This is a genomic window from Streptosporangium sp. NPDC048047 (genome assembly GCF_040653115.1).
In the GTDB taxonomy this organism is placed as follows: Bacteria; Actinomycetota; Actinomycetes; order Streptosporangiales; family Streptosporangiaceae; genus Streptosporangium.
Genome location: NZ_JBEZNH010000016.1, coordinates 58694 through 116079, shown reverse-complemented (window position 1 = coordinate 116079; position 57386 = coordinate 58694). Strand labels below are relative to the sequence as shown.

Annotated in this window: 50 protein-coding genes, 1 tRNA gene and 1 pseudogene (2 of these 52 running past the window's edge); 35 read left to right on the top strand and 17 right to left on the bottom strand. The window is 73.5% G+C overall.

Annotation, left to right across the window (positions count from 1 at the left end):
• Window positions 1-62 carry the beginning of a DUF6461 domain-containing protein gene (locus AB0D67_RS16855; RefSeq protein ID WP_362935537.1) on the bottom strand. Its footprint begins 499 nt before the window's first position, so the window shows 62 of its 561 coding nt (coding positions 1-62); it begins with the start codon at window positions 60-62; its stop codon lies off the left edge, out of view.
• Window positions 63-265: 203 nt separating this feature from the next.
• On the opposite strand from AB0D67_RS16855, the gene AB0D67_RS16850 reads away from it, so the two are divergent.
• Window positions 266-340: transfer RNA gene (locus AB0D67_RS16850), tRNA-Ser, on the top strand.
• 56 nt (window positions 341-396) lie between these two features.
• Here AB0D67_RS16850 and AB0D67_RS16845 read toward each other — a convergent pair.
• The 3 genes from AB0D67_RS16845 to AB0D67_RS16835 all read right to left on the bottom strand — a co-directional run bounded on the left by AB0D67_RS16845 (window position 397) and on the right by AB0D67_RS16835 (window position 2973).
• Window positions 397-537 carry a hypothetical protein gene (locus AB0D67_RS16845; protein ID WP_362935534.1) on the bottom strand — a complete coding sequence of 47 codons (141 nt, stop codon included), beginning with the start codon at window positions 535-537 and terminating at the stop codon, window positions 397-399.
• A 50-nt stretch (window positions 538-587) separates the two neighbouring features.
• Complete coding sequence (locus AB0D67_RS16840; protein WP_362935531.1) at window positions 588-1829, bottom strand: cellulose binding domain-containing protein; 1242 nt, start codon at window positions 1827-1829, stop codon at window positions 588-590.
• 508 nt (window positions 1830-2337) lie between these two features.
• Window positions 2338-2973 (bottom strand): TetR family transcriptional regulator, encoded by a 636-nt coding sequence (locus AB0D67_RS16835; RefSeq protein WP_362935528.1) that lies wholly within the window; start codon window positions 2971-2973, stop codon window positions 2338-2340.
• Window positions 2974-3036: 63 nt separating this feature from the next.
• On the opposite strand from AB0D67_RS16835, the gene AB0D67_RS16830 reads away from it, so the two are divergent.
• The 15 genes from AB0D67_RS16830 (at window position 3037) to AB0D67_RS16760 (ending at window position 24124) form a co-directional block, all read left to right on the top strand.
• Entirely contained in the window at window positions 3037-3972 is a 936-nt protein-coding gene (locus AB0D67_RS16830; protein ID WP_362935525.1) for an NAD(P)H-binding protein, read from the top strand.
• Window positions 3973-4082: 110 nt separating this feature from the next.
• Complete coding sequence (locus tag AB0D67_RS16825; protein WP_362935522.1) at window positions 4083-4262, top strand: hypothetical protein; 180 nt, start codon at window positions 4083-4085, stop codon at window positions 4260-4262.
• A gap of 336 nt (window positions 4263-4598) precedes the next feature.
• Window positions 4599-6320 carry a tetratricopeptide repeat protein gene (locus AB0D67_RS16820; RefSeq protein ID WP_362935519.1) on the top strand — a complete coding sequence of 574 codons (1722 nt, stop codon included), beginning with the start codon at window positions 4599-4601 and terminating at the stop codon, window positions 6318-6320.
• 205 nt (window positions 6321-6525) lie between these two features.
• Window positions 6526-7119 (top strand): hypothetical protein, encoded by a 594-nt coding sequence (locus tag AB0D67_RS16815; protein WP_362935516.1) that lies wholly within the window; start codon window positions 6526-6528, stop codon window positions 7117-7119.
• Window positions 7120-7203: 84 nt separating this feature from the next.
• On the top strand, window positions 7204-8874 hold the full coding sequence (locus AB0D67_RS16810) for a DUF885 domain-containing protein (RefSeq protein WP_362935513.1): 1671 nt from the start codon (window positions 7204-7206) through the stop codon (window positions 8872-8874).
• A gap of 430 nt (window positions 8875-9304) precedes the next feature.
• Entirely contained in the window at window positions 9305-10816 is a 1512-nt protein-coding gene (locus AB0D67_RS16805) for an FAD-binding oxidoreductase (protein ID WP_362935510.1), read from the top strand.
• Window positions 10813-11124 (top strand): phosphopantetheine-binding protein, encoded by a 312-nt coding sequence (locus AB0D67_RS16800; protein ID WP_362935507.1) that lies wholly within the window; start codon window positions 10813-10815, stop codon window positions 11122-11124. Before AB0D67_RS16805 ends, AB0D67_RS16800 begins: the two co-directional genes overlap by 4 nt.
• A gap of 6 nt (window positions 11125-11130) precedes the next feature.
• Window positions 11131-15021, top strand: a complete 3891-nt coding sequence (locus tag AB0D67_RS16795; RefSeq protein ID WP_362935504.1) for an amino acid adenylation domain-containing protein — start codon at window positions 11131-11133, stop codon at window positions 15019-15021.
• Window positions 15011-15199, top strand: a complete 189-nt coding sequence (locus tag AB0D67_RS16790; protein ID WP_362935501.1) for an MbtH family protein — start codon at window positions 15011-15013, stop codon at window positions 15197-15199. Before AB0D67_RS16795 ends, AB0D67_RS16790 begins: the two co-directional genes overlap by 11 nt.
• Window positions 15196-16713: an amino acid adenylation domain-containing protein gene (locus AB0D67_RS16785; protein WP_362935498.1), complete on the top strand. Its 1518-nt coding sequence runs from the start codon at window positions 15196-15198 to the stop codon at window positions 16711-16713. Before AB0D67_RS16790 ends, AB0D67_RS16785 begins: the two co-directional genes overlap by 4 nt.
• Window positions 16703-17983, top strand: coding sequence for an ATP-grasp domain-containing protein (locus tag AB0D67_RS16780; protein WP_362935495.1), 1281 nt, complete (start codon window positions 16703-16705; stop codon window positions 17981-17983). Before AB0D67_RS16785 ends, AB0D67_RS16780 begins: the two co-directional genes overlap by 11 nt.
• On the top strand, window positions 17980-19233 hold the full coding sequence (locus AB0D67_RS16775) for an MFS transporter (RefSeq protein WP_362935492.1): 1254 nt from the start codon (window positions 17980-17982) through the stop codon (window positions 19231-19233). The genes AB0D67_RS16780 and AB0D67_RS16775 overlap by 4 nt, the downstream gene beginning before the upstream one ends.
• Window positions 19234-19483: 250 nt before the next feature.
• The gene (locus AB0D67_RS16770) at window positions 19484-20056 is read left to right on the top strand and encodes an RNA polymerase sigma factor (RefSeq protein ID WP_362935489.1); all 573 of its coding nucleotides are present in this window, start codon (window positions 19484-19486) and stop codon (window positions 20054-20056) included.
• The gene (locus AB0D67_RS16765) at window positions 20049-20948 is read left to right on the top strand and encodes a CU044_5270 family protein (protein ID WP_362935486.1); all 900 of its coding nucleotides are present in this window, start codon (window positions 20049-20051) and stop codon (window positions 20946-20948) included. The genes AB0D67_RS16770 and AB0D67_RS16765 overlap by 8 nt, the downstream gene beginning before the upstream one ends.
• Window positions 20945-24124 carry a S8 family serine peptidase gene (locus tag AB0D67_RS16760; protein WP_362935483.1) on the top strand — a complete coding sequence of 1060 codons (3180 nt, stop codon included), beginning with the start codon at window positions 20945-20947 and terminating at the stop codon, window positions 24122-24124. Before AB0D67_RS16765 ends, AB0D67_RS16760 begins: the two co-directional genes overlap by 4 nt.
• A 91-nt stretch (window positions 24125-24215) precedes the next feature.
• Here AB0D67_RS16760 and larE read toward each other — a convergent pair whose 3' ends face one another.
• Genes larE through AB0D67_RS16745 form a run of 3 tightly spaced genes read right to left on the bottom strand, consistent with a single transcriptional unit; the run spans window position 24216 to window position 27145 of the window.
• Window positions 24216-25130 carry an ATP-dependent sacrificial sulfur transferase LarE gene (larE, locus tag AB0D67_RS16755; protein ID WP_362935480.1) on the bottom strand — a complete coding sequence of 305 codons (915 nt, stop codon included), beginning with the start codon at window positions 25128-25130 and terminating at the stop codon, window positions 24216-24218.
• On the bottom strand, window positions 25123-25851 hold the full coding sequence (locus AB0D67_RS16750) for a FadR/GntR family transcriptional regulator (protein ID WP_362935477.1): 729 nt from the start codon (window positions 25849-25851) through the stop codon (window positions 25123-25125). Before AB0D67_RS16750 ends, larE begins: the two co-directional genes overlap by 8 nt.
• A 4-nt stretch (window positions 25852-25855) precedes the next feature.
• The gene (locus AB0D67_RS16745; protein WP_362935474.1) at window positions 25856-27145 is read right to left on the bottom strand and encodes an L-fuconate dehydratase; all 1290 of its coding nucleotides are present in this window, start codon (window positions 27143-27145) and stop codon (window positions 25856-25858) included.
• A gap of 165 nt (window positions 27146-27310) precedes the next feature.
• Here AB0D67_RS16745 and AB0D67_RS16740 point away from each other — a divergent pair, with 165 nt between their 5' ends.
• The 7 genes from AB0D67_RS16740 to AB0D67_RS16710 all read left to right on the top strand — a co-directional run bounded on the left by AB0D67_RS16740 (window position 27311) and on the right by AB0D67_RS16710 (window position 34247).
• Window positions 27311-28159 (top strand): fumarylacetoacetate hydrolase family protein, encoded by an 849-nt coding sequence (locus AB0D67_RS16740; RefSeq protein ID WP_362935471.1) that lies wholly within the window; start codon window positions 27311-27313, stop codon window positions 28157-28159.
• Window positions 28160-28273: 114 nt separating this feature from the next.
• Entirely contained in the window at window positions 28274-29014 is a 741-nt protein-coding gene (locus AB0D67_RS16735) for an SDR family oxidoreductase (RefSeq protein WP_362935468.1), read from the top strand.
• Window positions 29011-30054 carry an aldo/keto reductase gene (locus AB0D67_RS16730; protein ID WP_362935465.1) on the top strand — a complete coding sequence of 348 codons (1044 nt, stop codon included), beginning with the start codon at window positions 29011-29013 and terminating at the stop codon, window positions 30052-30054. Before AB0D67_RS16735 ends, AB0D67_RS16730 begins: the two co-directional genes overlap by 4 nt.
• Window positions 30044-31300, top strand: coding sequence for a nickel-dependent lactate racemase (larA, locus tag AB0D67_RS16725; protein WP_362935462.1), 1257 nt, complete (start codon window positions 30044-30046; stop codon window positions 31298-31300). Before AB0D67_RS16730 ends, larA begins: the two co-directional genes overlap by 11 nt.
• 37 nt (window positions 31301-31337) lie before the next feature.
• The gene (gene larB / locus AB0D67_RS16720) at window positions 31338-32075 is read left to right on the top strand and encodes a nickel pincer cofactor biosynthesis protein LarB (RefSeq protein WP_362935459.1); all 738 of its coding nucleotides are present in this window, start codon (window positions 31338-31340) and stop codon (window positions 32073-32075) included.
• Window positions 32076-32133: 58 nt separating this feature from the next.
• The gene (larC, locus tag AB0D67_RS16715) at window positions 32134-33402 is read left to right on the top strand and encodes a nickel pincer cofactor biosynthesis protein LarC (RefSeq protein WP_362935456.1); all 1269 of its coding nucleotides are present in this window, start codon (window positions 32134-32136) and stop codon (window positions 33400-33402) included.
• Complete coding sequence (locus AB0D67_RS16710) at window positions 33399-34247, top strand: amidohydrolase family protein (protein ID WP_362935453.1); 849 nt, start codon at window positions 33399-33401, stop codon at window positions 34245-34247. The genes larC and AB0D67_RS16710 overlap by 4 nt, the downstream gene beginning before the upstream one ends.
• Window positions 34248-34390: 143 nt before the next feature.
• On the opposite strand, the gene AB0D67_RS16705 is transcribed toward AB0D67_RS16710, so the two are convergent.
• Together AB0D67_RS16705 and AB0D67_RS16700 are read right to left on the bottom strand one after the other, a co-directional pair.
• Complete coding sequence (locus AB0D67_RS16705; protein WP_362935450.1) at window positions 34391-34543, bottom strand: hypothetical protein; 153 nt, start codon at window positions 34541-34543, stop codon at window positions 34391-34393.
• Between the two features lie 233 nt (window positions 34544-34776).
• Window positions 34777-35565: an alpha/beta hydrolase gene (locus AB0D67_RS16700; protein ID WP_362935447.1), complete on the bottom strand. Its 789-nt coding sequence runs from the start codon at window positions 35563-35565 to the stop codon at window positions 34777-34779.
• 250 nt (window positions 35566-35815) lie between these two features.
• Between AB0D67_RS16700 and AB0D67_RS16695 the strand changes: the two genes are divergently transcribed.
• Window positions 35816-36181 (top strand): MmcQ/YjbR family DNA-binding protein, encoded by a 366-nt coding sequence (locus AB0D67_RS16695; protein WP_362935443.1) that lies wholly within the window; start codon window positions 35816-35818, stop codon window positions 36179-36181.
• 8 nt (window positions 36182-36189) lie between these two features.
• Here the strand turns inward: AB0D67_RS16695 and AB0D67_RS16690 are convergent, their stop codons facing one another.
• Window positions 36190-37080, bottom strand: coding sequence for a LysR family transcriptional regulator (locus AB0D67_RS16690; protein ID WP_362935440.1), 891 nt, complete (start codon window positions 37078-37080; stop codon window positions 36190-36192).
• A gap of 96 nt (window positions 37081-37176) precedes the next feature.
• Here AB0D67_RS16690 and AB0D67_RS16685 point away from each other — a divergent pair, with 96 nt between their 5' ends.
• Together AB0D67_RS16685 and AB0D67_RS16680 are read left to right on the top strand one after the other, a co-directional pair.
• A complete protein-coding gene (locus tag AB0D67_RS16685; protein ID WP_362935437.1) occupies window positions 37177-38268 on the top strand; it encodes a DMT family transporter in 1092 nt (363 codons plus the stop codon).
• A pseudogene (locus tag AB0D67_RS16680) lies at window positions 38265-38804 on the top strand (MFS transporter); the annotation flags it as partial. The gene AB0D67_RS16685 and the pseudogene AB0D67_RS16680, both read left to right, overlap by 4 nt.
• A 93-nt stretch (window positions 38805-38897) precedes the next feature.
• Here the strand turns inward: AB0D67_RS16680 and AB0D67_RS16675 are convergent.
• Window positions 38898-39635 (bottom strand): Clp protease N-terminal domain-containing protein, encoded by a 738-nt coding sequence (locus tag AB0D67_RS16675; protein WP_362935434.1) that lies wholly within the window; start codon window positions 39633-39635, stop codon window positions 38898-38900.
• A gap of 112 nt (window positions 39636-39747) precedes the next feature.
• Here AB0D67_RS16675 and AB0D67_RS16670 point away from each other — a divergent pair, with 112 nt between their 5' ends.
• Window positions 39748-40776, top strand: a complete 1029-nt coding sequence (locus AB0D67_RS16670; protein ID WP_362935431.1) for an RNA polymerase subunit sigma-70 — start codon at window positions 39748-39750, stop codon at window positions 40774-40776.
• Between the two features lie 191 nt (window positions 40777-40967).
• On the top strand, window positions 40968-42068 hold the full coding sequence (locus AB0D67_RS16665) for a serine hydrolase domain-containing protein (RefSeq protein WP_362935428.1): 1101 nt from the start codon (window positions 40968-40970) through the stop codon (window positions 42066-42068).
• Window positions 42069-42178: 110 nt separating this feature from the next.
• On the opposite strand, the gene AB0D67_RS16660 is transcribed toward AB0D67_RS16665, so the two are convergent.
• Both AB0D67_RS16660 and AB0D67_RS16655 read right to left on the bottom strand, forming a co-directional pair.
• Window positions 42179-42661, bottom strand: coding sequence for an SAM-dependent methyltransferase (locus AB0D67_RS16660; protein ID WP_362935425.1), 483 nt, complete (start codon window positions 42659-42661; stop codon window positions 42179-42181).
• Between the two features lie 127 nt (window positions 42662-42788).
• Window positions 42789-43703 carry a hypothetical protein gene (locus tag AB0D67_RS16655; protein ID WP_362935422.1) on the bottom strand — a complete coding sequence of 305 codons (915 nt, stop codon included), beginning with the start codon at window positions 43701-43703 and terminating at the stop codon, window positions 42789-42791.
• Window positions 43704-44071: 368 nt separating this feature from the next.
• Here AB0D67_RS16655 and recQ point away from each other — a divergent pair, with 368 nt between their 5' ends.
• Window positions 44072-46066, top strand: a complete 1995-nt coding sequence (recQ, locus tag AB0D67_RS16650; protein WP_362935419.1) for a DNA helicase RecQ — start codon at window positions 44072-44074, stop codon at window positions 46064-46066.
• Between the two features lie 64 nt (window positions 46067-46130).
• Here recQ and AB0D67_RS16645 read toward each other — a convergent pair whose 3' ends face one another.
• Window positions 46131-47204 carry an alpha/beta hydrolase gene (locus AB0D67_RS16645; RefSeq protein ID WP_362935416.1) on the bottom strand — a complete coding sequence of 358 codons (1074 nt, stop codon included), beginning with the start codon at window positions 47202-47204 and terminating at the stop codon, window positions 46131-46133.
• A gap of 101 nt (window positions 47205-47305) precedes the next feature.
• Window positions 47306-48436 carry a hypothetical protein gene (locus tag AB0D67_RS16640; RefSeq protein ID WP_362935413.1) on the bottom strand — a complete coding sequence of 377 codons (1131 nt, stop codon included), beginning with the start codon at window positions 48434-48436 and terminating at the stop codon, window positions 47306-47308.
• A 104-nt stretch (window positions 48437-48540) separates the two neighbouring features.
• Between AB0D67_RS16640 and AB0D67_RS16635 the strand changes: the two genes are divergently transcribed.
• From AB0D67_RS16635 to AB0D67_RS16620, 4 genes are all read left to right on the top strand, one after another.
• Complete coding sequence (locus tag AB0D67_RS16635) at window positions 48541-49011, top strand: (2Fe-2S)-binding protein (protein ID WP_362935411.1); 471 nt, start codon at window positions 48541-48543, stop codon at window positions 49009-49011.
• Window positions 49011-51095 (top strand): molybdopterin cofactor-binding domain-containing protein, encoded by a 2085-nt coding sequence (locus AB0D67_RS16630; RefSeq protein WP_362935408.1) that lies wholly within the window; start codon window positions 49011-49013, stop codon window positions 51093-51095. Before AB0D67_RS16635 ends, AB0D67_RS16630 begins: the two co-directional genes overlap by 1 nt.
• Window positions 51096-51128: 33 nt before the next feature.
• On the top strand, window positions 51129-51662 hold the full coding sequence (locus AB0D67_RS16625; RefSeq protein ID WP_362935405.1) for a MarR family transcriptional regulator: 534 nt from the start codon (window positions 51129-51131) through the stop codon (window positions 51660-51662).
• 140 nt (window positions 51663-51802) lie between these two features.
• The gene (locus AB0D67_RS16620) at window positions 51803-53095 is read left to right on the top strand and encodes a hypothetical protein (protein WP_362935402.1); all 1293 of its coding nucleotides are present in this window, start codon (window positions 51803-51805) and stop codon (window positions 53093-53095) included.
• Between the two features lie 88 nt (window positions 53096-53183).
• On the opposite strand, the gene AB0D67_RS16615 is transcribed toward AB0D67_RS16620, so the two are convergent.
• Entirely contained in the window at window positions 53184-54050 is an 867-nt protein-coding gene (locus tag AB0D67_RS16615) for an NAD(+)/NADH kinase (protein WP_362935399.1), read from the bottom strand.
• Window positions 54051-54201: 151 nt separating this feature from the next.
• Window positions 54202-54660 carry a hypothetical protein gene (locus tag AB0D67_RS16610; protein ID WP_362935396.1) on the bottom strand — a complete coding sequence of 153 codons (459 nt, stop codon included), beginning with the start codon at window positions 54658-54660 and terminating at the stop codon, window positions 54202-54204.
• Window positions 54661-55516: 856 nt separating this feature from the next.
• Here AB0D67_RS16610 and AB0D67_RS16605 point away from each other — a divergent pair.
• Both AB0D67_RS16605 and AB0D67_RS16600 read left to right on the top strand, forming a co-directional pair.
• Window positions 55517-56902, top strand: coding sequence for a family 2B encapsulin nanocompartment shell protein (locus AB0D67_RS16605; protein ID WP_362935393.1), 1386 nt, complete (start codon window positions 55517-55519; stop codon window positions 56900-56902).
• 71 nt (window positions 56903-56973) lie between these two features.
• A protein-coding gene (locus tag AB0D67_RS16600; protein ID WP_362935390.1) for a family 2 encapsulin nanocompartment cargo protein polyprenyl transferase crosses the window boundary here: on the top strand, window positions 56974-57386 show its beginning. Its footprint extends 625 nt past the window's final position; 413 of the gene's 1038 nt are visible here — the first part of the coding sequence; its start codon is at window positions 56974-56976; the stop codon falls past the right edge of the window.

The window sequence follows — 57386 nt, the reverse complement described above, 5'->3', positions numbered from 1 at the left end:
TAGATCTCATCCAGGTCTTCGCAGTCGGAGAGCCAGCGGAACTCCTCGGGGCACTCGGTCATGTCGCTCCTTTGATCATGTGAGCGGCATCGTTGCAGCCGTCACCGACGAACGGGATGCGAAGCTCCGATTGGCGAAAGAATTTCAGGGGATGACCCGGGCTTCAGAGCTATCTCCTGGGTGACTAATCGAGTGACAACCGCCCCGGACGATGCCGGACGGCGGTGGACTGTCCTGGATGGTCAGCCCAGTTCAGATCCTTTATGGGCCCTGGTTGGGGACCCATTCGGTTTGCCTTACAAGCGAGATGTCACTGGTTCGAACCCAGTAGTGCCCACCAGCAGAAACGCCCCGTTTCCGATCAGGGAAACGGGGCGTCGTGCCATTAGCGTGCCATCAGCCGATCCGGGTGAGCACTCCCGGAGATCCGTCGTCGTCCGGGCGGACTTCCGAGACCTTGCCGTTCATCATGTCGGCGATCCTCCGGTCGGCTTCCGCCGTACTGCGCCGATAGATCATCGCCGCGCACGCTGTCATGCCCCCTGCGCTTTCTGATCGGCTGATGGCCACAGTGTGCCGAACGGGTGTCACGGGCGGCTGCTGCAGGTGAGGGAGGGGGGCGACGGCGTACCGCCGGCCAGGAAGCCGAAGGTGGTCGTGCCGGACGCCGGGAGCGAGCCGTTGTAAGGGGCGTTCGTCACCGTTACCGCGGAGCCGTCGGCGGCCAGCGTGCCGTTCCACACCTGGCTGACCGTCTGGCCGTTGCCCGGCGTCCATCTGACGGTCCATCCGCTGATCGCCGAGCCGCCTGCCGTCACCGTGACCTCACCCTGGTATCCGCCCGGCCACGAGTTCGTGGTGCGGTAGCTCGCGGTGCAGGCACCCGCAGACGGGGAGGCCGACGGGGTGACCGAAGGTGAGGATGAGGGGGTGACCGAGGGCGAGGGCGAGGTCGACGGGCCGCCCGGCGGCACGTACGGGCACTTGTTGCGATACATCGAGATGCCGGTGGAGTCCATCAACGGACACAGGAACCGGGTGTACCGGGTGTCGTTGTCAACGAAGATCTTCAGCCACGGGATCAGCGTCCGCATCTCGGTGGTGTTCGCCCTCGTCGCGAACAGGTGGTCCACGCCGGCTATCTCCACCCAGGCGTTCTGCGCCGTGGCCGGGAGAGTGCTGTACAACCCGTTGAGGTAGGACGGCGTGACCACCGTGTCCCTCTGCCCGGAGATGAACATCGTGGGCACCCGGTTGTCGGCCAGGCTCAGGTTCCCCGTGGGCGAGCCGGGTGCGAGCCCGACCGCGGCCTTCAGTGAGGGCCGCCGGAGCGCCGCGGTGAGGGCGCCGGCGCCACCCGCGGAGTGGCCGACCACCGACAACCGGCTGGGGTCGACGCGGTCGCGTACCGGACTCCGCTGAGTGAGATAGTCCAGGGCGGCGAGCAGCTGGGTCGCTCGGGCGTCGGCGCCGTCGGTACGGCTGATGGTCTCGATTCCGATGACGACGAAACCGAAGGACGCGAGCCAGGGACCCATCCAGGCCTCTTCGTTGGCGAACAGGGCGGAGTAGCCGGGCACGATCGCGACCGCGCCGAAAGTCCCCTGGCCGGTGTCCGTCGGATAGTAGATCACCCCACCGCCGAGGCCGTTCCCGGACGGCACGCTGATCTGCGCTGTGGCGAAGGTCCCCCTGGTGGCGGACACACTGGCCAGGGTGGGGTCGGGACCTCGCTGATAGGGATTGTCGGCGGCCGATGCCGGCCGAGTCGCGACGGTCACCGCGAGCAGCCCGAGGACGACGACCGCCGCGGCCATCGCACGCCTCACCCACCCGTTCTGTGACCCGGGCTCTGATCGGACCCTCCCGGCGGTATGAGGCGCCGGAGTCTCACTCACACGTCGTCGCACTGTGGTGTTCCTTCTCTTCGGGTGAGCCCCTCATCGGGGTCAGCACGTGGCGGCCATCGCCGAGTGGTCTTCGGTACGGAGTCTCAGCTCCGCACCGGTCGCCTCCTCGTCCCGGCACCGGAACGCACACCACGAGGGCGTCGTGCTCGGCGGCCTCTGCATCACCACCCGGTAGTGGAAACCGCTCCGGGGCCTCAGTGTGGAAACGCCCCTGAAACGTGTCAAGATTCGTGTAAAAATTTCGGCGACCCACTCCGGCGTATCCGCGTCCTATGGTGTGTCGGCACAGGAAATCGCCGATAAGGGCAATTGAAACTTTCATCACGATCTTGCAACTGATCCGGTTGGCGCGGCCCGGACCCTCGGTTGGGGATCCCGGACGGATCACGATTCGAGAGGCGCCGGCCGTTCGGCCGTCCTGGAGGGATCACTCAGAGGGGGAGGCGGGCCAGGAGCCGCCCGTCGCGTGGCGCAGTCCGGCGAAGGCGCGGTCGGCGTCGGCGACCGCCTCGGGTCGCACGTCGTGTGCGGTCCGCCCGTCGGCGATCTTCTGCCAGTTGGTCCGGGCCAGTACGCGTTGGACCGCGATCACCTGGGCGGCCTGCAGCCGGCCCCGGACACCCGGGTCGAGGACGGCGGCCAACGCGTCCTCGTCGTCGAGCATGTACTGCAGGAGCCGTCCCGCCAGGCTGGGGGTGGTGAACACCAGCCGATGGAACGCCACCACCTCGGGGTGGTCGTTGAGGCCGGTGACCGGCTCGAAGCGATCGAGACCCTCCCGGAAACGCCGGTGCAGCGCCGTCATCGGCTCGATGCCGGGGCGCCGGTCGCGGACCACGCGTGCGGCCTCGCCGTTGTGGTCGGCGAAGCGGTGCAGGATCAGGTCCTCCTTGGTGGCGAAGTAGCGGAACAGCGTCGGTTTCGACACCTCGGCCGCCGCGGCGATGTCGGACACCGACACCTGGTCGAACCCATGCGCCAAAAACAGCGAGATCGCCGCGTCGGCGATCGCGTCCCGGGTTCGTACCTTCTTGCGGGCCCGCAGCCCGACCGGCTCGCTCACCTCATCAGGGTAACATTTGTTACTAGGTTGCGTTTTTAACCCGGTAACGAAAAGATGGCGGCCATGGAACCGACGAACAGACACCCACTGCACTCCTCCGGCGACGGCGAGGCCGCCATGACACCCGCGGGAGGGTCTCCGGTGCTCGTCACCGGGGCGACCGGACGCATCGGCCGCGCCGTGGTCGACCTGCTGACCGACGCGGGCGTGCCGGTCCGCGCCCTCGTGCGCCGCCCCGAGTCGGCGGCGACGCTGCCCGCCGGCGTCGAGATCGTCACCGGCGACCTCACGGTGCCCGAATCACTGGAAGCCGCGCTGCACGCCGTCGGCACGGTCTTCCTGGTCTGGACCGCCCCGCCGCAGACCGCGGCGGCCGTCGTCGACCGGCTGGCCGCCCGCGCACAGCGGGTCGTCTACCTGTCCGCACCGCACCGGACCCCGCACCCGTTCTTCCGGCAGCCGAACCCGATGGCGGCGCTGCACGCCGAGATCGAGCGGCTCATCGCGGCCACCGGGCTCGACGCGACGATCATCCGGCCGGGGATGTTCGCGTCGAACGCCCTGATGTGGTGGGCCGCCGCGATCCGTGGCGAAGGCGTGGTCCGGTGGCCGTACGGCGCGGCCGAGACGGCCCCGGTCGACGATCGGGACGTGGCCGAGGTCATCGCGAGGACCCTGCGCGAGGACGGACACGCCGGCGGCGACTACGTCCTGACGGGCCCCGAGCCGCTCACCCAGGCCGAACAGGTACGTGTCATCGGAGACGCGCTGGGCCGCCGGCTGACGTTCGAGGAACTGCCGCCCGACGAGTTCCGGCGCGAGGCCCCGGAAGCCGCGCGCCCGGCCGTGGACATGCTCCTGGCGGCGTGGAACGCCGCGACGGGACACCCGGCGTACGTCACCTCGACGGTGTCCGACCTCCTCGGAAGGCCGGCGCGGACCTTCCGCCAGTGGGCCACCGACCACGCCACATCGTTCACCGGGGATCCCGCCCGATGAACCGGCCGCTCTCCTGACGACTCCACTCACGCCCCGCCGTCCCCGGAGCCGGTTCCGTCAGGGGCCGTCTTCGGTGGCTCACCGGTCCTGATCCCGGGAAGCGGACGATCGTGGTCACGAACGGGATGGCGCGGCGTCCCGACCTGGACGGGGAGCTGCTGGCTCACATCCTGCTGGGCAGCCTTCAGAGCGAACCGGTCCTGCGGTTGCTGGAACGCGGGGAGTCGACGCGGCTGGCCGCGTCGCTGCGCGTCATGGCCTCCGGGATGCTCGCGACCTCCGGCTCCTGAGGGTGGATGAAAACGCCACGGCGGCGGAAGGACACGGGGGCATGGACGAGGGCGTCCACGCGGGCGGCGGGGACGTCGAAGGGAAACCGGAAGCGCCGGAGCCACCCGGTCTCGGTTGAAAACATGAGGGGTCTACATATTTTCGGTATGCCGGATTACACTCGGGGCGTCCTGAAGCGGATCACACGGAGGTGTCCATGAGGAAGATGACCGTCCGCCGCAAGAGTGCGGTGCGCCTGCTGTCCGGCGCCCGCCGGCTCTGGATCGAGTGGTGCTGGTAGCTGCCGAGACGGCGGGCGCTCCCGGGCGCCCGCCCCTGCGGTGATCGGCCCCGCCGTGATCGGCGAGCCGGACGGCTACGACTGCCATCGCGACCACGGACCGTACGCGGGAGTCGCGGCCTTCCTCGGCCGGATCGCCGCCGACCGTCCCCGTCTGGCGTCCCGCCACCGGGTGGAACTGCACGCCATCGCACCCTGGCTCGACCACGCGGCACGGCCGGCCGCCGAGGAGGAGCCGATCCGGTTCCACCCCGCCCGGCGCACCGCCTTCCTGGCCTACGGCGCGGCGGAGTTCGTGGCGGCCTGGGCGGATACGCTCCGGCACCCGGTCACGGTGCGGTTCGACCACGTCGGCGACGCCGACGAGACCACCCGCGAACTGCTGGACGCGTTGACCCGCCGGGTCGGGTCGTCTCCGGTGCGTCTGAACCTGTGTGACGGCGGCGTCCACGAGCCGGCGGCGGAAGGACCGGGGCCGGAGGAGATCCGTGCGGCCCTGGGCGACAGCCTGGCCCGCGGCTTCTACCACCACGCGGCCCGGGTCGCCCGGAGCGGGCGCGCCATGGTGACCCCGGGCGGCGATCTGCGGCACTGGTGGGCGTTCACCACCGGGCTGGCCACCGCCCTGGCGGCGCTGGATCGCGCCGCCGAAGCACTCGACCTCTACCATGAGGCGCGCGCCGCCACCGACGACCCGAAGATCACCATGTCGGCCGCATACGCCACCGCCATGCTGTACGCCAGGCACCTGCCGGCGGCGGAGCAGGATCCGGCGCGGGCACGGCACTGGCTGGAACGGGCGCTCCACCTCGCCGCCGGACTGGACGACCCGCGGCGGCGGACGCTGTCCACCGTCTTCTACGAGCAGGGCCTGGCGCTGCTGGACGCCAAGGCCGGTGAGCCCGCCCGCGCGCTGCGGATGATCGACGACGGGCTGGCCCGGCTGGAGGCGGTGCTCGCCCCAGGGGAGCGCCCGCAGGACCTGGCCCGGTTGCGCCACAACCGGGCGCAGGTGCACCTGGCCCTGGGCGATCCGGCGCGGGCCCTGGCCGACCTCGACACCGTGATCGCACACGACCCCGGCAACTGCGAGTACTACGTGGACCGGGCGGCCCTGCACCGCGCGGCGGGCCGTTCCCGGGCCGCGATCAGGGACTACGGCACCGCGATCCGCCTGGGACCGCACCTGCCCGAGGCGTACTACAACCGGGCCGTGCTCCAGCAGGAGCGGGGCCGTTCCACGCGGGCGCGCGGCGACCTGGAGTGCGCGCTCGCCATCGACCCCGGGCACCTCGACGCCAGGATCGCCCTGGTCAACCTGCAGATGGAGCACGGCGCGCTCGACGAGGCCGAGGCGGGCGCACGGGCCGGGCTGGCGCTGGCCCCGCAGGAACCCGCGCTGCTGTGCACCCTCGGGCTGATCCGCTCGGAGCGCGGCGGCCTCGCCGAAGCCGACGAGCTGCTCACCCGCGCCCTGGCCGGGGATCCCGAGCTGGTCGAGGCGTGGACGAACCGGGCCGCCGTCCGGTTCGAACGCGGCGACGCGGTCGCCGCCGTGGCCGACCTGGACCGGGCGGTGGCGCTGTCGGCGGCGCCGGTGCCCCGCTACAACCGGGGCACGGCGCTGATGCGGCTGGAACGGTGGGACGAGGCCGCCCGCGACTTCGCTCACGCGCTCGCCCAGCCGGACCTGGACCGGGGGCTGCGACGCGACCTGCGCGCCGAACTGGCCCGCTGCCGTCGCGCCACGGCCGGGCGACGGCCGGACGGCGGCTGAGAGCGACCCGCGCCGCCGTGTCCCGCAGTGGGGCCGGTTCTGCACCGGATCCTCACATTCTCTGCGTCCGGCCGTCATGAGAGTCTGTTTTGATCGTCGCCACCGAGGGGACCCCGGCTGACCGCGTCCCGCCGTGGTGGCCGTCCCGGCTTCCCCTCCGGGCGGAGCCGGCGAAGATCGTCACAGTCACCGCGGAGGGAATGTCATGGTGGTGAAGGAACGGCTCACGAAAGCATCGGCCGGCGCGCCGGGGCTCGCGCTGATCGGCGCGCAGGCGGTCGCCGGTCTGCTGCTCCTGTACGCGGGGTCCTTTCCCGGGACGGCCCCGCTCTGGACGCCGCCCGTCCTCCTGGTGTTCCTCGCGCTCGGCGCGGTCTGGCTCGTCCGCCTCGTCATCGTGCTCTCCCGGCGAGGGCACCGGCCGGGCGTCGGGCGGAACCCGCTGCGCTGGGCGGCGCCGCCGCTCATCGGGATCCTGGTGCTCGCGTTCCCCGGACAGGTGGGGCGTTCCCGGTTCGCCTTGTCCGAGGAGAGCTTCCAGCGGGTCGCGCGCTCGGCGATGCAGGGCGGTCCGGACTGGAGGACGGGTCGGGCGACGCTGGGATCGTTCGACGTCGCCTGGGCCGAGCGGCACGGGGAGACCGTGAGATTCGCCCTGGCCGGCGGGGGAGACGGCACGCACGAGCACGGCCTCATCTGGAGCCCGCGGGGCGAACCGCCGCTGCCGGAGGACGAGGGCCACGAACCCGACGTCGAGCATTTCCGCGGTCCCTGGTACCTGTGGAGCGAGAACTTCTGAGCCCGCGGGGACCGGCCCGCTCACCGGCGGCCGGGAGCGGACAGTCGCGGGCGGGGGCGGTTTCCCGGGGTTATCGTGCGGGGCATGAGCCCCCTGACTGTGCACGACATCTGCGACTCCTACGTCGACGACTACGCACGGTTGAACCCCGTCGCCGCCACCGAGGCCGGCATCGGCGGCCACGACGACCGGCTTCCCGACCTCTCCCCGGACGGCCACGAGGCCCGCGCGGAGCTCGCCCGGAGCGCCCTGGCCCGGGTCTCGGCCGCGCACCCGGCCGACGGGAGCGAACGCGTCGCGCGGGCGGTGTTCGCCGAACGGATCGGCCTGGAGGTGGAGACGCACGAGGCCGGGTTGCCGCAGGCGGCCCTCAACGTGGTCGCCAGCCCCGTCCAGAGCATCCGGTGGGTGTTCGACCTGATGCCCGCGGAGACCCCCGAGGACTGGGAGGTCATCGCCAGGCGGCTGGGCGCGGTGCCGCGGGCGCTCGCCGGATACCGGGCGTCGCTGTCGGCCGAGGCCGGAAGGGGCCGGGTGGCGGCGGCGCGGCAGGTACGGCGGGTCATCGCGCAGTGCGAGACCTGGTCGGCCCCCGACGGCTTCTTCGCCGGCCTCGTCCGGCCGGCCGACGTGGGGGACGCGTTGCGCGCCGACCTGCGGGCGGGGGCGCACGCGGCGGCCGGCGCCTACGCGGAGCTGGCCGTCTTCCTCCGGGACGAGCTCGGGCCGAGGGCCGCGGCAGCGGCAGCGGCCGGGGACGCGGTCGGCGAGGAGTCGTACGGGCTGTGGTCGCGGACGTTCCTCGGCGCGAGGGTGGACCCCCGTGAGGCGTACGCCTGGGGCTGGGAGGAGTTCCGCCGCGTCGAGGCGGAGATGGCCCTGGTCGCCGGGAGGATCCGGCCGGGGGCCGGCCCCGCCGAGGCCGCGGCGGCGCTGGATGCCGACCCCCGCCACCGCGTGCGCGGGGAGGACGGCTTCCGGGCGTGGATGCGGGAGCTGTCCGACCGGGCGCTGGCCGACTTACGGGGCGGTCACTTCGACATCCCGGACGAGCTGATGCGGCTGGACTGCCGGATCGCGCCGCCGGGCGGCGGGACGGGCGCCTACTACACCAACCCGGCCGAGGACTTCAGCCGGCCGGGCACGATCTGGTGGTCGCTGCCGCCGGGCAGGGCGGAGTTCCCCGTCTGGCGTGAGGCCAGCACCCTCTATCACGAGGGCGTGCCCGGACACCACCTGCAGATCGGCACGGCGGTGGCGACGCCCGGCCTCAACCGGTTCCAGCGGCTGCTGTGCTTCATCGACGGCCACGGCGAGGGCTGGGCCCTCTACGCCGAGCGGCTGATGCGCGAGTTCGGCCGGCTCGACGACGCCGCCCTGCTCGGCATGCTGAACAAGAGCCTGTTCCGGGCCGCGCGTGTGGTGCTCGACGCGGGCATGCACCTGAGGCTGGAGATCCCGGCGGGCGCCGGTTTCCACGAGGGGGAGCGGTGGACGCCCGAGCTGGGGGCCGAGTTCCTGCGCACCAGGACGCTGACGGACCCGGACCGCGCGGCCGACGAGATCGACCGCTATCTCGGCTGGCCGGGGCAGGCGTCCTCGTACAAGCTCGGGGAGCGGCTCTGGCTCGATCTGCGCGAGGAGGTCAGGACCGCCCGGGGCGCGGAGTTCGACCTGAAGGACTTCCACACCCGCGCCCTGCGCAGCGGCCCGGCCGGGCTGGACATCATGCGGGAGCTCCTGACCGGCCCCTGACCGGCGACTTTCTTTTCGGTCATGAATATTAGTAAATATCATCTCCAACAATGAGCTAAGTCACTGTGTGAACAATTACGGGAATCTCTTGCGGTATTCCCGGGGCGTGCTTATGGTGGGCAACTGTGCAGGGTGGCCGACGTCGTCAGGCCGGGCCGCCTGAGCGAGGACGGTTGCCACCCATCTGGTCTGGAGAGTGAGGACTGGCTCCTAGCTAGCACCATCCTGCCTGCGGCGAGCCATTCTGCCGCCGTTCTCTCCGGGGTCGCCGGCCTTTCGTCGTGCCGGTGACCGTGCAGGAGACGTCATGCGCCCGTGCGTTCCGCGCCGCGTCGCCGGGTGATCCGTTCGAAATGCGGCACCGTGCCACCCGGAATCATCCCGGTATTCGCACCACTGTCATTCCCATTTCCCTTTCAAGGGGGTTGCTGTGCGCAAAGAGGCTGTCAGCAGAACGGAACGACCCTCCCAGGCCGACGTCGTCATCGTCGGCAACGGCGCTCTCGGCCTGTTCCTGGCCGACGAACTCGTCGAGCGCCGCATCGGCTCCGTCGTCGTGGTCGGCCCGAGCCACCGCGAGGGCGGCGCGAGCCAGGCCGCCGGCGCCATGATGGGCTGTTTCGGCGAGACCACCACGGAGTCGCTGCGCACCGACGCCTCCCGTACCAGGTTCGAGCTCGGCGTCGCCGCCCACGACCGCTGGCCCGACGTGCTCGACCGGCTGGAGGGGTACTCGTCGACCGGCTCACCGCTGCTGGTCGCCCCCGACTCCCACGTGGTGCTTAACTCCATCGGCGCCGACCTCGACACGGTCAACTTCACGGCCATGATCGACGCTCTGGACGAGTACGGAAAGCCGTGGGAGGAGATCGACCCCGAGGAGATCCCCGGCTTCCGGCCCAGGCGGGACACCCGCGCCCTGCGCGCGGTCCACCTGCCCGCCGAGGGCGCCGTGGACGCGCGCGGCGTGCTGGACGCGCTGGAGGCCCGGCTGCGCGAGACCGACACGATCATGATCGACCAGACGGTGCGCACGCTGGTCAGGGACGACGGGGCGGTCACCGGCGTCGAGCTGGACGACGGCCACGTCATCGAGGCGGGCACCGTGGTCGTCGCGGTGGGCGCGCGCAGCGAGGCGCTGGTGCGGACCGCCCTGGACGACCTCGACATGGTGCCGACCTTCCCCGGGCTGGGCTTCGCGATGCTGGCCCGCCGTACCGGGGGCGAGCCGTTCCGCAGCGTGGTCCGCACGCCGAACCGCGGCTTCGCCTGCGGGCTGCACGTCGTGCCGGGCCCCGGCGACCTGGAGTACTACGGCGCCACCAACCGTCTGGTGGACCAGGTCTCCAGCGTGACCTGGATGGCCGACGTCCGCTTCCTGGCCCAGTACTCGATGCAGCAGCTCGACGAGCGGGTCGCCTCGCACGAGGTCGTCAGGTGGCTGGCCGGGAACCGCCCGGTGACGCTCGACGGCTTCCCGCTGATCGGGTGGCTGCCCCTGGCCGGCCTGTACCTGCTGACCGGGACCTACCGCGACGGGTTCCACTGCGCCCCGCTGCTGGCCGAGCACGTCGCCAACGAGCTGCAGGGCAAGCCGGGGACCATCGACCCGATGTTCAGGCCGACCCGCGCGCCGATCGAGACCAGGACCATCGAGTGGTCCGTCGACGAGTACGTCGAGCACAACCTCGCCGCCTGGTTCGAGACGGGCGCGGAGGCCGCGCCGCAGATGACCACGACGCAGATCGCCGACTACTACCGGGCGATGGCCGTGAAGTTCTACGACACGATGGACATCGGCTACGCGCTCGGCCCCGACGTCCTCTGGTACGCGCAGGGCAGCCTGCTGGGCGCGCGCCGGGTCGCGCGCTACTTCCACCGCCTGTCCGGCCGGAGCGGTTCGCGGCCGGTGGGCGCGGGGGCGGGGGAGGCGCGGCGATGACCGTCTCCCGGGAACCCGTGGCGGAGACCGTCCGGCGGATCGTCGACAAGCAGCTCAACCTGTCCGCCCACGGATACGAGCTCCGCGTCGACGACGACCTGTGGAACATGGGCATGACCTCGCTGACCTGCATGGGGCTCATGCTCACCGTTGAGGACACCTTCGAGATCGAGCTGCCCGAGGAGGCGCTGCGGGAGGGCACCTTCCGCACCGTCGGCACGATCACCGCGGCCGTCGAGGCCGCCATGTCGGCGCACGAGGCGCACGAGGCGCACGAGGAGCGCGAGAAGTCCGAGGGGAGGGTGTAGGAGACGATGCCGAGGATCGAGCCGCGCCCGACGAATCCGTCCCCGCTGCTCCACGACCCCGAGGAGCGCCGCTTCCCGCTGTCGGCGGGGCAGGAGCGCCTGTGGTGGCTGCGCCAGCTGGACTCGTCGCACGACCAGTACCACATCACCGGAGGCTGGCGGTTTCCTGCGGGGCTCGATCTCCCGGCGCTCACCGCCGCGCTCGCCGGCCTGACCCGCCGCCACGACATCCTGCGCACCCGGTTCGTCCTGCGGCCCGACGGGACGACCGAGCAGGAGGTCGCCGACGAGGCGGAGGTGCCCGTCGTCCGGGCGGGCAGCGAGTGGCGGGCGGCCGTCGAGCGGGCCGCGTCCGAGCCGTTCGATCTGTCACGGCCCCCGCTGCTGCGAGTGGTCACGGCGGAGCTGGAGGACGGGCACGGCCTGTTCGCGGCGCTGCACCACATCGTCACCGACCGGTGGTCGATGGACGTGCTGGCCCGCGACCTCTTCGAGCTGTACGGCGCGGCGTCGGCGGGGCGGGCGCCGGGCCTGCCCGCCCTGCCGGTCCAGTACGGCGACTACGCCCGCTGGCAGCGGAGCCTGCTGACGGACGACCTGCTCGGGCCGGGGCTCGCGCACTGGGAGCGGACGCTGGCCGGCCACGAGCGGCTGGAGCTTCCCACCGACCGGCCGCGCACCGCGCGGGACGACGCGACCGGCGCGAGCCTCGTGGTGGAACTGCCCGAGGAGGACACCGCGGCGATGACGGCGGTCGCCTGGCGGGCCAGGGCGAGTCCCGGCGTGGTGGTGACGGCCGCGCTGGTCGCGGCGCTGGGCGCGTTCACCGGGCAGGACGACGTCGTCATCGGGGCGATCGTCTCCGACCGTCCCCGCCCGGAGCTGCAGGACCTGATCGGCTTCTTCGTCAACACCGTGGTCCTGCGGGTGGACGTGTCCGGCCGGGAGACGGCCTTCCGCGAGCTGGTGACCCGTACCCGCGACGTGTGGCTGGCGGCCGACGCGCACCAGGACGTGCCCTTCGAGCGGATCGTGGGAGCGGTGCGGGCCGGCTCCGGGGAGCGGCGCAACCCGATCTTCGACGTCGTGGTGAACCACGCGGGGGACCGTACGGCGCTGGCGGAGGCCCCCGGCGCGCCGGAGTGGTGGTACCCGGAGCTGCCGGTGACCGCCCGGTTCGACCTGTCGCTCACCACGCAGACGGTGGACGGACGGCTGCGCGCCACCTTCGTCTACCGTCCCGCCCTGTTCGACGAGACGACGATCGCCGCGCTGGCGGAGCGCTACGTCCGGCTCCTCACCCAGGGGTCGGCGGCGCCCGACCGGCCGCTGCGCGAACTGGACCTCGCCGGGAGACCCGCTGCGGCGACGGTCGCCGCCGACCCGGCGCCGCGGGCCACGATCGTGGAGCTGGTCGAGGCGCAGGCCGCGCGCCGCCCCCGGGAGACGGCGGTGACCGGCACCGCCGGGGAGCTCGCGGGGGAGGAGCTCTCCTACGGCGAACTGAACCGGCGGGCGAACCGGCTGGCCAGGGACCTTTCGGCCCGCGGTGTGGAACGGGGGCGGGTCGTGGCCGTCTGCCTGGAGCAGACCACGGACCGGTTCGTCGTGCTGCTCGCCATCGCCAAGTGCGGCGCCGCGTACTTCCCGCTCGACCCGGGCTTCCCGCCAGGCAGGCTGCGGTTCATGCTCTCCGACGCCGGGGCGGTCCTCACGGTCGTCAGCCCGTCGCTGGCCCACCGTGTCCCCGCCGCCGCCGCGCCGCCGCTGGTGCTCGGCGATCCCGGCCCGTCTGGCCCGGACGGCCCGGACGGCCCGGACGGCCACGACGCCGGGAACCCGCCGACGGCCGCGCGTCCGGGCGACCTGGCCTACCTGATCTCCACCTCCGGCTCGACCGGCGCCCCCAAGTCGGTCGCCGTTCCGCACAGTGCGCTCAGCAGGCTCGTCGCCGGAGCCCCGCACTACCTCGACATCGGCCCCGGCACGACGTTCCTGCAGGCCGGGCCGCTCACCTTCGACGTGTCGGTCCTGGAGTGGGCCCCGCTCGCGCACGGCGGGCGCGTCGTGGTGACCGGCACCGGCGCCCTGCTGGAGGACCTGGAGGCCGTCGTCCGCGACCACGGCGTGACCACGCTGAAACTGGTCTCCCCGCAGCTCGACCTCCTCGCCGAACGGGACCTGCGGAGACTGTCCGGCCTGCGGCAGCTCGTCGTCGGCGGTGATGTGGTCAACCCCAGGAGCTTCCGCGCCGCCCGCGAGCTGCTGCCCGGCTGCCGGGTCACGGCCTCCTACGGGCCCACCGAGTGCACCGTGCTGGCCACCGTCTTCGACGGGGAGCCCGGCGACGGCCGCGTGCCGATCGGCCACCCCATCCCCCACACCCGCCTGTACCTCCTGGACCGCGACCTCCGCCCCGTCCCGGACGGCATGCGCGGCGAGATCCACCTCGCCGGCGACGGCCTGGCCCGCGGCTACCACGACCGTCCGGGGCTGACCGCGCAGGCGTTCCTCCCCGACCCGTACGGCCCGCCGGGGTCCCGCATGTACCGCACCGGGGACGTGGGCCGCCGGCTGCCCGGCGGCGCCGTCGACTTCCTCGGCCGCGCCGACCGCCAGGTGAAGATCCGCGGCTACCGGATCGAGACGAGCGAGGTCGAGCACGCCCTGCTGCGCCACGGGGCCGCCTCGGCCGTCGTGGTCCGCGCCGAGACGGCCACCGGCCCGGCCCTGGTCGCCTACGTCGTGACGGACGGCGCGGACGGGTCCGGGGACGTCGCGGCGCTGCGTGACCGGCTGCGCGAGACGCTGCCCGCCTACATGATCCCCGACCACCTCGTCCGGATCCTGCGCGTCCCGCTGACCCCCAACAACAAGGTGGACCGCGCGAGCCTGCCACCGGTCGACCCATCGACCGCCCCGCCCCACCCCGGTACGGCCGCGCCGCCGGGAAACGGCCTGGAGGCGAACATCGCCGGGGCCTGGTCGCGGGTGCTGGGCCGCCCCCTCGCGGCCGGAGAGGACTTCTTCGACCACGGCGGCCACTCGCTGCTGGTGCCGCGGGCGACCGCGGCCGTCCGGCGGCTGCTCGGCCGGGAGGTGCCGCTCCGCCTCATGATGCGCCACCGCACGCCGGCCGCCTACGCCGCGGCGCTCCTGACCGAGACCCTGCCCGCCGCCGACGCCGCCCTCGACGCCGGCCTCCGCCTGGAACGGCGGACCTGGCACGGCCGGGCCCTGGGCGGCGACCGGCGGGTGGACCTGTTCGTCCCGGACGGCACGGCCGCGGTGACGAGGACCCTGGTCGTCCTCGACGGCTCGGACTTCGCGGACGTCATGCGCCTCCCGGCGGTCCTGGACCGGCTCGTCCGCGACGGCCGCGTCCCCGCGGCCGCGGCGGTCTTCCTCAGCCCCGCCGACTGGTCGTCCCGCCGCCGGGAGCTCCTCGACGACGCCTACCCGGACCTGCTCGCCGACGAGCTGCTGCCCGTACTGCGCGACCGGCTGGGTGACCGGTGGCGGCCGGGCCGGGCGGTCGCGGTCGGCGCGAGCCTCGGCGCGGTCGCGGCGGTCCGCGCCGCGCTGCGCCGCCCCGACGTCTTCGAGGGGGCGGTCGCGCTGTCCGGCCCGCTGAGCGAGCACCGGCTCGGCCCGGCGGCCTCCGCCCCGGCCCGGCTCTTCCTGTACGCGAGCCGGGAGGAGGCGGACATCATGCTCGACGACGGCCTCGACCTGGTCGAGGCCGTCAAGCGCACCGGCGAGGAGCTGACCGCCGGCGGCCACGCGGTGCGGTGCGAGTACGGCGACGGCGGCCACACCTACGCCGCCTGGGAGTCGGTGCTCCCGGAGGCGATCTCCTGGGCGTTGAGAGAGGACCGAGCGCGAGATGTCCGATGACGGAGAGTTCCTCGTCGTGGTCAACGACGAGTACCAGTACTCGATATGGCCGGCCGGCCGCGACCTGCCCGCGGGCTGGCGGCCCGAGGGGAGTCCGGCGCCGAAGGCGGAGTGCCTGGCCCGCATCGACGCGAACTGGACCGACATGCGGCCGCGGAGCCTGCGGGAGGCCACGTGACGCCGACCGTGTGCGACCTGTTCGAACGGCAGGTGCGGGAACGGCCGGACGCCACCGCGGTCAGGACCTCCGGCGGGTCGTGGACCTACGCGGAGTTCGGCCGGATCACGGCCCGCCTCGCCGCCCGGCTGCGGCGCGGCGGCGCCGGACCCGGCGGGATCGTCGGGCTGGTCGCGCCCCGCGGGCCGCAGGCGCTGACCGGCATCGTCGCCATCCTGCGCTCCGGCGCGGCCTGCCTGCCGCTGGACCCCGGCGACCCGCCGCCGCGCAACCGGGAGGTCCTCGACGGCGCCGGATGCCGCCAGGTGCTCGCCGCCGCCCCCGCCGGGTGGCTGCCCGGAGCCCAGCTCATCGACGACCCCACGCTGGCGGACCCGGAGGACGAGGCGGAGGTCCCACCGGCCGCGCCCCACCCGCTCGACCTGGCCTACGCCATCACCACCTCCGGCTCGACCGGCCGCCCGAAGGTCGTGGGCGTGCCGCACGAGGGCCTCGCCAACCTGGTGACGGCCTCCATCGAGGACCTCGACCTCATCAGGCCGGACGACGTGATGCTGTGGACGCTCGCGGTCACCGTGGACAGCACGATGCACGACGTGCTGATGCCGCTGTGCTGCGGCGGCTGCGTCGCCGTCCCCGACCCCGGAGACCTGCCCGCGACCAGGATGCCGCACGCCGTACGGGCGCTGGGGGCGACCGTGCTGGAGATCCCGGCCGCGGTGCTCGGCCCCTACGGCGGGTCGCTGCTGCCGCGGCTGGCCGGGGCCGGGGTGCGGCTGGTGATCACCGGCGGCTCCCAGCTCGACGGGCCCGGCCTCGCCGACGCCGACCCGCTGGTCGTGTGCAACGGCTACGGACCCACCGAGACCTCGGTCGCGCCCCTGTGGTATCGCTGCGACAAGTCCACGCCGCGCTGGGCGCCGATCGGCAGGCCGATCCGGGGCGTCCGGGCCTACGTCCTCGACGAGGAGCTGAACCCCGTCCCCGATGGGGCGGCGGGCCAGCTGTACATCGGGGGCGTCGGCCTGGCCAGGGGATACCTCGGGCTGCCCGGCCGTACGGCGGCGGTGTTCCTGCCCGACCCGTTCGCCGGCGCCCCCGGCCGGCGCATGTACGCCACCGGGGACCGCGTACGGCGGCGGCCCGACGGGGAGTACGTCTTCCTCGGCCGCACCGACGACCAGATCAAGATCAGCGGGTTCCGCGTCGAGATCGGAGAGGTGGAACACGCCCTGCGCGGATGCCCGGGGGTGGCCGACGCGGCGGTGCTGCTGCGCCGGGACGCCCCCGGAGGCGCGGCCCTCGTCGCCTTCCTGGCCGGCACGCCGCTGTCCGATGAGGAGATCTCCGGCCGCCTCCGCGACCGTCTGCCGCGGCACATGGTTCCGCGTTTCCACGTGTGGCTTGACCGTCTTCCCCTGAACCGGCCTGGGAAGATCGATCGTGCGGCGCTGGCGGAGATGCCCTTCGCCGATGCGCGGGCCGACCGGAGGAGGACCGACGATGTCACATGAGACCGGGCACGCGACGTCACACGGAACCGGCGACGGGACCGGACGGCCGAGGATAGCCCTGATCGGCGGCCGGCCCAAGCTCGTGCGCAAGGCCCACGAGCTCGGCATGGGCGTCGTCTACATCCAGCAGCCCGGCCAGTACGACCGGGCCCACTGGCCCTACGTCGACCAGGCGCTGCTCGTCGACTACACCGACACCGGACGGCTGCTGCCGCTGGTGCGGGCGCTCCACCGGGCGTATCCCTTCGACGGCGTGGTGTCGCTGTACGAGCTCGGCGTCCGGCCCGCCGCGGAGATCGACCGGATGCTCGGGCTGGGCTGGCACTCGCTGGAGACGGTTGACCTGCTGCTGGACAAGTGGCGGATGCGGCGGCGGCTCAACGAACTGGGCGTCAGCCCGGTCGCCGCCGCCGTGGGGGAGACCGAGCGGGACCTGCGGGAGTTCGTCGCGGCCCACGGGCTGCCGATCTTCGTGAAACCGGTCTGCGAGGCGGGCAGCATCGGCGTGTTCGCCGTACGCGACGAGGCGGACCTCGCGGCGATCCCGGCGCGCTTCCGCGAGCTGGAGGCGCGGTTCGACAGGTCCGACCTGGCCGGGCCCCTCGACCGGTTCCTCATGGAGGAGTTCCTCGACGGGCCGGAGATCAGCGTGGAGACGCTGAGCTTCGGCGGCCGCCACGTCCTCGTCGGCGTGACCGACAAGGTGCTCGGCGGGCCGGGCTTCGTGGAGGTCGGCCACTCCTGTCCCAGCCGGCACCCCGAGCCGCTGCTGCGCGAGGTCGAACGGCTGGTCATGACCTTCCTCGACGCGGTCGGCCTGAGCGACGGCCCCGGCCACACCGAGGTCAAGCTGACCGGCCGAGGACCGCGGATCATCGAGTCGCACACCCGCATCGGCGGCGACCGGATCAACGAGCTGACCGAGATCGCCTACGGCGTCGACATGGACCGCCACGCGCTCGGCTCGCGGCTCGGGCTCATCGAGCCGCTGACCAGGTCGCCCCTGCCGCGGGCCGGCGCCGCGATCCGCTTCCTCACCCCGCCCCCGGGGAGGGTGACCGAGGTGACCGGCGTCGAGGACGTCCTCGCCGACCCCGCGCTGGTGGAGCTGGAGATCTCGGTCCGGCCGGGGGACGAGGTGCCCCCGCTCACCTGGAGCGAGGAGCGGGTCGGGCACGTCCTGGCGCGGGGCGGGACGGCCGAGGAGGCCGCCGCCGCGTGCGAGCGGCTGGCGGCGATGGTCGCCATCCGCACCGAGGCGGTCCCGTGAGCGTACGCGCGCCGCAGTCGGACGACAGCAGTCCCCGTTTCCGCGACACCGTACGGCGGCTGCCCGCGCCGGTGTGGATCCTCGGCCTCGGCATGCTGGTCGTCCGGGTCGGCAACTTCCTGCCGGTCTTCATGGTCCTCTACCTCACCAGCCGGGACATCCCGCCCGCGGCGGCCGGGCTGGTGCTCGGCGGCGCCGGGCTGGGCAACGTCCTCGGCAACGCGGTCGGCGGCTACCTCGCCGACCGGATCGGGCGCCGCTGGACCATCGTGGCGTCCATGCTGGCGACGGCGGGGCCGACGGCCGCCATCCCGGCGTCGGACTCGCTGCCCGTGCTGGTCACGCTGGCCTTCCTCGCCGGTACGGCCTCCCAGGTCTACCGGCCCGCGTCGGCCGCGCTGCTCATGGACGCCACGACGACCACCCAGCAGCGGCTGGCGGCCTTCGCCGTGCACCGTTTCGCGATGAACGTCGGCGCCGCGATCGGCGGCGTGCTCGGCGGGTTCCTGGCCACGGTGTCCTACGTGGCGCTGTTCGTCGGGAACGCCGTGGCCTGCCTGCTGTTCGCCGCCATAGCGGCCGTCCTGCTGCGGGACGTGGCCCGCGCCCCGGACGACCCGGAGCCGGACCCCGCCGCCGGGACGCCGCAGCCGGGCTACCGCCGGGCGCTCGCCGACCGCCGCCTGCGGCGCTTCCTGCTCATGACGCTGATCGCCGAGTTCGTCTACATCCAGTCCACCGTCGGCCTGCCGCTGCACATCGACGCGCACCACCTGTCCGCGGCCGACTTCGGCCTGCTGATGGGCCTCAACGGCGTGCTGGTCCTGCTGCTCGAACTGCCGGTCACCGGCCTGGTCTCCCGCCGCACCCCCGGCTACGTCCTCGCGCTGAGCAACGTCCTGACCGGCGCCGGCCTGGCCCTGACCGGCCTGGCGGGCGGCATGGGCTGGCTGGCGGCCACCGTACTGCTGTGGACGCTCGGGGAGATGCTGTACGCCTCGATGGCCAGCGCCCACCTGAGCGACCTCGCTCCGCCCGCCATGGCCGGGCGCTACCAGGGCCTGTACGGCGCCGCCATCGCGGCGGGCACCGGCGTCGGACCGATCATCGGCGGCGCGGTGTACGCCCTGGACGAGTGGGCGCTGTGGGCCGTCTGCGCGCTCGGCGGCCTGGTCTCGGCCTGGCTCTGCCTGCCGGGCCGGGAGGGCCGCGTCCCGGGAGCCGGGAAGGGATCCGCCGGGCTCGCCTGAGCGGCGAGGAACCGCACACCGGAGAGGCACTCACCGGGTCCGCCTGAACGGCGGGCCCGGTTCGTCGTGTCCGTAGTGTCTCCGGCTCCCGGCCTCGCGCTCCGGCCCCGCACTCCGGCCTCGCGTTCCACGCGCGTTCCGGCGGTGGGACGCCGGATCCGGCCGAATGGGAAGAAGATCCGGTCCTGCGGCGAAGGATGGGTGATCGCAACCGAAATCCGGAAGGAAGGCTCATGTCGGAGAAGAGAATTTGATCGCGGCAGTGAGCGAACCGGTCACCGACGCCGAACTCGTCGCCCGGTACCGGCGTGACCCCGAGCTGTTCACCGAGGTGCATGACCGCTACTACCGCGACATCTACCGGTACGTGGCCGGCCGGCTGGACACGCAGATCGCCGAGGACATCACCGCCGAGACGTTCCTGCTGGCCTTCGACCAGCGCGACCGGTTCGACCCGGAACTCGGGAGCCTGCGGCCCTGGCTGTTCGGCTTCGCCACCAACCTCATCGCCAGGCACCGGCGCAAGGAGACCCGCCGCTACCGGGCGCTGGCCCGGCTGGGGCCGGAACCCGTCGTGGAAGGCCACGAGAACCGGGTCGTGACCTCCGTCGCCGCCCAGCGCATGCAGCCGCACCTGGCCCGGGCACTCGCCGCGCTCTCCGGGGGCGAGCGCGACGTCCTGCTCCTCGTGGCGCTGGGCCAGCTCGGCTACGAGGAGATCGCCCAGGCGCTCGGCATCGCCGTCGGCACCGTGGGCTCCAGGCTCAGCCGGGCCCGTACGAAGATGCTCGCCCTCATCGACAAGGAGATGATCCGTGGATGACGACCTGACCCCGCTCGCCACCCTGCTGGGCAGGCCCGAGCCGCCCGCCGAGGCGGTCGCCCGCAGCAGGAGGCGGCTCCAGGCCAGGATGCGCGGCCGCGCGCCCCGGCGGATCGGGTGGTTCACGCAGGGGCTCGGTCTGGCCGCCGTCGCCGCGGCGGCGGCCGTCGCCGTGCTCGCCACCGGGGGGACCACGCCCGACGGCACGCCGGCCCAGGGCAGGGAGGTCCTGCTCATGGCGGCCGTCAGCGCGGAGAACGCGCCGCAGGACTCCGGGACCTACTGGCACGTCAGGTCCGACTGGCAGGATCCGGAGATCCCGCCCATGGACAGCTGGACCGCCCGGGACGGCAGGCGCTGGACCAGGGGCGAGCCGGGTGATCCACCCGACGCCGTCGTACCGGCCCCGAACCCGGGCCCGGACCCGGACCCGGACCCGTTCATGCTCAAGGGCGCCAAGGTGGGCTTCGAGGACCTCGAAGGGCTGCCGGAGGATCCCGAGGCGCTGAACGCGTGGATCGCCGGGCTTCGGGGACGTGAAGAGGACATGCTCCTCTCCGAACAGCGAGGGGACCCCATCCTTCCCCTGATCGCGTTGATCTCGGAGCTGCCGACGCCGCCGAAGGCCCGCTCCGCGGCGTTCCGGAGCCTCGCCGCCGTCCCGGGGGTCCGGGACGCGGGAGCGGTGGAGGGCGGCCGGAAACTGCTGATCCCCAACCCCGACGGCGGAGAGGAGATCACGCTGGTCGTCGATCCCGAGACCGCCCGGGTGACCCGGACGAACTACCTCCTGGGCAACGACGGAAGCGTGTCGGGGTCCCCCTACGAACTCCTCCTGTTGACCACCGACTGGACGGACGGGCTTCCGCAGGCGGGCGGTGACGGGTCATGATCCTTGGAAGACCGCTCCTCGCCACCGTCGTGGCGATGACGACGATCGCGAGCGCCGCCCCCACGCCCACACCCGCCCCCGCGTCACAGGCCCCTTCCCGGCGGCCGAACGGGGTGACCCTGATCACCGGCGACCGGGTCGTGGTGACCGGCCGCGGGCACCGGGTCGAGCCCGGCCCCGGCAGGGAGTCCGTCGGCTTCAGGAGCCAGGTGCGTGAAGGGCACCTGTACGTGGTGCCGTCCGACGCCCAGCCCCTGCTCACCCGGGGGACGCTCGACCGGCGGCTGTTCGACGTCACCCAGCTGCTGGAGTGGCGGTACGGGGACGCCGACCGGGCCGACATCCCGCTGATCACGCAGTCGGGCACCGGCCAGGCCCCCGCCCTCAGGAGCGCGCAGGACGTCAAGGGGCTCGCCGGCCTCGGCATGACCACGCTCAGCCTGCCGAAGAGCGGCGCGGCTCAAGCATGGAAGGACATGGCGGGCGGCGCCCGCACGCTGGCCGCGGGCACGGCGAAGATCTGGCTGGACGGCCGCCTGTCCTACACCCTCGACCGGAGCACCGCGCAGATCGGCGCCACCGAGGCGTGGAAGCAGGGGATGACCGGCGAGGGCGTCACGGTCGCCGTCCTCGACTCCGGCTACGACCCCGACCATCCGGATCTGAAGGGCGTGGTGACGCAGACGCATAACTTCAGCGACGATCCCGATATCCGCGACGACCTCGGTCACGGCACCCACGTCGCCTCGACCGTCGCGGGCAACGACGAGAAGTACCGGGGCGTCGCCCCCGGCGCGCGGCTGGCCGTCGGAAAGGTGGGCGGGGCGAGCGGCGCCTCCGAGTCCGCCGTTGTGGCGGGCATGGAGTGGGCCGCCCTGGAGGTCAAGGCCAAGATCGTCAACTTCAGCATGGCGGCCCCCGACGAGCCCGGGATCGACCCTGTGGAACAGGCGGTGAACACGCTCTCGGCGAAGGCGGGCACACTGTTCGTCGTCGGCGCGGGCAACAGCGGAAGAGCACCGGTCGGCAGTCCTGCCAGCGCCGACGCCGCCCTCGCGGTCGGCGCCGTCGACGGGCGGGACCGGATGGCGGACTTCTCCAGCACCGGCCCCCGTGCGGGCGACCATGCCGTCAAACCGGACATCACCGCGCCGGGTGTCGGCATCGTCGCGGCGGAGGCCGGCACCGACGGCGGGCACGTGGCGATGTCCGGAACCTCGATGGCGACGCCGCATGTGGCGGGAGCCGCGGCGATCCTCGCCCAGCGTCACCCCGACTGGACGGGACAGCGCCTCAAGGCCGCTCTGACCGGCAGCGCCGTTCCCTCGCCCGGGGTCACGCCGTACCGGCAGGGCACCGGGCGGGTGGACGTGGTCCGCGCCCTGAGGCAGCAGGTCACCGCCCAGGCGACGGACGCCTGGGCGGCCTTCCCCTGGAACGGCCCGAAGGAGCGCACCAAGACCGGGACCATCACCTACACCAACTCCGGCGACACCCCGGTGAGCCTCGACCTGACCGGCGAGGGAGAGGCGATCGGACTCGACGCACGCAAACTCGACGTGCCCGCCGGGGGACAGGCGTCGGTCACGCTCACCATCGACGCGACCGGCAAGGCCCCGGGCGACTACGCCGGTACGGTCACCGCCACCGCGGGTGCCACGGTGATCCGCACCGTGGCCGGCGCCTACGTCGAGCCCGAGTCCTACGACGTCACCATCACCGTCGTCGGCAGGCAGGGGCAGCCGGTCGATCCCTGGATGGCGCAGATCTACGACCCGGCGACCGGGACCGTCATCGAGCCGGTGTTCCACGACGGCACGGCCACGGTACGGCTCCCCAAGGGCGACTGGAGCGTCTACACCGAGACCGCCGAGAGGATCGACGGAAAGTTGGCCGGCACCGTCGCAGTCTCCCCGCTCAGGGTCGACGGCGACGGCGTCCGGCTGGCGGTGGACGCGCGTCAGGGCAGGGCGACCGGGGTCACGCTCGACGACCCGAGCGCCCAGATCCGGCGCGGTTTCGAGTTCGGGCTGGCCCACGGCGCGTGGAGCTTCTCCATGCTCACCGGCCTGAATCCCAACGCCGAGTTCTTCGTCGTCCCCGTCCGCCGGCCCGGCCTGACCTACACGCTGAGGACCACGTGGCTGAGCAGGGACGTCTCTCCCAGCCCGTACGTCTACGACCTCGTCGACCGCCACACCGACGGCATCCCCGGCGACCCCGTCCACCGTGCCAGGCAGAAGGAACTGGCGAAGATCTCCACCACCTACCGGGCCTCGGGCGTCGCGGCCACGGGGACGCCGCTGGCCGGGCTGCCCTTTCCCGGCTTCCCGGGCTCCTCCCTGGGGTCGCTGGTCCACGACCTCCCCCTGCCCGGCACGCTCGTCCAGTACCGGACCCCCGGGGTGACCTACGAGAGCGGACTCGAGACCGGCACCTCCCTCCTCTTCGACGGCGGGACCGCGAAGCGCGGGGAGAGCGAGGAGGTCTGGAACGCCGCGGTCACCGGTCCGTCGTTCCTGCTGCCGGGCGGCAGCCGTACCGGCGACGAACTGGCCTTCTCCGGGGGCGGCATGTTCGCCGACGGGCGTCCGGGCAGGACGGGGTCGGACACAGCCGCCACCGGCACCGCCACCCTCACCCGGGACGGCAGGACGCTGGCCCGCGCCGACCTCGCGGGCTGCTGGATCTACCAGCCGGAAGGATGCGAACTCCACGCCGATCTCCCGGCGGGGGCCGGCGCCTACACGCTCACCGCCTCGATGCGCAGGCAGGTGCCGCACTCGGTGCTCTCCACCGGGGTGGAGTCCACCTGGACGTTCCGGTCCGCGACCACGGACAAGGCGCGGCCGCTGCCGTTGACGGCGGTCCGCTACCGTCCCGACGGCCTGGACGACTCGAACCGCGCCAAGCCGGGCGGCGTGACGCGCATGTCCGTGTGGATCGAGCGCAACCCCGGCGCCGCCGCGGCGGAGACGAGGTCGATCCGCCTGGAGATGTCCGCCGACGACGGGGCGAGCTGGCGTCCCGTCCCGCTCGTCCGCACCGGCTCCGGCTGGACCGCCGTGCTGCGGAACCCGTCCGCGGCCGGGTTCGTCTCCCTGCGCGCGGCCATGACCGACACGGCGGGCGCCGGCCTGACCCAGACGATCACCCGCGCCTACGCCGTGGGCTGACCGGAGGCCACGCCGAAACGGAATCCAGGTTCTGTTCTGCGGATCCTCGCCTGGACGATCGCGGCGGGCGAAAAGGTCCACAGAACGGAACCTAGGAAGGGAGCAGCGGCAGCAACGCGTTGAGGCGGCCGGAGGCGAAGCCCGACAGGTCCAGCGAGCAGAAGGTGAAGCCCGCGCCGCGGACGGCCGCGTCGACACGCTCGCGCAGCTCGCTCGCGCGCGGGATGTCGTCCCGCGGGACCTCGACGCGGGCGAGCGTGCCGCCGGAGTGGGCGCGCACCCGGCACACCGGGAAACCGAGGTCGCGCAGCGCCGCCTCCGCGGCCTCGACCCGGCGCAGCACCTCCGGGGTGACCGGGTCGCCGTAGCTCACCCGCGAGGCCAGGCAGGGCGCGGCGGGCTTGTCCGCCGTGACCAGTCCGAGCCCGCGGCTGAGCGCGCGGACGTCCGCCTTGGTCAGGCCGGCGTCGACCAGCGGCGCGATCGCTCCACGCTCCGCCGCCGCCCGCTGTCCCGGCCGGTGGTCGCCGAGGTCGTCGAGGTTGGTGCCGAGGGCGATCCGGGCCCCCATGGCCGCCGCCAGCGGCCCGAGGGCGTCGAACAGCGCCGACTTGCAGTGGTAGCAGCGGTCCGCGCCGTTGGCGGCGTACTCCGGGCGGTCGGCCTCGTCCGTGCACACCTCCAGGTGCGCCAGGCCGTACCGGCGGGCGAACCCGCGGGCGGCGGCCCGCTCGGAGGCGGCCAGGCTGGGGGAGACGGCGGTCACCGCGAGCGCCCGCGCGCCGAGCACGCGGGTGGCCATGACGGCCAGCAGCGCCGAGTCGGCCCCGCCTGAGTAGGCGACGACCACCCCGCTCTCCCGCCGCAGCCGCCCGGTCAGACGGCCGATCGCGTCATCCGTCGGGGCCTCGTCGCTCGCCGGGGGCTCGTCGCTCGTCCGGGCCCCGCCACCCGTCGGGGGCCCGCTCGCCGGGACCCCGCCGCCCGTCCGGTTCTCGTCAGTCATCCGGGTCTCCCGTCTCCATCGCTCCCGTCTCCGTCGGCGCGTCGCCGGCCAGGCTCTCCTCCACGCCCAGGATGTGGACGGCCGCGTACAGGCGCGCCCGGTCGGGGTCCCGCGCGAGCAGCGCCGCGTGGATCGACCGGTGCTCGCCCAGCGTGCGCCGGAGGGCGCCGGGATCGGTCATCCCGCGCCAGACCCGCGCCCGCACCGTGCGGCCGGACATGTTCTCGATCACCGCGGCGAGCACCGGGTTGCCGCAGTGGGCGGTGATGAGGCTGTGGAACTCCTGGTCCAGGACGATCAGCTTGTCGTGGTCCACGTCCGGCTCCCCGGCGAGCCGCTCGGCCTCCGCCAGCACGTCGCCGAGCCGGTCCAGGACGTCACCGGGCAGGCGGGTCGCGGCGAGGGCGGTCGCCTCCGGCTCCAGCAGCCGGCGGACGTGCAGGAACTGCCGCGCGCCCGCGTCGAGGTGCAGGTCGGCGACGAAGCTCATCCCGTCCAGGAGCAGGCCGGGGGACAGGCTCGTGACGTAGGTCCCGTCGCCCTGGCGCGTCTGCAGCACCCGCATCGCCGTCAGGGCCCGTACGGCCTCGCGGAGCGTGTTGCGGGAGACGCCGAGCTGCTCGGCCAGGTCTTTCTCCACCGGGAGCCTCTGGCCCGGCCGCAGCTCGCCATCGATGATCAGCTGCTTGACGGTGTCGATGGCGGTCTCCACGACGCCCATCCCGCTACACCCCCCACTGCTCGCCGTCGGGGTAACGGTACGCGGCGACCGACTCCGGGTGCATCCGGGCGCCGTAGCCGGGCCCCTCGGGCAGAAGGTAGCGGCCCCGGACGATGCGGACGGGGTCGGTGAAGTGCTCGTGCAGGTGGTCCACGTACTCCAGGACCCGCCCCTCCAGGCTGCCGCTCACGCAGACGTAGTCGACGATCGACATGTGCTGGACCAGCTCGCACAGGCCCACGCCCCCCGCGTGCGGGCACACCGGCACGCCGAACTTCGCGGCCATCAGCAGGACCGGGACGATCTCGTTGACCGACGCCAGGCGGCAGGAGTCGATCTGGCAGAAGTCGATGGCCCCGGCCTGGAGGAACTGCTTGAACATGACGCGGTTGTGGCAGTGCTCTCCGGTGGCGACGCCGACCGGGGCGACCGCCTTGCGGATGGCGGCGTGGCCGAGGACGTCGTCGGGGCTGGTCGGCTCCTCGATCCACAGCGGCCCGTACGGCGCGAGCCGGTTCACCCACTCGACGGCCTGCGGGACGTCCCACACCTGGTTGGCGTCGATCATCAGCGTGCGGTCGCCCAGCTCCTGGCGGGCGATGGACAGCCGGCGCACGTCGTCCTCGACGTCCGCGCCGACCTTGAGCTTGACGTGGGTCCAGCCGTCGGCGACCGCCTCGCGGCACAGGCGCCGCAGTCTGTCGTCGTCGTAGCCCAGCCAGCCCGGGGAGGTGGTGTAGGCGGGGTAGCCGTGTCCGGCGAGCTCGGCGATCCGCTCCCCGCGCGTGGGCGCGAGCGCGGCGAGCATCTCCACGGCCTCGGCCGGGGTGAGCACGTCCGACAGGTAGCTGAAGTCGCAGGCGGCCACCAGCTCCTCGGGGGACATGTCCGCGACGAACCGCCAGAGGGGCTTGCTCGCCCGGCGGGCGGCGAGATCCCAGGCGGCGTTGAGCACGGCCGCGGCGGACAGGTGCACCACGCCCTTCTCCGGGCCCAGCCAGCGCATCTGGCTGTCGGCCATGATCTCGCGGTAGAGGCCGCCGAGGTCCCCGGCCAGCGTGTCCACGTCGCGGCCGGCCAGCCGGGCGCCGATCTGCCGCGCCGCCGCCACGCAGAGGTCGTTGCCGCGCCCGATCGTGAAGGTCAGGCCGTACCCCGACAGATCGCCGTCCGTGCCGAGGACGACGTATGCGGCCGAGTAGTCGCCGTCGGGGTTCATCGCGTCCGACCCGTCGAGGGTGGCCGAGGTGGGGAACCTGATGTCGATCACGTCTACGGAGGTGATGGTGGGCATGCCTGCTCCAAATTCATCCAACGAATACGGCGGACAGTACGTTGCGCTCCAGGTGCGGTCAAGCCATGACCGCGTGATGGTAAGGGAGACGCTTTACTTCGACCCGATGAATATGGGAGGCTCGACCGGTCCGATACATCGGGTGAATTGCTGGAAGAGGCGACCGTGAAGCTGCTGAGAGTGGGACCGGAGGGCCGGGAGCGGCCCTGTGTGCTGGGGCCGGACGGCCGGGTGCTCGATCTGTCGTCGCTGACGGCGGACATCGACGGGGCGTTCCTCGCCGGCGGGGGCCTCGAACGCGTACGGTCCGCTCTCGACGCCGGCGAGCTGCCCGAGGCCGGGCCGTACGAGCGGATCGGTGCGCCGGTCGCCAGGCCCGGAAAGATCATCTGTATCGGCCTGAACTACTCCGACCACGCCGAGGAGACCGGGGCCGCGATCCCCGCCGAGCCGGTCGTCTTCATGAAGGCGTCCAACACGATGGTCGGCCCCGACGACGAGGTCCTGGTCCCGCGCGGCAGCGTGAAGACCGACTACGAGGTCGAGCTCGCGGTGGTCCTGGGCCGCACGGCCCGCTACCTGTCCTCCCCCGAGGAGGCGGCGGACGTGATCGCCGGGTACGCGATCGCCAACGACGTGTCCGAGCGCGAGTTCCAGAACGAGCGCGGCGGCCAGTGGGACAAGGGCAAGTCGTGTGAGACGTTCAACCCGCTCGGCCCGTGGCTGGTCACGGCGGACGAGGTCGGCGACCCGCAGGCGCTCGGCCTGCGGCTGTGGGTGAACGGCGAGCTCCGCCAGGACGGGAGCACCGGCAACCAGATCTTCGGCGTGCACCACGTGATCTGGTATCTCAGCCAGTTCATGGTGCTGGAGCCGGGCGACGTGGTGAACACCGGCACCCCGGCGGGGGTGGCGCTCGGCCGCGGCCCGGAGGCGTACCTGCGCAAGGGCGACGTGGTGGAGCTGGAGATCGACGGCCTGGGCCGTCAGCGCCAGCGGATGGGGCAGGCATGAGCCAGCGAATCGGTGAGTACGGGGCGTTTCGCGAATGCGATCCCGAGCCTCTAGGCGAGGGAGCGGCATGAGCGAGCGGATCGCCGGGCGCGGGGTGCTTCGCGAGGGGGCGGCATGAGCCAGGGGGAGTTCGACGGTCTGGTGGCCGTCGTCACCGGCGGCGCCTCGGGCATCGGCAGGGCCGTCGCCGAGGAGCTGACCGCGCGGGGCGCCCGGGTGGCCGTCCTGGACCTGCGGGACACCGAGTTCGTCTGCGACGTGACCGACGACGCCGCCGTGCGCGCGGCCGTCACGGCGGTGGCGGAGCGGTACGGCCGGATCGACGTGCTGGTGAACAACGCGGGCATCGGCGCGCAGGGCACGGTCGCCGACAACGACGACGCCGAGTGGCTGCGGGTGTTCGACCTGAACGTCGTGGGGATCGCCCGCGTGACCCGGGCGGCGCTGCCGTACCTGCGCGAGTCCCCGCACGCGGCGGTCGTCAACACCTGCTCGATCGCCGCCACGGCCGGGCTGCCGCAGCGGGCGCTGTACTCGGCGTCCAAGGGCGCGGTGCTCGCGCTGACCCGCGCGATGGCGGCCGACCACATCCGCGAGGGCATCCGCGTCAACTGCGTCAACCCCGGCACCGTCGACACCCCCTGGGTCGGGCGGCTGCTGGACGCCGCCCCAGACCCGGCGGCCGAGCGCGCCGCGCTGTCCGCGCGCCAGCCGCACGGCCGCCTGGTGGCGGCCGAGGAGGTCGCCCAGGCGGTGGCGTACCTCGCGAGCCCGAGGTCGGGCTCGACGGTCGGGATCGAGCTGGCCGTGGACGGCGGGATGGCCGGCCTGCGCCTGCGACCGGTGTCGTCGTGACGGCGGGCTCCGGCCCCGGCGTCCCGGCCCCGGCGCCCGGCTCCGGCGCTCCGGAAGCGGTACCCGGCTTCGGTTCCGGCGCTCGGGAAGCCGCACCGGGCGCCTCCGGGGCCCGGCCGGACTCCGGCCTCGCGGCCCGGCTGGGACCGTACGGCCTCGGCACCGCCCCGCTGGCGGGGCTGTTCTCCCCGGTGAGCGAGGAGCAGGCCGAGCGGACCCTCGCCGCCGCGTGGGAGGCGGGGATCCGCTACTTCGACACCGCGCCGCACTACGGCACCGGCCTCGCCGAGGAGCGCCTCGGCCGCTTCCTGCGCGGCCTGCCGCAGGGCGCGGCCGAGGCGGTCGTGTCCACGAAGGTGGGCCGCGTGCTGGTCCCCGGCGAGGGCGAGGCCGACGGCTTCCCCGGCAGCACCGGCTACGTCCGGGTGCGCGACTACAGCCGCGACGGCGTGCTGCGCTCGCTGGACGACAGCCTGCGGCGCACCGGGCTCGACCGGTTCGACCTGGTGTTCATCCACGACCCCGACGACCACTGGGAGCAGGCCGCGGGCCAGGCGTACCCGGCGCTGGCCGAGCTGCGCGACCAGGGGGTCGTCGGCGCGATCGGCGCCGGGATGAACCAGGCCCGGATGCTCACCCGGTTCGTCCGCGAGACGGACCTCGACGCGGTGCTCGTCGCCGGACGGTACACGCTGCTCGACCGCTCCGCCGCGGGGGAACTGCTGCCCGAGTGCGACCGGCGCGGCGTCGCCGTGATCGCCGGAGGGGTGTTCAACAGCGGCGTCCTGGCCGGCGGCACCACCTACGACTACGACACCGCCCCGGCCGAGGTGGTGGAGCGCGCCCGGCGGCTGGGGCGGATCTGCGCCTCGTACGGCGTGCCGCTGCCCGCCGCGGCCCTGCGGTTCCCGCACCGGCACCCGGCCGTCACCACGGTCCTGATCGGGGCGCGCAGCGCGGAGGAGATCCGGGAGGACCTCGACCTCGCCGCCGTCCCCGTGCCCGGGGAACTGTGGAGGGAGCTGGACGATGCGGGTTGAGCTCGCCTACGGCACCGACGGTCTCGCGGTGGACCTGCCGGACGACCGGACGACCGTGATCACACCCATCGCCCGGCCCGCCGTGGCCGATGAGGCCGCCGAGCTGCGACGGGCCCTGCGCGAACCCGTCGCGGGCCCGCCGCTGCGCGAGCGGGTGCGCCCAGGCCAGACGGTGGCGATCTCCGCCTGCGACGGCACGAGACCCCAGCCGCGCCACGTGATGATCCCGGCGATCCTGGCCGAGCTGGACGGGATCGTCGGCCTGGACGACGTCGTGATCCTGGTGGCCACCGGCACGCACCGCGGCAACACCGAAGCCGAGCTGCGCGCGATGTTCGGCGACGAGGTCGCGGACACCGTACGGATCGTCAACCACGACGCCCGCGACGCCTCCTCCCTGAAGTGGATGGGCCGCCACGGCAAGGACGTCCCCGTCTGGCTGAACCGGGAGTGGGCCGACGCCGACGTGCGGATCACCACCGGGTTCGTCGAGCCGCACTTCTTCGCCGGGTTCTCCGGCGGCCCGAAGCTGGTCGCGCCCGGCCTCGCCGCCCTGGAGACCGTGCTCACCCTGCACGACGCGGCCCGCATCGGAGACCCCCGGGCCACCTGGGGGGTCATCGAGGGCAACCCCGTCCACGACGACGTCCGCGCCATAGCCGCCGCGACCGGCGTCACCTTCGCCCTCGACGTCGTGCTGAACCGCGAGCAGCGGATCGTGCGGGCGTTCGGCGGCGACCTGGCGCCGATGCACGCCGCCGCCACGGCCGCCGCCCGCGCCGCCGCGATGCGCCCGGTCGCCGAGCCCTTCGACGTGGTCGTGACGACGAACGCGGGCTTCCCGCTCGACCAGAACCTCTACCAGTCGGTCAAGGGCATGAGCGCCGCCGCCCAGGTCGTCCGGCCCGGCGGGACCATCGTCTGCGCCGCCGAGTGCCGGGACGGCTTCCCCGACCACGGCTCCTACCGGGAGGTTCTCACCTCCGCGGCCTCCCCGGACGCGCTGTTCGAGGAGATCTCCCGCCGCACCGAGACCGTGCCCGACCAGTGGCAGGTGCAGATCCAGGCCCGCATCCAGCGGCACGCCCGCGTGATCATGCACACCTCCCACCTCGGCGACGCCGACCTCGCCGCCGCCCACCTGGAGCGGACCGAGGACGTCGCCGCCACCGTGCGCGCCCTGCCCGGACGGGTCTGCGTCCTGCCGGAGGGGCCCATGACCATCCCCTACCTCGCCGGAGGGTGACCGTGCTCCGCCGGAGACCGCCGCGAGAGGAGAAGCCGTGAGCGGCGCCCTCGACCTCGGATACGCGCGCCTCGACCTCGACCGCGAGGCCCGCCAGGGACTGCCCGAGATCGTCTACGGCCCGGGCAAACAGGTGGCCGAGATCATCGGGATCGTCACCGCGCTGCTGGACCGGAACACCGGGCCCGTCCTCGTGACCCGGGTCGGACCGGATGCCGCGTCGGCAGTCATCGAGGTCGTTCCCGGCGGCCGGTACGACCGGGACGCGCGGCTGCTGACCTGGCGGCGGGCCCGGCCGATCGGGCACACGGTCGCCGTGGTCACGGCCGGAACCGCGGACGGCCCGGTGGCCGCCGAGGCCGCGGCCGTCGCGTCCGCCCTCGGCCTGCGGACCACGGTGATCAGGGATGTGGGCGTGGCGGGGCTGCACCGGGTGCTCGCCGCCGCCGGAGACCTGCGCGCGGCCGACAGCGTGATCGTCATCGCGGGCATGGAGGGGGCGCTGGCGAGCGTCGTCGGCGGCCTGGTCGAGACGCCGGTGATCGCCGTGCCCACCTCCACCGGGTACGGCGCCGCGCTGGAGGGCGTGACGGCCCTGCTCGCCATGCTCACCTCGTGCGCGGCCGGGATCACCGTGGTCAACATCGACTCCGGGTTCGGCGCGGCCCTCGCCGCCTACCGCCTCACCAGGAAGCCGGCGGGGGCGGCGGCGGGCCCCCCACGGGAGACGGCGGCGGGCTCTTCGCCGGAGACGGCGGCCGAGGAACAGGCATGACCCTTCTCACCGGGAAAGCCGCGGGCTCCTCGCCGGAGACGACGGTCGGGGAACAGGCATGATCCTCTATCTGAACCCCTTCACCGGCCTCGCCGGGGACATGCTGCTCGCCGCGCTGCTGGACGCCGGCGCCTCGCTCGAGGGCGTGCGGAAGGCGGTCGCCGCGACCGGTCTGACCGGCTGGCGGCTGGACGCCGAGCGGGTCCGCACCGGCGCGCTCGTCGCCACCCGCGTCCGGGTCGAGGTCGACGACGACGCCACCGAACGCGCCGCCTCGGAGCTGATCGAAATGGCGGCCCGGACGGGGCTCGCCGTCGCCGGCGCCGCCCTGACCGCGATCGCCGAAGCCGAGGGCGCCCTGCACGGTGTGCCGGTCGCCGAGGTGCACCTGCACGAGCTCGGCGGGCACGACACACTGGTCGACATCGTCGGCTGCGCGGCGGCGATCGCCGAACTCGGCGTCACGCGCGTCCACTGCGCGCCGCTGCCCATGGGCTCCGGCACCGTACGGACCCGGCACGGGGTGCTGCCGGTGCCCGCGCCCGCCACCCTCGCGCTCCTCGCCGGGGCCCGGGTCCGCGGTGACGCGGCGCCGGGGGAGACGGTCACGCCGACGGGGGCGGCCCTGCTCCGCGCGCTCCACACGGTGTACGGCCCTCCGCCGGAGATGACCCTCCGGGCCACGGGGTACGGCGCGGGCACCCGCGTGCTGCCCGACCGGCCCAACGTGACGGTGGCGATCCTCGGAGAACCCCCGGAGGGGACGGCGCAGGCCGGGTCGGCCGCCGGGGCCGTACCCGGGCCCGCGACCGGCACGACGCGGCCCGGACCGACCGGCGGGACCGCTCCGGATCCCGAGTCCGTATCGGAGTCCGGACCCGTACCGGAGTCCGCGACCGGGACGGCGCCGGAACCGGAACTCTGTACTCAGGTGGTCCTGTCGACGAACCTGGACGACGTGACGGGCGAGACCCTCGGCCACGTCATCGAGCGGGCCCTCGCGGCCGGCGCCGCCGACGCCTGGGTCACCCCGGCCGTCATGAAGAAGGGCCGTCCGGCCCACGTCCTGCACGTCCTGGCCGACCCCGCGCTGGCCGACCGCCTCTGCGACCTGATCTTCACCGAGACCGGCACCCTCGGGCTGCGCCGCGGCACGGTGGACAAGCTCGTGCTGTCCCGGCGCTTCGAGACCGTCGAGCTGTACGGCCGGACGGTCCGGATCAAACACGGGCCGTGGGGAGCCAAACCCGAGTACGACGACCTGGCCGAGCTCGCCGCGGCCACCGGCAAACCCCTCAGACAGCTGGCGCGGGAGGCACTGCGATGACGTACGTCGACGCCCATCATCACCTCTGGGACCTGGCCCGGCGTCCCCAGGCATGGCTGGGCCCCGCCGGGATGTCGCCCATCCGCCGCGACTTCACGCTCTCCGACTACGCGGAGGCCGCGGCCGGGACGGGCATCGGCGCGTCGGTGCTCGTGCAGGTGCTGCCCGACGCGGAGGAGACCCGGGAGTTCCTCGCGACGGCGGCGCGGCCCGGCCCCGTCGGCGCCGTCGTCGGCTGGGCGGACCTGACCCGGCCCGACCTCGCCGGCGAACTCGACGCGTTGCGCGCCTCACCGGGAGGAGAACTGCTGCGCGGCATCCGGCACCTCGTCCAGGCCGAGTCCGACCCGCGCTGGCTGGCCCGCGACGACGTGCGACGGGGACTGCGGCGGGTGGCGGACGCCGGGCTGAGCTACGACCTGCTGGTCCTGCCCCACCAGTTGCCCGCCGCCATCGAGACGGCACACGCGCTGCCCGGACTGAGCCTCGTGCTGGACCACGTCGCCAAGCCGCCGATCGCCGACGGGCGGCTCGACCCCTGGGCCGGGCTGATCCGCGAGCTGGCGGCCCTGCCCAACGTGACCTGCAAGCTCTCCGGCATGATCACCGAGGCGCGGTGGGACGACTGGGACGCCGCGCGGCTGCGGCCGTACGCGGAGGTCGTGCTCGACGCCTTCGGGCCCGACCGGCTGATGTTCGGCTCGGACTGGCCCGTCTGCCTCCTGGCCGGGTCGCTGCCCGCCTGGACGGACGCCGCCGCGTCACTGCTGGCGGACGCGGGACTGTCGCCCGCCGAGCGCGACGCCGTGTTCCGCGGGACGGCCACGCGGGTCTACCGCCTCTGACGCCCGGCGTCCGCCCTCACCCGTACGGCGACTGCGGGGAAGACGAGCGCCGACGGGGAGGGCGGACGCGGGCGGAGAGGACGTGACCCGCGGCACGCGCCGCGGGAGGGCTCACGCGGGTGGGACGGCCTCCCGCCGCGCGGTCAGAGGTCGCCGAGCTTCGGGATCAGCTCGGTCAGCACCCACAGGGCCAGGCCGAGGGCGATGAGGTTGACCCGGGGCCCGCCGATGTTGAACGCGGCCAGCACGAAGCAGGCGAGGGCGAGGATCAGCAGGAGAAGGGTGAGGGTGGACATGGGAGACTCCTTTCGTCTCGTTCGGGCCAGCCCGGACTACCCGTGATCAACGCGCTTATGCGCACCACCCGCCCCAGGTGTCACCGCTCCTGCGATCCGCTCCGCGGGTTCGGCCTCAGCTCGGCCTCCGGGACGAGACGGGACGACAGCCGCCGTATCCCGTGGCGGGTGTCGCCGTCACACGGCGCCCTACGTGCCCGTCCGGCGGAGCCCGCCGGCGATCGCCCGCTTGGTCAGCCGGCGAAGAACTCCGCCAGCACCGGGACGAGGACCTCCGGGGGGACGATGTGCTCCTGGCCCGCCAGGAGCACATACCGTCCGTCCGGCAGGGCGTCGGCGACCCGCCGGTCCCCGTCGAGCAGCCACGCCGGGCTCGCCCCGCCGCAGACGACCAGGGTGGGGGCGGACACGCCGCGGGCCTGCTCGGCCGGCGTCACACCGCCCCGGCCGGCCTCATCGAGGACCGCGTAGTCGTAGGGGAGCGTGACCGCCTTCGCCGCCCAGCCAGCCCACCATGACTGGTGGCGCATCTCCCGGACCGCCTCCGGCGGCATGCCCGTCATCGACAGATGCAGTGCGAGCGCGTCGTCCCGCCGGTCCTCCGCCAGCAGCTTCCCGACCTCGTCCGCGGTCTCGCGCATCGCGCGCCCCCGCTCACCGCCGGGGGAGAAGGGCGGCTCGTGCAGGACGAGCCTGCCGACGGGCAGGCCGCGGGCCGCCGCGTGCAGGGCGAGGGCGGCGCCGGAGGAGTGGCCGTAGACGAACGCGGTGCCGCCGGCCGCGACGATGAGGGCCGCGATGTCCTCGACCTCGCGCTCGACGGCGTACGGAGTGGTGTCCCCGCTGTCGCCGCGGCCCCTCCGGTCGTAGTTGATCACGGTGAAGCGCCGGGCCAGCCTCTCCGCCAGCGGGCGGGTCACCGTACGGTCGCAGGTCGCACCGCCCACCACGACGACGGGCGGACCCTCGCCCAGCCTCTCGAAGGCGATGCGGGTGCCGTCCGCCGAGACCACGGTCTCCATGACGGGCTCCTCTCCTCGGGTGCGTGACTCGATCGGGGCATCATCCCCCGCCCCACCGACAGTTCCGGCGTCCCGCCCCGTCTGTCATCCCCGCCGGCAGCCCGGGGCCCTACGGCGTCTCGCATCCGAGGACGGAATGTTCCCGCCTGCGGTGCGGCGTGCTGGATTCGTCGCTCGTTTCCGGCGGGCCGTACCGGGGTGAGGCGGCGGAACGCGCCGAATGTCGGAGGGCTCTGGTAGGTCTTCGGCCATGGGTGTGAGTGTTGAGGAGTTCCTGGGGATGCTGGACCGGCTGCCGGAGGTCCAGCAGAGCCCCGGCGGTGACTGGATCTCGCTGAAGGTGCGGGGCAACGGATTCGGCTACCTGTGGGAGAGGACCGAGACGGTCGGGTTGAAGGCGACGATCGAGGAGCAGATCGCGCTGGTGGCCGAGCGGCCGGAGGTCTTCGAGGTCCAGTTCACCGCCGGACGGTTCGGCTGGGTCGTCGTGCACCTGGCCGGGATCGACGCCGAGGAGCTGTTCGAGCTGGTCACCGAGGCGTGGTGCCTCACGGCGCCCAAACGGCTGATCGAAGAGCACGAGGTGGGACCGCCCGTGGTCGAGACCGGACGATAGCGGTACGGTCACCGCGCGGCCGCGCTCCGCAGGGCGGTGAGGAACGCCTCCAGGGCGGGCTGACCCAGTGACGTCTCCCGCACCGCGGCGTGGATGGCCCGTACCGGTTCCGGTCTGCGGATCCTCCGCACGGTGACGGAGGGGTGGCGGTGGGTCAGCCCCAGCTCGGGGATCAGGCTGATCCCGAGGCCGGCGGCGACGAACCCCTGCGCCGTGGCGTAGTCGTCGCCCTCCACCACGACGTTCGGGCTGAAGCCCGCCGCGGCGCAGCCGTCGATCACGGCGTCGAGGCAGGGGCCGGGCCGTTCGCCGCCGACCCACGGCTCGGCCGCCAGGTCGGCCAGGTCCAGGATTCGCTTGGCGGCGAGCCGGTGCCCCCTGGGCAGGACGGCACGGTAAGGGTCGTCGCGCAGGTGGACGAAACGCACTCCCTCGTGGGAACCGCCGTGGGGCCGGACCACGATGGCGAGGTCGGCGTGGCCCCGCGTCACCTCCGGCAGCGGATCGGCGGGGTCGGTCGTCGCGAGGTCGACCCGCACGCCCGGGTGCTCCTCACGCAGCCGGGCGAGCGCGGGGGCCATCACGGTGGCGCCAGCGGTGGCGAAGTAGCGGACCGTCAGACGTCCCGTGCGCCCGTCGCGCAGGTCGGCCAGGGCGGTCTCCGCCGCGGCCACCTGCCTCCCGATGACCGCCGCGTGCTCGGTCAGCAACCGCCCGGCCGCCGTGGGCCGCACGCCGCGCCCGACGCGTTCCAGCAGTGCGATGCCGGCCTGCTTCTCCAGCGCCGCCACCTGCTGGCTGACGGCGGAAGGGGTGTAGCCGAGATTCGCCGCCGCGGCGGTCACCGACCCGCTGGTGACCACCGCGCGCAGGACCTGCATGCGCCGCACATCAAGCATGTAGCAGAGTTTAAAGGTCGGTCCACAACTTTTCACTTGTCCTTCCAGATGAACTTCGGCAGCGTGCATGCCAGAGGGAAGAACGGGAGGAAAAGGATGTTCGGTGAACGAGGCTCGCTGGTGCGCATGGGCGTGCTGGCGCTGCTGTGGGGGTCGGCCTTCCTGTGGATCAAACTGGCGCTGAACCACGGGCTGACCCCGATCCAGATCACCTTCGCCCGCGCCGCGCTCGGCGCGGGCGTCCTGTTCGTGCTGGCCCGCGCCGCGCGCCAGCGCCTCCCGCGGGACCGGGCGACCTGGGGACACCTCGTCGTGGCCGCGTTCTTCTGCAACGCCCTGCCGTTCTTCCTCTTCGGCGTCGGCGAGCAGACCGTGGACTCCGGAGTGGCCGGGGTCCTGAACGCAACGACCCCGCTGTGGTCCCTGCTGATCGGTTTCACCCTCGGCACCGAGCGCGGGCTCCATCCGGTACGGCTGGCCGGGCTGCTGCTCGGGTTCGCCGGCACGTTGCTGATCTTCGCCCCCTGGCATCGGACCGGGCTGCTGAGCTGGGGAGCCCTCGCCCTGCTCGGCGCGGCGGCGAGCTACGCCCTCGCCTTCGCGTACATGGACCGCACGCTCACCGGGAAGGGCGGTGCTCCCATCGCCTTCTCGGCGGCCCAGCTCACCGCCGCCGCGGGGCTGAGCGTGCCGGTCCTGCTCACCGGGGGCGCGGTGCCGGCGACCCTCGGCGCCGAGGCGGTGGCCGCCGTCGTCATCCTCGGGATCTTCAGCACCGGGTTCACCTTCTACCTCAACTACCGGCTCATCGCCGACGAGGGCCCGACCGGCGCCGCCGCCGTGGGGTACCTGCTGCCGGTCGTCTCGCTGATGCTGGGAGCCGTCGTGCTCGGCGAGGATCTCGGACCCCGGGTCCTGACGGGGATGGTCGTCGTGGTCGTCGGCGTCGGGATGAGCCGGAGGCGCGAACGGCCGTCGCCGCCGGCTCCCGCGAGGTCCGAGGTCTCCCCGGAGAGCGAGGCCTCCGTGAGCGGCGAGATCCCCTCGGGGAGCGAGACTCCCGCGGGCGGCGAGGTCTCCGCGGGGAGCGAGGTTCCCGCGGGCGGCGAGGCTCCCGTGGAAGACGAGACCCCCGCGGCGGGCAGGGCGGCGGCCGGGAACCGTACCCCCGTGGAGAGCGGGTCGTGAACCTCGACTCCCCGTGGCGGTCCTCCGACTTCAGGACGCTGTTCACCGCGACCACCCTCAGCCAGCTCGGCACGAACGTCGGCTACGTCGTCGTCCCGCTCATCGCCGTGTCGGTCCTCGACGCGAGTCCGGGCCAGGTCGGAACGCTCGCCACGCTGAGCACCGTCGCCTTCCTCCTCATCGGCCTGCCGGCCGGAGCATGGGTGGACCGGATGCGTCACCGGCGCGTGCTGATCGCCGCGGACCTGGTACGGGCGGCGCTGTTCGCCTCCGTCCCGCTGGCCTGGTGGCTGGGGGTGCTCACCCTCGGGCAGCTCTACGCGGTCGTCCTGCTGAACGGCTGCGCCACCGTGTTCTTCGACGTCGGCTCGCAGAGCGTGCTGCCGCAGCTGGTCGGCCGCGAGGGGCTCGTCCGGGCGAACTCCGCCGTGGTGAGTCTCATCGCCGCCGCGAACGTGGCGGGACGGGGCGCGGGCGGAGGGCTGGTCCAGCTCCTCACGGCGCCCGTGGCCGCGGTGTGCGTGGTGGCGGGCCATCTGGGCTCGGCCCTCCGGCTCACCGCCGTCCGCCACGCGCCGGCGCCGCAGCATCCCTCCGGCCGGGCGCGGCTGGCGCTAGTCTCCGTGCCGTCAGCTCTGTTTCCGGGCGGTGAGGGCCGCCAGGACGGCGATGATGTCCGCCTCCACCGCGGCCTTGCCGACGCCGAGCCCGGAGAGCGGGCCGGCGCCGTTCTCCAGTTCCAGCAGCCCGAGCAGGATGTGCTCGGTTCCGATGTAGTTGTGGCCCAGCCGCAGGGCCTCCCGGTAGGTCAGCTCCAGGGCTTTGCGGGTCCGCGCGCCGTACGGGACGGGGTCGGGCGCCTGGCCGGACGGCGGGGGCAGCGTGGCGGTGGCGGCCCGCCGTACGGCGTCCGGCGGCGCGCCGTGCTCGGCGAGCACCCTGGCGGCGATGGCCTGCGGTTCGCTCAGCAGCCCGAGCGTCAGGTGCTCGGGGCGGATCTCGTCGTCGCCGGCCTCGCGGGCCTCCCGGCGGGCCGCCTCCACGACGTTGCGCGCCCGCTCGGTGAACCGGCTCATCCCCTGGGCGGGGTCGAGGTTGAACGGCTCGTCCGAGACCTTCGGGACGAAGCGCTTCTGGACCGCCTGCTTGCTGACGCCCATGCTCCTGCCGATGTCGGTCCAGGACGCGCCCGACCGGCGTGCCTGGTCCACGAAGTGGCCGATGAGGTGGTCGGCCACGTCGCCGAGGTGCTCGGCGGCGATGACCGCGTCGGAGAGCTGGTCGAGCGCGTCGGGGTGCGCCCTTCTGATGGACTCGATCATGTCGTCGAGCCTGATCGGGTTCGTGGGGTTGATCGGATTCTCCATATCGTCAACCATAGGTTGACGATTAAGGATCGTCAACCATGAGTTGACGCTCATCGCGAGCGACATCCGCATACAAGGCCGCGGAGCGGGCGGAGCGGCTAACATTCCCGCCATGGTGGAGATCGGGACGAGGCCGGCCGTCCCGGACGCCTCCGAGCCCGGGACGGCCGCTTCGGACGGGATGACGGTCGTGGACGGGCTGGACGAGCGCCTGGCGGAGCACCGGCGGGAGCTGCACGTGCACTGCTACCGGATGCTCGGCTCCTTCGACGAGGCCGAGGACCTGGTGCAGGAGACGTTCCTGCGGGCGTGGCGCCGCCGCGACACGCTGCGCGACGGCGACGGCCTGCGGGCCTGGCTGTACCGGATCGCCACCAACGCCTGCCTGGACCACCTGCGGGCACACCCTCGCCGTCCTGAGCCGCGACCGGCGCCCGCCGCGGCCGACCCCGGGCTCGACCCGCCGTCCTCCGGCGCGGTCCCGTGGCTGCAGCCGTACCCCGACACGCTGCTGGACGCGGCCGAGACCGTCATCGAGCGCGAGACGATCGAGCTGGCCTTCCTGGTCGCGATACAGCACCTTCCGCCCCGGCAGCGCGCGGTGCTGATCCTGCGCGACGTGCTCGGCTGGCCGGCGCAGGAGGCCGCCGAGGCGCTGGACCTGACCGTCGCGGCGGTGAAGAGCGCCCTGCAGCGAGCCCGGCCGACGCTCCGCCGGCACCTGCCCGCACGGCGGCTGGAGTGGGCCCCGTCCGCCGAGCCCACCGCGCGGGAACGCGCCGTCCTGCGGCGCTACATCGACGCCATCGAACACGCCGACCCCGCCGTCCTGCTGGAGGTGCTCCGCGAGGACGTCCTGCAGACGATGCCGCCGCGGCCCATCTGGCTGCTGGGCCGCGAGACCTTCGTCGCGGCCTGGACCCCGGCGATGATCGGCCCCGAGGCGTGGGGGGACTGGCGGGTCCTGCCCGTCCGGGCGAACCGCCAGCCCGCCGCCGCCGCGTACCTGCGCCGGGCCGGCGAGCCGGACTTCCGCCCCTCCTGGCTCGGCGTGCTGCGGATCGAGGACGGGATGGTCACCCAGGTGACCACGTACGGGAACGAGGTCTTCGACCGGTTCGGGCTGCCGCCCGCGCTGTGAGCCGCCCGGCGCCGGGTCATCCGTACGGGCCCGCCGTACGGATGACCCGGCGTCGCGCGGACGGTCACGGTGGTCGTGCCGCGGCGGGTGGTACCGGGAAAGCCGTGCCGCGGCGACCGATTCCTTTTGCGCGTCTTCCTCGTCTCATGAGTGGGTGACCCCGAACAGGGGACTTCGAGAGAGGAATCTCAATGACCGATCTTCAGCGTGACCTGCGGGCGGCCGTCGACGAGCTCGTCGGGTCCGGAGCGGAGCGCGGCGTGCAGGTGGCCGTCTACCGGCGCGGCGAGCTCGTGGCCGACGTGGTGGGGGGCGTCGCCGACACGGAGACGGGCCGCCCCCTCACCGCCGGAACCCCCGTCTACGCCACCTCGACGGGCAAGGGCGTGACCGCGGCCGTGGTCCACGTGCTGGCCGAGCGCGGGGCCCTCGACTACGACACGCCGATCGCCGACGTGTGGCCGGAGTTCGCCGCGCACGGCAAGGAGAAGGCGACCGTACGGCACGCGCTGACCCACTCGGCCGGGGTTCCGGGGCTGCCGGTCGACACCACGCCCGAGGACCTGTGCGACTGGGACCGGATGTGCGCCGCGATCGCCGCCGCCGCGCCGTGGTGGGAGCCGGGCACCCGGTTCGGCTACCACGCCCAGACCTACGGCTACATCCTCGGCGAGGTCGTCCGCCGGGTGACCGGCCGGCGCATCTCCGAGGTGCTCAGGCAGGAGATCGCCGAGCCGCTCGGCGTGGCCGGGGAGCTGTTCTTCGGCGTCCCGGAGCCGGAGCTCGGCCGGCTCGCCCGGCTGGAGGAGCCCGCGCCCGCGATGGAGATGCCCGCCGAGATGCTGGCGCAGATCCCGTTCTTCCGGGTGGTGGACGGCTACACGGCGGCGCCCATGGCGGCGATGCCGGACGCCGCGTTCGGCAACCGCGCCGACGTGCTGACCTCCGACATCCCGGCGGGCGGCACGATGACCGCCCGCGCGGTGGCGCGGATGTACGACGCGCTGCTGAACGGGGCGCTCGTGTCACCCGGACGGCTGCGCGAGCTGTCGTCGGTGGCGGTGGAGGGCGTCGACGAGGTCGCCGGCAACCCCGCGAAGATGGGGCTGGGCTACGCGGTCGGCCTGTTCGACCTCGGGCCGACCGTGTTCGGGATGGGCGGCAGCGGGGGTACCGCGGCCTTCGCGGACACCGCCACCGGGACCAGCGTCGGCGTGATGAAGAACCTCGTCTCGGCCGGGGACTTCAGCACCGCCGAGCGGATCGCACGCATCGCCCTCCGGAAGGACTGACCGCCGCTCCGGGGCCGCGTGGCCGGAGGAACCGGGCGGGGCGACTCCCCGCCCGGCCCCTCCGCGTCCCCCGTCGTCCTCCTGCGGTCCGCCGTGGATCGGCACCGGGGTCACGCCGGGTCCTCTCCGGAGAGGCGGTAGTAGTCGCGCATGAGGTCGCTGCTCCACCCGGGCTGGCGGACGGGGGTCTGCGGGGCGAACTCCCGCATATAGGGCTTGATGTCGAGGACGGGGGTGCCGTCCAGCGCGTCCAGGTCCGCGACGTGGAGGTCGCGGCCCTCGACGCGCAGCAGGCGGCAGCGGGAGACGCCGAGCCGGTTGAGCCGGTGGGGGCGGTGGGTGGCGAACATGCCGACCACAGGGTAGGCGGGGTTGCCGCGGGAGTGGGCGGCGGTGGGGTCGATGGTGGCCGGATCGATCCGGTCGAAGAGGAACACCACCTCGAGGTGGGAGAAGTCCGACAGGCCGAGCGTCGCGTCGGCGGGCACGTGGTCCGCCACGCGGATCACGGCGGTCACGTCCCGCCAGTGGTCCTCGAACCTCTCGGCCCTCCCGCCCACCACGTGGGCGACGGGTTCCACGGTGTAGTCCATGATCCGATCCTGGCGGAGGGGGCTCCGCGGTGCCAAGGTCCCGCTCCCGCCGGTCCCGGGCCGGGACCCCGGCCGCCGTCGGACGGAGGGCCCCTTGCGGATTCGCGCGGGGCTGACGGTCACGGTGTCAGGGGAGCGCGTCGCGGACGCGGGCGGTGAGGTCGAGGTACTCCTCCCGGCTCAGGGCGCGGATCTCGCAGCCCAGGCCGTGCCGTACGGCGAAGCGATACGTCTCCTCCGGCGGCCAGGGGCCGGGCAGGTGGCGCAGCGGGCGGCCGTTCACATCGAAGACGAAGAGCCCGCGCAGGCTCTCGTACCGGTAGAGCAGCAGACCCGCCACGTCCCGGGGCCCCAGGCCGATGGCCAGCCTGTCGGCGGCCAACGGAGGAGCGGGGTGGATGCGCAGCACGTCGCCCCTGCGGATGAAGAGGAAGGGCCCGCCGGGCGGTCCCAGGACGGCGCCGCGCTTGACGCGCAGACGGTGGAATCCCCGGCGCAGCGGGCCCGTCAGGAGGGCCAGGGGGCCGAAGACGACCAGCACCCATTTGTGCTCCACGCCGTCCAGCAGCAACCGGCCCAGCCAGGACAGCGCGCGCCAGGCGGCTCCGCCCAGCGTCGCCGTGACGTAGGCCATAACCAGCAGACCACCGACGCCCAGGCAGAGCACCGCGATCCTTCGCCGCCCGGACGGACGGGGCCGTGAGCGTCCGGTGAGCCGCGTCCACCCGGGCGCGCGCCTGGCGAGCGCCACCCGCACCGGCTCCGGGCGGCCCGTGGGCCCCTCGTGCACGGGCACCCCTCGCACGGACGCGAAGCGTCTCACCTCCCACCCCCGCCACTCGCCCGGGAGGTCGAGGAGCACCAGGCCGTCGGCGTCCAGCAGCGCGAGCCCGCCGACGACCGCGGGCTCCTTTTTCTTGCCGTTCACCTCGGCGAGCGCCTGCTCATACCAGTAGTGGCGGAACGCGGCGGGCGTGAGCCGCACCGTCCGTGCGTTGGCCGGGTCGGCTGCCACGAGCGTGTCGCCGTCCCAGGTGAGCACGGTCTCCGGGCGTGACGACCGGCCGGTGTGATCGCTCCGCGGGCGGAGCTCCCCTTCGTATCCGGAAAGCGGACCTGAAGCGTCGATCGGCGTTCCACCTTTCTTTTAGGAAAGATCCAGCTTTTTCCTGATGACGGATAAAGCAAAGATAAAGTTCCGGTGTCGGCCTGGGGCGGGGCCGCCTTCTCGCGGCCGGAACGCGGGCCGTTCCCGGACCCGCGGGCCGCTCCGAACGGGCGGGCCTCTCTCGCGGGGCACCCGACCACGGGGTCGCGGGGTCACCGGGGTCACCGGGGTCGTGTGTCCGGATGGGGACCGGTGTGGCCGGTGTTCCGCGAAAGGCTCCGGGGGCCTCGTAGAATGACGCGATGTCTTCGCCTGAGAGCGGTCCCGAGCCGAATCCCGAGTCGAACCCCGAGCCGGGCCCCGGGGTGAGCCCCGAGCCTGGCTTCGAGGTGGATTCCGAGCCGGGCTTCGAGTCGAACCCCGGATCGGGCTCCGGGGTGGATTCCGAGCCGGGCTCCGGAGCGGGTCCCGAGGTGAGCGAGGCGGCGCGGGTGCTGCAGCGCGTCTTCGGCTACCCCTCGTTCCGGGAGGGCCAGCAGGAGATCATCGACCACGTCGTCGCGGGCGGCGACGCGCTGGTGCTGATGCCGACCGGCGGCGGCAAGTCCCTGTGCTACCAGATCCCGGCCCTCGTCCGGCCGGGCACCGGCGTGGTGGTCTCGCCGCTCATCGCGCTGATGCAGGACCAGGTCGACGCGCTGACCGCGCTCGGGGTGCGCGCCGGTTTCCTCAACTCCACCCAGGAGTCCGACGAGCGCGCCCGGATGGAGGAGGCGTTCGTCGCCGGGGAGCTCGACCTGCTCTACCTCGCGCCGGAGCGGCTGCGGTCCGAGCAGACGCTGCGGCTGCTCGGCAACGGCAAGATCTCGCTGTTCGCCATCGACGAGGCGCACTGCGTGGCCCAGTGGGGCCACGACTTCCGGCCCGACTACCTCGCGCTGTCCACCCTGCACGAGCGCTGGCCCGACGTCCCGCGGATCGCGCTCACCGCGACCGCGACCCCGGCCACCCACGCCGAGATCGCCACCCGGCTCAACCTCGGGGAGGCCCGCCACTTCGTGGCGAGCTTCGACCGCCCGAACATCCAGTACCGCATCGTCCCGAAGAACGAGCCGAGGCGGCAGCTGCTGGAGCTGCTGCGCGCCGAGCACCCCGGCGACTCCGGCATCGTCTACTGCATGTCGCGGGCCTCGGTGGAGAAGACCGCCGAGTTCCTGGTCCAGCAGGGGTTCACCGCGCTGCCCTACCACGCGGGGCTCGACGCGCAGACCCGCGCCGCCAACCAGTCGCGCTTCCTGCGTGAGGACGGCGTCGTCATGGTCGCCACCATCGCGTTCGGCATGGGCATCGACAAGCCCGACGTGCGGTTCGTCGCCCACCTCGACCTGCCCAAGTCCATCGAGGGCTACTACCAGGAGACCGGCCGCGCCGGACGCGACGGCCTGCCCTCGACCGCCTGGCTGGCCTACGGCCTGCAGGACGTCGTGCAGCAGCGCAGGATGATCGACACCTCCGAGGGCGACGACGCCCACCGCCGCCGTCTGGCCTCCCACCTCGACGCCATGCTCGCGCTCTGCGAGACGGTCGAGTGCCGCCGGACCCGGCTGCTCGACTACTTCGGCCAGCGGGGCGACGCCTGCGGCAACTGCGACACCTGTCTCACGCCGCCGGAGGCGTGGGACGGCACGATCGCCGCCCAGAAGCTCCTGTCGGCGGTGTTCCGGCTCCAGCGCGAGCGGCGTCAGAAGTTCGGCGCCGGGCAGATCATCGACATCCTCCTCGGCCGGAGCACCCCCAAGGTCCTCCAGCACGGCCACGACTCCCTGACGGTGTTCGGGATCGGCACCGAGCTGGGCGAGGGCGAGTGGCGCGCCGTCGTGCGCCAGCTCCTGGCGCAGGGCCTGCTGACCGTCGAGGGCGACTACGGCACGCTCGTGCTCACCGAGGCGAGCGGGGAGGTGCTGGGCCGCAGGCGGCAGGTCCCGCTGCGGCGCGATCCCGCGCGGGCGGCGCGGGCCGCGAAGCCCGCCAAGGCCGCTAAAACGCGCTCCGCCGTACCGGCCGAGCTGCCGGAGGAGGCCCTGCCGGTGTTCGAGCGGCTGCGCGCCTGGCGCGCGGCCACCGCCAAGGAGCAGGGGGTGCCCGCCTACGTGGTCTTCCACGACGCCACGCTGCGCGAGATCGCCACCCGCTCCCCGTCGTCGCTGCCGGAGCTGGGCGAGGTGAGCGGCGTCGGCGAGAACAAGCTGGCGAAGTACGGCGAGGGCATCCTGGAGGTCCTCGCCATCGGCGGGTGACCGCACGGCCGGGGTCCGCTCCATCGCGAGTGGGTCCCGGTCCGCTCCGGCAACCCGGCCGGGGTCAGCCGAGTGCCGCCAGCGCCGCCGCGCTCGCGGCGACGATCTCCCGCTGCGCGGCGGTGCGCGTCGTGGCGGGCTCGCCGTCGCCGGGTTGCGGGCCGTAGTCCCCGAAGAAGGCGTGCACCGCGCCGGGCACCGTCACGAAGCGCGTCGCGGCGGGCAGCAGTTCCCGGGAGGCGCGGATGTCCTCCGGGGTGGTGAAGCCGTCCCGATCGCCGGAGACGGAGGACACCGAAAGGTCCGTCCGGCCCGACAGGTCGTCGACCGGGTACGACGCCCACAGCAGCAGGCCGCCCACCCTGCCGTCGTGCCCGCTCACGTACTGGGAGGCGGCCACGCCGCCGAGGGAGTGACCTCCGACGACCCACCGGCTGACCTCCGGGTGGTCGTCCAGCACGTCCGCGGCGGCGCCGGTCGCGAGCAGGGCGAAGTCGAACGGCGCCTTGACGACCACGATGAGGTGGCCCCGTTCCGCGAGCGGCCGGAGCAGGGGCAGGTAGGCACGGGGATCGACCCGGGCGCCGGGATGGAAGACCAGGCCGCTCCGGCCCCGGGGCACGCTCGGACGCAGCTCGATCCGGGTGGGGGAGTGGACCACGGTGACCGCCCCGGCGGCCGTGCCCGCCGTACCGGCCTCGGACGTTCCCCCGGGCGGTGTTCCGGCGGTCCCGTCCGTGATCCCGGATCCGGCCCTCCCCTCGGACACCGCCACGGCGGCCTCTCCGGCGGGGAACGGGCGCAGCCAGGCGAGCGCGAACAGCACCGCCGCCGTGGTGAGCGCGCCCGCCGCCCGGCCGGTCCACGCGACCCACCCGGTACGGCGGCGTGGAGGCGCGGGCGCGCGATGCCGCCGTATCGCACGGACGACGGCGAGCGCCCCCGCCAGGGCGACGACGCCGAGCGTGACCGGGTACGCCGGGTGCGCGGCGGCCAGGCTCGGCCACCGGGTCGCCGCCACCCACGCCGGTACGGCGACGCACGCCGCGGACGGCAGGGCGGCGATCAGGCGGAGTCGTGACGGACGGTCCGCCGGGGCGCGCGGGACGGCCCGCCCGGATCCGCGGGTGGAGACCACGGGGTTCTCCTCCGGGCAGGAGGAGTCCTTCCCCGGGCCGGAGGCGTGCGGTGCGGATCCGCGGCCGGAGGCGTCCGGAGGCGGGACACCGGGGGTTCCGGTCACGGCCGCGGGACGCCGTCCCCGCCGGCGGCGGTCTCCAGCGGCTCCCGGCCGTCCCGGGTCCCGCCCGCGGGGCTCGCGGTGTCGCCGGGAGGTTCCCCGCCGCCGGGCCCGGCCGTACCGGCCGCCCGGAACATCCGGGCGATCCGCAGAGCGAGCCAGAGCAGCACCGCCAGGACGCCGACCAGGAGGTATTCGATCGCGGGGATCCGCACCACCTCGTCGGCCCGCCCGAAGCCGCGCCCGGCGTAGACGGCCAGGACGGCGGCGACGTAGGCGGCGGCGAGCAGCCACCGCACGCCGCGCGGGATCCCGAGGCCGTGCATCTGGGTGATCACGAAGACGCCGAGGAAGCCGAACAGGAACATCGGCCACGCCCCGCCGGGCCCGGAGGTCATCACCGCGACGAGCGTGCCGTGCACCGCCACCATGAGCTCCAGGGACGCGGTCCACCAGCGGTCGACGTGCGCCCGCGTCAGGAAGAGGCTGCCCTGCACCAGGAGCAGGAACATGTAGAGGAAACCGATCAGGTGCCCGCTGGTGTTCTCCATCGGGTGGTACCAGAAGGTGTAGATCGCGGCCCAGCTGAACAGGTAGCCGTGGTATCTGCGGGCGAACCCGACCACCTCGGCGGAGATGGGCGCCGGGCGGCCGGCGAACAGCCCGCGGCGCCGGTTCTCCATCAGCAGCACCACGACCAGCAGGATCACCACCGAGCCCTGCGAGCTGAAGATCGACACATCCTGTGCGAGACCGTCGTAGAACAGGTGGGTCTGCACGGTGTGCAACACGACGAAGCCGAAGTTGACCGCCAGCGCCACGACGTTCACCGGGTGCAGGCCGACGGCGTAGCGGCGCACCCTGGTCTGCGCGTAGTAGATCAGCCCCCAGGCGGCGAGCTGGTGGGCGGCGTAGCCGATCCACGCCGTGGCCCGGCTCCAGAAGGTGGGATCGGGAAGTTTCCAGTAGTACCAGGACGCGCCCTGGTCGGGCAGGAGGGTGAGCCGGAAGTCCTCCAGGCGCTGGCCCAGCAGCCACACGAGCCCGGTCAGGACGGCACTGGCGGCGACGCCCCAGAACAGGACGCGGCCCGGGCTCGCGGCACGCATATCGTTCAGCACGCTGAACATCATGCCAAATCGTACAGTCGGCTGAACATTCCCTTGCGGACACCCGTCGCCCCGGACAAGATGATCAGTAGCCTGAACGTTCCCGCCCGCCCGCGGAGGCGAGAGTGCCCACCTACCGGTTGCGCGTCAACGACGTCGATCACGAGCTCGACCTGCCGGGAGACACCCCGCTGCTGTGGGCGTTGCGCGAGGAGCTGGGCCTGACCGGCCCCAAGTACGGCTGCGGGGTAGGGGCCTGCGGAGCATGCGTGTCCCTGGTGGACGGTGAGGCCGCGCGCCCCTGCGTCCGCACGGTGGCCGAGACCGACGGCCGCCGGGTCACCACGATCGAGGGCCTGTCGGAGGACGGCGACCACCCCGTGCAGCGGGCGTGGCTGGAGTGCGACGTGGCGCAGTGCGGTTACTGCCAGCCGGGACAGATCATGTCCACGGTCGCGCTGCTGGCCGCCGACCCCGACCCCGGCGACGAGGCCATCGACCGGGCGCTGCGCGACAACGTGTGCCGGTGCGGGACCTACGTCCGCATCCGCGAGGCCGTACGGCTGGCGGCACGGCTGACCAGGAAGGAGCGCTGATGGACAGGAGGGGATTCCTCTCCGCGCTGGGCGGCGCCGCCCTCCTGGTCGCGGTGCCGGTGCCCGCCCGCGCCGACGCCGGCCCGGTCCCGGCGACACCGGTACCCGGGACGGCCCCCGCGTCGCTGGAGCCCGGCGTCCTCGTGCGCGTCACCGCCGAGGGCGGGATCACGGTCACCGTCCCCCGCCCCGACTCCGGTCAGGGCCTGCGCACCGTGGCCGCCATGCTGGTGGCGGAGGAGCTCCGCGTCGCCGTGGAGACGGTGCGGGTACGGCAGGCCCCGGGCGACACCGAGAGGTACGGGCCGCAGATGGTGGCGAACTCCACCTCGGTCCGTCAGATGACCGAACCGCTCCGTACGGCGGGCGCCACCGCGCGCTGCCTGCTCGTCGCGGCGGCGGCCGCGCGGTGGGGGGTCCCGGCGGAGCAGTGCGAGGCCCGTGACGGACACGTGCGCCACCGGCGGCACGGCAGGCTCTCCTACGGCGAACTGGTGGCCGAGGCGGCGGCGATCGACCCGGCCACGGTCGCCGTCACGCCCGTGCCCCGCGAGGACTGGCGGGTGGTCGGCCGCCCCGTGCCGCGCGTCGACGCCCGCGACATCGTCACCGGCCGCGCCCGCTACGGGATCGACGTCGTCCGGCCGGACGGGTTGGTCGCCGTCGTGCGGCGGCCGCCGTGGCTCGGGGCGTCCGTCTCCGCCCTCGACGACGCCGCGGCGCGCGCCGTACCCGGGGTCGTCACGGTCGTGCGGCTCGAACCGGCGGGCGGCACGGTGGGCGGGGTCGCGGTCGTGGCGCGCACGACGGCGGCCGCGCTGCGCGGCCGCGACGCACTGGCCGTCACCTGGACGGGCGGCTCGCCTCAGGCCGACAGCCGCCTGTGGCTGGACGGCCTGGAAGCCGCCCTGCCCCCGGCCGGGCCGCCGCCCGCCCCGGTCACCGCCGAGGCGACCTACCGGCTGCCGCTGCTCGCCCACGCGCCGATGGAGCCGATGAACGCCACCGCGCACCTGACCGCCGAGGGCCGCCTGTCGGTGTGGACGCCCACCCAGGACCCCGGCGGCCTGCGCACCAGGCTCGCCCAGATCCTGCGACTCGACCCCGGGGCCGTCACGGTCGAGACGACCCTCGCCGGGGGCGCGTTCGGGCGGCGCATCGAGTTCGACTTCGTGCTGGAGGCCGTGGCCTGCTCCCGGGCGGCCGGAGCGCCGGTCAAAGTCGTGTGGACCCGCGAGGACGACATGCGGCACGACTCCTACCGGCCCATGTCCGTCCACCGGCTCACCGCCGTCACCGACGGTTCGGGCAGGCCCACGTGGCGGTCCCACTCGGTCGCGACCTGGCCGCTCACCACCGTCCCGATCTTCAACGATCCGGCACTCGTCCTCGCGAGCGGCGACCACTTCCCCTACGAGGTCCCCGGGAAGGTGAACGTCGCCCTGAGCCCGGCGCCGCTGCGCACCGGGTTCTGGCGGTCGGTGTACGCGGGTCCCTTCGTCTACGCGGAGGAGTGCTTCCTGAGCGCGCTGGCCGGACGCGCCGGAGCCGACCCGGTGGAGTTCCGCCGCCGCCTGCTGCCCGAGGGCTCCCGGCTGCGCCGGGCGCTCGACGCCGCCGCGTCCCGGGCCGGCCGTCCCCCGCGGGGGAGCGGCAGGGGACGCGGGGCGGCCTGTCACCTGGACTACGACTCGGCGATCGCGATCGTGGCGGACGTGCGGGAACGCGACGACGGCCTGACCGTCGAGCGGGTGACCGCCGCGGTCGACGTCGGCACCGCGCTGAACCCCTCCGGCGTCCGCGCCCAGATCGAGGGCGGGATCTGCGACGCGATCTCCACCGTCCTGGGCGCGCGGGTCACCGTACGCGACGGGCGCGTGACGCAGTCGTCGTTCACGGACTACCCGTGGGCGCGCATCGGCCAGGTTCCGCGGATCGACGTGACCGTGCTCCCGTCGCCGGCCCCTCCCGGAGGGCTCGGCGAGCTGGCCTACCCGCCCGCGAGCGCCGCCGTCGCCTCGGCCGTGGCGGCGGCCACCGGACGGCCGGTGACCGGCATGCCCGTCACCGGAGACGTCGGTTGACCACGGGTCCCGCGGTTCTGGAAAACTGGACCCGTGGTGGAAGGGGCGGCCGGGGGCCCGGCGGAGGACGCGAGAGACCCGGGTCCGGCGGACGGCGGGAGGAACCCGGAGGGCGCGGAAGACGCGTGGGAGGTCGTCCGCCGCCCCGACGAGGTGCGCGCGGACATCCACTCCTGGCCGACCGGCCGCCTGCTGTCGGTGGCCGCGCGGCTGGTTGAGGGACGCTTCGGCGACTTCCTCACGGCCCACGACCTCACCCACGCCGGGTTGATCGCCCTGCACCACCTCATGGAGGGCCGCCTCTCGCAGCGGGAGCTCGCGACGCTGTGCCGGGTGACCGACCAGACGATGAGCAAGACGATCGAACGGCTGCGCAGGGCCGGATACGTGACGCGCGAGACGGACGGGCGCGACCGCCGCCGCCTCCTCGTCCAGATCACCCCCGGCGGGCGGGAGGTGCTGGCGAAGGCGCGCAGGGAGGAGCGCACCTCGAACGCCCTGCTCGGGGCCGTCGACGACTACGACCACTTCCGCGAGCAGCTCATCAGGCTGATCACCATCGCCTGACCACGGACCGGCCGCCGGGAACATCACAGAATGTCACTCCAGCCACTGGAATGAGTATCCGTTTCACGCGAAACGCGGTGAACATTCTGGGATGATCTGGAGACCTCCTGCCGGACCCCGAGACCGACGGACCGCAACTGATGCCTCCCATCGATCAGATCACCGCCTTCACCTCGGACCAGCCGGTCCTGACGGCCGTCATCTGTGTGCTCGCCCTGGCCGTCCTGGCCCTCGTCTGCTTCGCGCTCCGCGCCGCCCTGCGCGCGGCCGGCCGTTTCCTCCGCGACCACGTGGCGCCCCGTCCCGCCGAGGACATCCTCACCATCGTCGCGGCCAGCATCGCCACCGGCGTGTCCGCCCAGGGCATGTGGCGCTTCTCCGGCGACGTCCTGGGCTTCGACGGGCCGCTGCGGTTGCTGCTGTTCGCGTTCATCGAGGTCGCCGTGGTCACCAGTGCCGTGCGCGCCCGCCGCAGCATGAGGGAGAACTTCTCCGCCGGCATCGACGGCGTCGCCGTGTGGGCGCTCACCGGCCTGACCGCCGTCCTGTCGAGCATGGACGCCCGCAGCGTCGCCGAAGCCGTCTTCCGGCTCTCCGCCCCGCTGGTGGCGGCCTGGCTGTGGGAGCGAGGCATGGCGATCGAGCGGCACCGCATCACCGGCCGCTCCCGCATCAACTGGCGGATGACCCCCGAGCGCATGCTCGTCCGGATCGGGCTGGCCGAGGTCAGCGACCGCACCGCCAGCGAGGTGGACGCCCACCGGAGGCTGACCCGGGTCGCCCTGGCGGCCAAGCGCGCCCGCGCGCTCCGCGCGGCCGGGGCGTCCGACCGCAAGATGCGCGCCGCGCTCGCCAGGCTGGACCGCGCGATGGACCAGGCGGTGGAGCACACCGGGCTGGCGGCCGACCCGGCCCGTCAGGAGGCGCTGCTGTCCCAGATCGGGGCGCTGTTCAACACCTCGGCGCTGATCGACCTGCGGCCGCCCGTCCCGTGGGCCCCCGAGCCTCAGGAGCCGCCCGCGGCTCCGGGCGCGCCGGCCGCCCAGGGGGCGTTGCCCGCGGCCGCGCCGGCCTCGGCGGTGCTGCTGGACGATGACGACGACGAGGACATCGAGATCGTCGACGGCACGGCGCCGGACCCCGCGCCGGTCGTCGACACGGCGCAGCGCGCGGCCCTGATCCGGGCGGCGCGGGAGTACTGGGACCGGCAGATCGACCGGAAGTTCGTCCCCCGCGCGGCCGACATCGCCCATGAGACGGGCATCTCGCAGGCCGTCGCCCGGGAGCTCCGCGCGCTGTGGAAGCTGGAGCCCCGCGCCCACGCCCTCATCGAGGCCGCCCGAGAGCACGGGATCATCGACACCGGGACCTTCCCCGCCGTCGAGACGTCCGAGCGGATCCTCACGGTGAACGGCTCGTCCCCGTCCGCCTGAGCCGTCCGCGGGAGCCGGGGCCGCGCGTCCCGGGCCGGTCGGCTCCCCGTTCCCGAAGGCGTCCGGGGCGGGGGCCGGCCGGCCCCGTCTACAGGTCGATCTCGGCGCTGCCGTTGACGCGGAGCTTGCGGCGGGCGCGCTCGTAGAAGCTGGAGCCGCCGAGCCGTACGACCCAGGCGGCGGCGCGCACCGCGGTGACCGTGATCCGGTCGCCGGCCGTCAGGTGCGTGCCTATCGCGCCGTCCACCTCCAGGGCGAGCTGCCCGCTCGTCGGCAGCACCTCGAGGGTGAGCTTCTCGTCGGCGGAGAGCATCAGCGCCCGGTTGAAGGCCGAGTGCGCGGCGGACGGCACGACCAGGAAACCCTCGACCATCGGGGAGACGATCGGCCCGCCCGCCGAGAAGCTGTACGCGGTCGATCCGGTGGAGGTCGCCACGATCACGGCGTCGGCCGCGTAACGGACGAACGGGTGGTCCTCCACGGACACCGCCACCGCGGCCAGCCCGCAGCCGGGGATGCGGACCATGGCGACGTCGTTGAACGCCGTCACCGTCTCCCCGCCGGGCAGGGTGGCCCGGATGGCCATGCGGGGCTCGGCCATGTAGTGGTAGTCCTCGATCGCCTGCAGCGCCGAGGTCAGCTCGTCGACGTCGATCTCGGCCAGGAAGCCCAGCTTGCCGAGGTTCACGCCGAGGATCGGGGTGGGCCGTCCGGCGATGAGCCGCATGGTGCGCAGCATGGTGCCGTCGCCGCCCAGGCTGACCAGCAGGTCGCAGCGCTCCACCAGCTGCTGGGTGTCGACCGGCACGGCGCTGCAGTGGATCCGCCCGACCTCGTCGGTGAGGCCGTACACCGTGACACCCCGCGAGCTCGCCCACTCGACGATCGTGTCGATGGCCTCCTTGGAGTCGCGCCTCGGGTGCAGGACCAGCCCCACCGTTTCGACTACGCTCATGCGGCCCACTGTACGGCGCGCGGCCCCGGGACACGGCAAGCGCCTTCCCCGGCCCGCGCGGCGGGCTCCCGCCGGGTGGGCGGGACCCCGGCCCGGGACGTCGTGCCAGGCCGGGACCGGCGGCCCGCACGGATGGCCGCCCGCGGGGACCTCATCCGCCGGAGCGGGGGCCCGGGGTGCGTCGCCGCTCCCGCAGCCGCGCCTCGTGGATGTGCCGGCGGCCGCCGGCGAGCCGTTCCCTGATCCGCCGTTCCAGGTCGGTGAAGAGGCGGTAGTAGGAGTCGTCGTATCCCTCCACGATGTGGAACGACCAGTGGCCGGGCAGCACGTCGCGGCCGATCAGCTCCTCGGACAGGGTGTCGGCGAGCTCGGTGTGCCCCGCCGCGCGCAGCAGCTCCACGGCCTCGTCGAGCTGGAAGTCGGCATGGCCGGTGAGCTGGTGGAAGGAGTAGAGGTGCCCGCGGGCGCGCTCGGTCGTCTCCAGGGCCTCCGAGAGCTTCCCGAGCGCCTCCGCGGTCACGTCGTCGACGTCCGGGGCGGTGCGGTCCCCGGAGGGGCCGGAGGGGGCCCGGCTCCCGGCGGGACCGGTGGGCCGTTCTTCGTGGGTCACCTGCTTCTCCTCATGATCGGTCGTGTGTCCTTCCCGGTGCGGCGTCACCGCGCCGTGCCGTACCGGCGGGGCCGTCGGCGGCGCGGGAGGACGTCGCGTGCGGGGGGCGGTGAGAGCCGTCCCCGCACGGCGCGTCCGCGCCGCGGGGAGGGTGCCCCTACCCGCCGCGCGGGGCCGGACACCCGTTTCCGGAGGATTCACCGGTGTGCCGTGGGGAGAAACACCGGGCCGCGGGTGGAGGGCGGCGGTGGATTTCCCGGGGGCGACGCCGTTTTTTTCGGATTATTTCCATGATGATGATCCCAGCCGGGTTGGAAGGGCATTTTCCCGGTGGTTCCGCGGGCGGCCGTGCCGGATGCGGGGAGGGGGCGCGGTTTCCAGGGGGACGTCTCCGGTGCCGGTCGCGCCGGGCCGGGCCGGTGGAGGGCCCGTGGGCACCGGCCGGAACGGAGGGGATCGGCGGGGGCCGGCGGGGCCGGTGGAGGCCGGTACGGCCTCGGCCAGGTCGGGACGAGGGCGGAACGAGGCGGTGCGGGAACGGCGGGCCGTCGGCGGGAGCCTGTCCGGCCGGCGGTGCGGAGCCGGAGATGTCGGTATAAATCACCTCTCATTATCTGCGGTCGATTTGGGAAAATAGCGTTTTTTGTAATTTGCCAAGCGATATCCAGAGCTTGACAGGCCATTTAACGGGAACCCAAAATTGAGCCCGTCCGTGACGCCGGTCGGTATGATCGACCGCTACGGGCGCTGGAAGTCTCGCTGATTCGACCGCCGGCGATCTGTCGATTCCGCATTTTCCGATCCATGTTTCGTTCCTCCCCCCTTTCGATACGAGTGCGGATAGGTGGTGTGTGTTGTGACGGAGTCCGACGCGGGCCGGGGGCGGCTCAGCCTGAGTACGGCCGCGGCGCGCAATCTCGCGACGACGACCAAGACGGTCCCGCAGATGCAGGAGATCTCCTCGCGGTGGCTGCTGAAGATGCTCCCGTGGGTGCAGGTCTCGGGCGGCACCTACCGGGTCAACCGCCGGCTCACCTACACCGTGGGAGACGGGCGGGTCAGCTTCGTCACCACGGGGTCGCGGATCAGCGTCGTCCCGGCGGAGCTGTGCGAGCTGCCGCTGCTGCGGACCTTCGACGACTCGGAGACGCTGGAGGCGCTGGCCGCGCGGTTCGAGCAGCGCGAGTTCGCGCCCGGAGACGTCCTGGTGCAGGCCGGGCAGCCGGCCGACCAGATCGTCATCATCGCCCACGGCAAGGTCAACAAGATCGGCACGGGCCCCTACGGCGACGAGGTCGTCCTCGGGACGCTGGCCGGCGGCGACCACTTCGGCGACGAGACCCTGACCGACCCCCACGACGAGTGGGAGTTCACCGCCAGGGCCGTCACCTCGGGCATCGCGATGATCCTGCCGCTGGCTGCCTTCCAGGAGGTGAACGGCCGCTCCGAGGCGCTGCAGGCGCACCTGCGCCTGCTGGCCGAGCCCCGGGGCCCCCGCAACCGGTACGGCGAGGCGGCCGTCGAGGTGGCCGCCGGGCACAGCGGAGAGCCCGACCTGCCCGGCACGTTCGTCGACTACGAGCTCGCGCCCCGCGAGTACGAGCTCAGCGTGGCGCAGACCGTGCTGCGCGTGCACAGCAGGGTGGCGGACCTGTACAACGACCCGATGAACCAGGTGGAGGAGCAGCTCCGTCTGACGATCGAGGTGCTGCGCGAGCGCCAGGAGCACGAGCTGGTCAACAACCCCGAGTTCGGCCTCCTGCACAACGCCGACCTCAAGCAGCGGATCCACACCCGCGGCGGACCGCCCACGCCGGACGACCTGGACGAGCTGATCAGCCGCCGCAGGAGCACCCACTTCATCCTCGCCCACCCCACGGCCATCGCGGCGTTCGGCCGGGAGTGCAGCAGGCGGGGACTCTACCCCCTGGGCATCGACCTCGGCGGCAACACGGTGCCCGCCTGGCGCGGCATCCCGATCTTCTCCTGCAACAAGATCCCCATCACGGCGAACCGGACGACCTCGATCCTCGCCCTCAGGGTGGGGGAGGAGCACCAGGGGGTCGTCGGCCTGCACCAGACCGGCATCCCCGACGAGTACCAGCCGAGTCTGTCGGTGCGCTTCATGGGTATAGACGAGAAGGCGATCATCTCCTACCTGGTCAGCGCCTACTACTCGGCCGCCGTCCTGGTCCCCGACGCGCTCGGTGTGCTGGAGGACGTCGAGCTCGGCCACTACTGACCGTCCCGCGGGGTGGCCGCGGGCAAGAGCGAGGTCCCCCGCGGGGGCGGGGGACACACTGGAGGGAAAAGATGACCGCTGTCGAGCTGGCGGCCGAGGGCCGATCGGCGGCCGAGGTGCTGACCTGGAGCCGCCGGATGGTCGAGTCCGTCATACGGCCGGCGGCCGACGGGCTGCCCCCGTCGATGCGGCACATCGCCGGCTACCACTTCGGCTGGTGGGACGAGCACGGCGGTCCCGTCGAGGCGGACGGCGGCAAGGCGATCCGGCCCGCGCTGGCGCTGCTGGCGGCGGAGGCCGTGGGGGGCGCCGCCGCGGCGGCGCTGCCCGCGGCGGCGGCCGTCGAGCTGGCGCACAACTTCTCCCTCCTGCACGACGACGTGATGGACGGTGACCGGACCCGCCGCCACCGCCCCACGGCGTGGGCCGTCTTCGGGGTGAGCCCGGCGATCCTGGCCGGTGACTCCCTGCTGACGCTGGCCTT

Bases quoted from the DNA above. Each gene is read 5' to 3' on its own strand.
- AB0D67_RS16700 (WP_362935447.1), bottom strand. From the start codon at position 35,565: ATGGAGACCGTGGTCTCGGCGGACGGCACCCGCATCGCCTTCGAGAGG.
- AB0D67_RS16845 (WP_362935534.1), bottom strand. From the start codon at position 537: ATGACAGCGTGCGCGGCGATGATCTATCGGCGCAGTACGGCGGAAGCC.
- AB0D67_RS16670 (WP_362935431.1), top strand. From the start codon at position 39,748: ATGGTGGAGATCGGGACGAGGCCGGCCGTCCCGGACGCCTCCGAGCCC.
- AB0D67_RS16790 (WP_362935501.1), top strand. From the start codon at position 15,011: ATGTCCGATGACGGAGAGTTCCTCGTCGTGGTCAACGACGAGTACCAG.
- AB0D67_RS16760 (WP_362935483.1), top strand. From the start codon at position 20,945: ATGATCCTTGGAAGACCGCTCCTCGCCACCGTCGTGGCGATGACGACG.
- AB0D67_RS16710 (WP_362935453.1), top strand. From the start codon at position 33,399: ATGACGTACGTCGACGCCCATCATCACCTCTGGGACCTGGCCCGGCGT.
- AB0D67_RS16665 (WP_362935428.1), top strand. From the start codon at position 40,968: ATGACCGATCTTCAGCGTGACCTGCGGGCGGCCGTCGACGAGCTCGTC.
- AB0D67_RS16745 (WP_362935474.1), bottom strand. From the start codon at position 27,145: ATGCCCACCATCACCTCCGTAGACGTGATCGACATCAGGTTCCCCACC.
- AB0D67_RS16640 (WP_362935413.1), bottom strand. From the start codon at position 48,436: ATGTTCAGCGTGCTGAACGATATGCGTGCCGCGAGCCCGGGCCGCGTC.
- AB0D67_RS16800 (WP_362935507.1), top strand. From the start codon at position 10,813: ATGACCGTCTCCCGGGAACCCGTGGCGGAGACCGTCCGGCGGATCGTC.
- larE (WP_362935480.1), bottom strand. From the start codon at position 25,130: ATGACTGACGAGAACCGGACGGGCGGCGGGGTCCCGGCGAGCGGGCCC.
- AB0D67_RS16675 (WP_362935434.1), bottom strand. From the start codon at position 39,635: ATGGAGAATCCGATCAACCCCACGAACCCGATCAGGCTCGACGACATG.
- AB0D67_RS16705 (WP_362935450.1), bottom strand. From the start codon at position 34,543: ATGTCCACCCTCACCCTTCTCCTGCTGATCCTCGCCCTCGCCTGCTTC.
- AB0D67_RS16780 (WP_362935495.1), top strand. From the start codon at position 16,703: ATGTCACATGAGACCGGGCACGCGACGTCACACGGAACCGGCGACGGG.
- larA (WP_362935462.1), top strand. From the start codon at position 30,044: ATGCGGGTTGAGCTCGCCTACGGCACCGACGGTCTCGCGGTGGACCTG.
- AB0D67_RS16735 (WP_362935468.1), top strand. From the start codon at position 28,274: ATGAGCCAGGGGGAGTTCGACGGTCTGGTGGCCGTCGTCACCGGCGGC.
- AB0D67_RS16620 (WP_362935402.1), top strand. From the start codon at position 51,803: ATGCCTCCCATCGATCAGATCACCGCCTTCACCTCGGACCAGCCGGTC.
- AB0D67_RS16750 (WP_362935477.1), bottom strand. From the start codon at position 25,851: ATGGGCGTCGTGGAGACCGCCATCGACACCGTCAAGCAGCTGATCATC.
- AB0D67_RS16810 (WP_362935513.1), top strand. From the start codon at position 7,204: ATGAGCCCCCTGACTGTGCACGACATCTGCGACTCCTACGTCGACGAC.
- AB0D67_RS16660 (WP_362935425.1), bottom strand. From the start codon at position 42,661: ATGGACTACACCGTGGAACCCGTCGCCCACGTGGTGGGCGGGAGGGCC.
- AB0D67_RS16695 (WP_362935443.1), top strand. From the start codon at position 35,816: ATGGGTGTGAGTGTTGAGGAGTTCCTGGGGATGCTGGACCGGCTGCCG.
- AB0D67_RS16615 (WP_362935399.1), bottom strand. From the start codon at position 54,050: ATGAGCGTAGTCGAAACGGTGGGGCTGGTCCTGCACCCGAGGCGCGAC.
- AB0D67_RS16795 (WP_362935504.1), top strand. From the start codon at position 11,131: ATGCCGAGGATCGAGCCGCGCCCGACGAATCCGTCCCCGCTGCTCCAC.
- AB0D67_RS16685 (WP_362935437.1), top strand. From the start codon at position 37,177: ATGTTCGGTGAACGAGGCTCGCTGGTGCGCATGGGCGTGCTGGCGCTG.
- AB0D67_RS16815 (WP_362935516.1), top strand. From the start codon at position 6,526: ATGGTGGTGAAGGAACGGCTCACGAAAGCATCGGCCGGCGCGCCGGGG.
- AB0D67_RS16690 (WP_362935440.1), bottom strand. From the start codon at position 37,080: ATGCTTGATGTGCGGCGCATGCAGGTCCTGCGCGCGGTGGTCACCAGC.
- recQ (WP_362935419.1), top strand. From the start codon at position 44,072: ATGTCTTCGCCTGAGAGCGGTCCCGAGCCGAATCCCGAGTCGAACCCC.
- AB0D67_RS16830 (WP_362935525.1), top strand. From the start codon at position 3,037: ATGGAACCGACGAACAGACACCCACTGCACTCCTCCGGCGACGGCGAG.
- larC (WP_362935456.1), top strand. From the start codon at position 32,134: ATGATCCTCTATCTGAACCCCTTCACCGGCCTCGCCGGGGACATGCTG.
- AB0D67_RS16630 (WP_362935408.1), top strand. From the start codon at position 49,011: ATGGACAGGAGGGGATTCCTCTCCGCGCTGGGCGGCGCCGCCCTCCTG.